This window comes from Marinomonas sp. A3A, from assembly GCF_018336955.1.
GTDB classification, from domain to species: domain Bacteria; phylum Pseudomonadota; class Gammaproteobacteria; order Pseudomonadales; family Marinomonadaceae; genus Marinomonas; species Marinomonas lutimaris.
In genome coordinates this window covers 634,387-676,248 of record NZ_CP025532.1, presented here as the reverse complement: position 1 = coordinate 676,248, position 41,862 = coordinate 634,387, and the positions used below count along the sequence as shown (strand labels likewise).

General features: G+C 43.5%; 46 protein-coding genes, 2 tRNA genes and 1 pseudogene (1 of these 49 only partly in view). 15 read left to right on the top strand and 34 right to left on the bottom strand.

Annotated features, from left to right (window positions below; all coding sequences use genetic code 11):
- Positions 1 to 250: transposase (locus tag CYL31_RS03105; RefSeq protein WP_212916660.1), on the bottom strand; the 250-nt coding region annotated here is incomplete at its 3' end.
- Between the two features lie 103 nt (positions 251 to 353).
- Entirely contained in the window at positions 354 to 1,274 is a 921-nt protein-coding gene (locus tag CYL31_RS03100; protein WP_212917524.1) for a D-hexose-6-phosphate mutarotase, read from the bottom strand.
- A gap of 225 nt (positions 1,275 to 1,499) precedes the next feature.
- Between CYL31_RS03100 and CYL31_RS03095 the strand changes: the two genes are divergently transcribed.
- The gene (locus tag CYL31_RS03095; protein WP_212917523.1) at positions 1,500 to 2,003 is read left to right on the top strand and encodes an ATP-dependent zinc protease family protein; all 504 of its coding nucleotides are present in this window, start codon (positions 1,500 to 1,502) and stop codon (positions 2,001 to 2,003) included.
- An 83-nt stretch (positions 2,004 to 2,086) separates the two neighbouring features.
- Here the strand turns inward: CYL31_RS03095 and CYL31_RS03090 are convergent, their stop codons facing one another.
- The 3 genes from CYL31_RS03090 to CYL31_RS03080 form a co-directional block, all read right to left on the bottom strand.
- A complete protein-coding gene (locus CYL31_RS03090) occupies positions 2,087 to 2,572 on the bottom strand; it encodes a transcriptional regulator (RefSeq protein ID WP_212917522.1) in 486 nt (161 codons plus the stop codon).
- Entirely contained in the window at positions 2,569 to 3,588 is a 1,020-nt protein-coding gene (locus CYL31_RS03085; protein ID WP_212917521.1) for a response regulator, read from the bottom strand. Before CYL31_RS03085 ends, CYL31_RS03090 begins: the two co-directional genes overlap by 4 nt.
- A 160-nt stretch (positions 3,589 to 3,748) precedes the next feature.
- Positions 3,749 to 4,933 (bottom strand): GAK system CofD-like protein, encoded by a 1,185-nt coding sequence (locus CYL31_RS03080; protein WP_212917520.1) that lies wholly within the window; start codon positions 4,931 to 4,933, stop codon positions 3,749 to 3,751.
- 196 nt (positions 4,934 to 5,129) lie between these two features.
- Between CYL31_RS03080 and CYL31_RS03075 the strand changes: the two genes are divergently transcribed.
- A complete protein-coding gene (locus CYL31_RS03075) occupies positions 5,130 to 5,897 on the top strand; it encodes an IclR family transcriptional regulator (protein WP_212917519.1) in 768 nt (255 codons plus the stop codon).
- 42 nt (positions 5,898 to 5,939) lie between these two features.
- Positions 5,940 to 6,860: a DUF808 domain-containing protein gene (locus tag CYL31_RS03070; protein ID WP_212917518.1), complete on the top strand. Its 921-nt coding sequence runs from the start codon at positions 5,940 to 5,942 to the stop codon at positions 6,858 to 6,860.
- Here the strand turns inward: CYL31_RS03070 and CYL31_RS03065 are convergent.
- The 9 genes from CYL31_RS03065 to CYL31_RS03025 form a co-directional block, all read right to left on the bottom strand.
- Positions 6,847 to 7,671, bottom strand: a complete 825-nt coding sequence (locus CYL31_RS03065) for an HAD family hydrolase (RefSeq protein WP_212917517.1) — start codon at positions 7,669 to 7,671, stop codon at positions 6,847 to 6,849. The genes CYL31_RS03070 and CYL31_RS03065 overlap by 14 nt on opposite strands.
- 7 nt (positions 7,672 to 7,678) lie before the next feature.
- Positions 7,679 to 8,437, bottom strand: a complete 759-nt coding sequence (locus CYL31_RS03060) for a DeoR/GlpR family DNA-binding transcription regulator (RefSeq protein WP_212917516.1) — start codon at positions 8,435 to 8,437, stop codon at positions 7,679 to 7,681.
- Positions 8,438 to 8,483: 46 nt separating this feature from the next.
- Positions 8,484 to 9,257 carry a glycerophosphoryl diester phosphodiesterase gene (locus tag CYL31_RS03055; RefSeq protein WP_212917515.1) on the bottom strand — a complete coding sequence of 258 codons (774 nt, stop codon included), beginning with the start codon at positions 9,255 to 9,257 and terminating at the stop codon, positions 8,484 to 8,486.
- 7 nt (positions 9,258 to 9,264) lie between these two features.
- On the bottom strand, positions 9,265 to 10,332 hold the full coding sequence (locus CYL31_RS03050; RefSeq protein ID WP_212917514.1) for a sn-glycerol-3-phosphate import ATP-binding protein UgpC: 1,068 nt from the start codon (positions 10,330 to 10,332) through the stop codon (positions 9,265 to 9,267).
- Positions 10,333 to 10,334: 2 nt separating this feature from the next.
- Positions 10,335 to 11,183, bottom strand: a complete 849-nt coding sequence (gene ugpE / locus CYL31_RS03045) for a sn-glycerol-3-phosphate ABC transporter permease UgpE (protein ID WP_212917513.1) — start codon at positions 11,181 to 11,183, stop codon at positions 10,335 to 10,337.
- Positions 11,180 to 12,058: a sn-glycerol-3-phosphate ABC transporter permease UgpA gene (ugpA, locus tag CYL31_RS03040; RefSeq protein WP_212917512.1), complete on the bottom strand. Its 879-nt coding sequence runs from the start codon at positions 12,056 to 12,058 to the stop codon at positions 11,180 to 11,182. Before ugpA ends, ugpE begins: the two co-directional genes overlap by 4 nt.
- Before the next feature lie 99 nt (positions 12,059 to 12,157).
- On the bottom strand, positions 12,158 to 13,459 hold the full coding sequence (gene ugpB, locus CYL31_RS03035; RefSeq protein ID WP_212917511.1) for a sn-glycerol-3-phosphate ABC transporter substrate-binding protein UgpB: 1,302 nt from the start codon (positions 13,457 to 13,459) through the stop codon (positions 12,158 to 12,160).
- 227 nt (positions 13,460 to 13,686) lie between these two features.
- Positions 13,687 to 14,034, bottom strand: coding sequence for an Hpt domain-containing protein (locus tag CYL31_RS03030; protein ID WP_212917510.1), 348 nt, complete (start codon positions 14,032 to 14,034; stop codon positions 13,687 to 13,689).
- Between the two features lie 30 nt (positions 14,035 to 14,064).
- Positions 14,065 to 17,271, bottom strand: a complete 3,207-nt coding sequence (locus CYL31_RS03025) for a CHASE domain-containing protein (RefSeq protein ID WP_249411680.1) — start codon at positions 17,269 to 17,271, stop codon at positions 14,065 to 14,067.
- Between the two features lie 202 nt (positions 17,272 to 17,473).
- Between CYL31_RS03025 and CYL31_RS03020 the strand changes: the two genes are divergently transcribed.
- The 4 genes from CYL31_RS03020 to CYL31_RS03005 all read left to right on the top strand — a co-directional run bounded on the left by CYL31_RS03020 (position 17,474) and on the right by CYL31_RS03005 (position 19,154).
- On the top strand, positions 17,474 to 18,187 hold the full coding sequence (locus CYL31_RS03020; protein ID WP_212917509.1) for a sterol desaturase family protein: 714 nt from the start codon (positions 17,474 to 17,476) through the stop codon (positions 18,185 to 18,187).
- Between the two features lie 9 nt (positions 18,188 to 18,196).
- On the top strand, positions 18,197 to 18,502 hold the full coding sequence (locus CYL31_RS03015) for a helix-turn-helix domain-containing protein (RefSeq protein WP_212917508.1): 306 nt from the start codon (positions 18,197 to 18,199) through the stop codon (positions 18,500 to 18,502).
- 97 nt (positions 18,503 to 18,599) lie between these two features.
- Positions 18,600 to 18,815, top strand: a complete 216-nt coding sequence (locus CYL31_RS03010) for a hypothetical protein (protein WP_212917507.1) — start codon at positions 18,600 to 18,602, stop codon at positions 18,813 to 18,815.
- Positions 18,816 to 18,881: 66 nt separating this feature from the next.
- Positions 18,882 to 19,154 carry a hypothetical protein gene (locus tag CYL31_RS03005; protein WP_212917506.1) on the top strand — a complete coding sequence of 91 codons (273 nt, stop codon included), beginning with the start codon at positions 18,882 to 18,884 and terminating at the stop codon, positions 19,152 to 19,154.
- 49 nt (positions 19,155 to 19,203) lie between these two features.
- Here CYL31_RS03005 and CYL31_RS03000 read toward each other — a convergent pair.
- The 6 genes and pseudogenes from CYL31_RS03000 to CYL31_RS02975 all read right to left on the bottom strand — a co-directional run.
- Positions 19,204 to 19,329, bottom strand: a pseudogene (locus CYL31_RS03000) (BrnA antitoxin family protein); the annotation flags it as partial.
- Positions 19,330 to 19,705: 376 nt separating this feature from the next.
- Positions 19,706 to 19,831 (bottom strand): ribbon-helix-helix domain-containing protein, encoded by a 126-nt coding sequence (locus CYL31_RS02995; RefSeq protein WP_212917504.1) that lies wholly within the window; start codon positions 19,829 to 19,831, stop codon positions 19,706 to 19,708.
- A gap of 152 nt (positions 19,832 to 19,983) precedes the next feature.
- The gene (locus tag CYL31_RS02990) at positions 19,984 to 20,193 is read right to left on the bottom strand and encodes a hypothetical protein (RefSeq protein ID WP_212917503.1); all 210 of its coding nucleotides are present in this window, start codon (positions 20,191 to 20,193) and stop codon (positions 19,984 to 19,986) included.
- A gap of 239 nt (positions 20,194 to 20,432) precedes the next feature.
- Complete coding sequence (locus tag CYL31_RS02985; protein ID WP_212917502.1) at positions 20,433 to 20,885, bottom strand: MuF-C-terminal domain-containing protein; 453 nt, start codon at positions 20,883 to 20,885, stop codon at positions 20,433 to 20,435.
- A gap of 440 nt (positions 20,886 to 21,325) precedes the next feature.
- Positions 21,326 to 21,401, bottom strand: a tRNA-Phe gene (locus tag CYL31_RS02980).
- Between the two features lie 82 nt (positions 21,402 to 21,483).
- A tRNA-Phe gene (locus CYL31_RS02975) sits at positions 21,484 to 21,559 on the bottom strand.
- A 119-nt stretch (positions 21,560 to 21,678) separates the two neighbouring features.
- Here CYL31_RS02975 and trmL point away from each other — a divergent pair.
- Both trmL and CYL31_RS02965 read left to right on the top strand, forming a co-directional pair.
- Entirely contained in the window at positions 21,679 to 22,152 is a 474-nt protein-coding gene (gene trmL, locus CYL31_RS02970) for a tRNA (uridine(34)/cytosine(34)/5-carboxymethylaminomethyluridine(34)-2'-O)-methyltransferase TrmL (RefSeq protein WP_212917501.1), read from the top strand.
- A 14-nt stretch (positions 22,153 to 22,166) separates the two neighbouring features.
- Complete coding sequence (locus tag CYL31_RS02965) at positions 22,167 to 23,270, top strand: ion channel (protein ID WP_212917500.1); 1,104 nt, start codon at positions 22,167 to 22,169, stop codon at positions 23,268 to 23,270.
- Between the two features lie 61 nt (positions 23,271 to 23,331).
- Here the strand turns inward: CYL31_RS02965 and CYL31_RS02960 are convergent, their stop codons facing one another.
- From CYL31_RS02960 to CYL31_RS02905, 12 genes are all read right to left on the bottom strand, one after another.
- Complete coding sequence (locus tag CYL31_RS02960; protein WP_283248224.1) at positions 23,332 to 25,050, bottom strand: potassium/proton antiporter; 1,719 nt, start codon at positions 25,048 to 25,050, stop codon at positions 23,332 to 23,334.
- Positions 25,051 to 25,087: 37 nt separating this feature from the next.
- Positions 25,088 to 25,339, bottom strand: coding sequence for a YfhL family 4Fe-4S dicluster ferredoxin (locus tag CYL31_RS02955; protein WP_212917499.1), 252 nt, complete (start codon positions 25,337 to 25,339; stop codon positions 25,088 to 25,090).
- Positions 25,340 to 25,406: 67 nt separating this feature from the next.
- Positions 25,407 to 25,892: a pantetheine-phosphate adenylyltransferase gene (gene coaD / locus CYL31_RS02950; RefSeq protein ID WP_212917498.1), complete on the bottom strand. Its 486-nt coding sequence runs from the start codon at positions 25,890 to 25,892 to the stop codon at positions 25,407 to 25,409.
- A gap of 166 nt (positions 25,893 to 26,058) precedes the next feature.
- Positions 26,059 to 26,601, bottom strand: coding sequence for a YggT family protein (locus CYL31_RS02945; RefSeq protein ID WP_212917497.1), 543 nt, complete (start codon positions 26,599 to 26,601; stop codon positions 26,059 to 26,061).
- 17 nt (positions 26,602 to 26,618) lie between these two features.
- The gene (gene proC / locus CYL31_RS02940) at positions 26,619 to 27,446 is read right to left on the bottom strand and encodes a pyrroline-5-carboxylate reductase (RefSeq protein ID WP_212917496.1); all 828 of its coding nucleotides are present in this window, start codon (positions 27,444 to 27,446) and stop codon (positions 26,619 to 26,621) included.
- 90 nt (positions 27,447 to 27,536) lie between these two features.
- On the bottom strand, positions 27,537 to 28,265 hold the full coding sequence (locus CYL31_RS02935) for a YggS family pyridoxal phosphate-dependent enzyme (protein ID WP_212917495.1): 729 nt from the start codon (positions 28,263 to 28,265) through the stop codon (positions 27,537 to 27,539).
- A gap of 154 nt (positions 28,266 to 28,419) precedes the next feature.
- Positions 28,420 to 29,526, bottom strand: coding sequence for a diguanylate cyclase domain-containing protein (locus CYL31_RS02930; RefSeq protein WP_249411679.1), 1,107 nt, complete (start codon positions 29,524 to 29,526; stop codon positions 28,420 to 28,422).
- 117 nt (positions 29,527 to 29,643) lie between these two features.
- Entirely contained in the window at positions 29,644 to 30,921 is a 1,278-nt protein-coding gene (locus CYL31_RS02925; protein WP_212917494.1) for a dihydroorotase, read from the bottom strand.
- A gap of 1 nt (position 30,922) precedes the next feature.
- Positions 30,923 to 31,927 (bottom strand): aspartate carbamoyltransferase catalytic subunit, encoded by a 1,005-nt coding sequence (locus CYL31_RS02920; protein ID WP_212917493.1) that lies wholly within the window; start codon positions 31,925 to 31,927, stop codon positions 30,923 to 30,925.
- A 238-nt stretch (positions 31,928 to 32,165) separates the two neighbouring features.
- Entirely contained in the window at positions 32,166 to 32,663 is a 498-nt protein-coding gene (gene pyrR / locus CYL31_RS02915; protein WP_212917492.1) for a bifunctional pyr operon transcriptional regulator/uracil phosphoribosyltransferase PyrR, read from the bottom strand.
- Between the two features lie 48 nt (positions 32,664 to 32,711).
- Positions 32,712 to 33,182, bottom strand: coding sequence for a Holliday junction resolvase RuvX (ruvX, locus tag CYL31_RS02910; protein WP_212917491.1), 471 nt, complete (start codon positions 33,180 to 33,182; stop codon positions 32,712 to 32,714).
- On the bottom strand, positions 33,182 to 33,754 hold the full coding sequence (locus CYL31_RS02905) for a YqgE/AlgH family protein (protein WP_249411678.1): 573 nt from the start codon (positions 33,752 to 33,754) through the stop codon (positions 33,182 to 33,184). The genes ruvX and CYL31_RS02905 overlap by 1 nt, the downstream gene beginning before the upstream one ends.
- A 298-nt stretch (positions 33,755 to 34,052) precedes the next feature.
- Between CYL31_RS02905 and CYL31_RS02900 the strand changes: the two genes are divergently transcribed.
- The gene (locus tag CYL31_RS02900) at positions 34,053 to 34,208 is read left to right on the top strand and encodes a hypothetical protein (protein WP_212917490.1); all 156 of its coding nucleotides are present in this window, start codon (positions 34,053 to 34,055) and stop codon (positions 34,206 to 34,208) included.
- A gap of 99 nt (positions 34,209 to 34,307) precedes the next feature.
- On the top strand, positions 34,308 to 35,153 hold the full coding sequence (locus CYL31_RS02895) for a 2OG-Fe(II) oxygenase family protein (protein ID WP_212917489.1): 846 nt from the start codon (positions 34,308 to 34,310) through the stop codon (positions 35,151 to 35,153).
- Positions 35,154 to 35,229: 76 nt separating this feature from the next.
- Here CYL31_RS02895 and CYL31_RS02890 read toward each other — a convergent pair whose 3' ends face one another.
- Positions 35,230 to 36,171 (bottom strand): AEC family transporter, encoded by a 942-nt coding sequence (locus CYL31_RS02890; protein WP_212917488.1) that lies wholly within the window; start codon positions 36,169 to 36,171, stop codon positions 35,230 to 35,232.
- Positions 36,172 to 36,320: 149 nt separating this feature from the next.
- Complete coding sequence (locus CYL31_RS02885; protein WP_212917487.1) at positions 36,321 to 37,037, bottom strand: GntR family transcriptional regulator; 717 nt, start codon at positions 37,035 to 37,037, stop codon at positions 36,321 to 36,323.
- A 194-nt stretch (positions 37,038 to 37,231) separates the two neighbouring features.
- Between CYL31_RS02885 and CYL31_RS02880 the strand changes: the two genes are divergently transcribed.
- The 4 genes from CYL31_RS02880 to CYL31_RS02865 form a co-directional block, all read left to right on the top strand.
- Positions 37,232 to 38,266, top strand: a complete 1,035-nt coding sequence (locus CYL31_RS02880) for a TRAP transporter substrate-binding protein (RefSeq protein WP_212917486.1) — start codon at positions 37,232 to 37,234, stop codon at positions 38,264 to 38,266.
- 108 nt (positions 38,267 to 38,374) lie between these two features.
- Positions 38,375 to 40,453, top strand: coding sequence for a TRAP transporter large permease subunit (locus CYL31_RS02875; protein ID WP_212917485.1), 2,079 nt, complete (start codon positions 38,375 to 38,377; stop codon positions 40,451 to 40,453).
- 15 nt (positions 40,454 to 40,468) lie between these two features.
- Positions 40,469 to 40,591 (top strand): dihydroxy-acid dehydratase, encoded by a 123-nt coding sequence (locus tag CYL31_RS02870; protein WP_212917484.1) that lies wholly within the window; start codon positions 40,469 to 40,471, stop codon positions 40,589 to 40,591.
- Between the two features lie 90 nt (positions 40,592 to 40,681).
- Positions 40,682 to 41,862, top strand: the 5' portion of a protein-coding gene (locus CYL31_RS02865) for a glucarate dehydratase family protein (protein ID WP_212917483.1). It continues 91 nt past the right edge of the window; the window shows 1,181 of its 1,272 coding nt (coding positions 1-1,181); its start codon is at positions 40,682 to 40,684; its stop codon lies off the right edge, out of view.

Here is a 41,862-nt window from a genome sequence, read left to right as displayed (position 1 = left end):
AGGCACTTGTGTAAGTTAATGACCAATTTTCTGACCACATTCTTTTAAGGATATCAGCCTTATTTTTAGCGGTACGAGGAAATTTTGGCGGTAGAAACGATTCTTCACCATTGAAGCTATAGACCTTGCTCCAATAGCGAATCTGACTATATGGAATGGATAGCTGTTTTCCAAGAACCCTTGGTGATGAAACACCATCAAGACATTGTTGAGCTAATGCAATTTTAAAAGTGCGACTGTACTTTGACATAAAAAAAGAACCCCCAATATTGGTTGTCCAACTATTGGGGGTCACTTCAACCAACGGGTTTTTTTATAGACAAAACCTTTCAGAAAAGCTCTTGATTCAACGCTTATTCGTCAACCAGAGGCTTGCTCTTCACTTTTAACTTAAGTTGATGAATTCCACCAGCTGGAATGCTGTAAGCATCACTAAGCGCATTAGCGGCCTCAACACAGACAAAATGACGATAATCGTCGTCTTCCATGTCAGTACGCTGCTTAGCAAGCTCTGAGCCTGGGTTCCATAGCACAGTACTGTTACTGCCCTCCGTGCTAATCACTAACCTTCTATTTAAGCCAGCATCCTGAATTTCACATTTTTCAGGCGCGGCAACATAGACTCTGTCCATGTAATCACAAGGGGTAACAACACCCTGCTGCAATTTCTGTTGACCATTATCAAACTTATCAACATAACTCACTTGATCTAAGCCATGCACCTCTGCATTCTGATTATCTGAAACATGAAAATAAGTGTGCAATGCTTCACTAATTGGCATCGGCTTATCAGATAAGTTAGCCGCTGAAAAATTAACTCGAAAGCCCTTGTTAGAAAAACGAAAGACTTGTCGTAATTCAAAAGCAAACGGCCACATTTCTTCAATCAGAGGATGATCTTCCGACGCCAAACGAATAACAATTTTCACGTCGCCATTTTTAAAACGCCCAGCCTCAATAAATTCCCAGCGAAAATAACGTGCAAGACCATGTGCAGGGAAATCAGCCTGCGTTTCATTGGCACCAAACCAAGGCCAACAAACAGGAACACCAAAGTGGCGACGCCCAAAACGACCTTCACCACCCTGATTGGTAGATTGAAATAAAAGATCCTCTTGACCAGCAGGAATAAAGCTCTCCAAATGCCCGCCCCATAAGGCAATAACCGCACTAAAGCCCGGTTGCTCAATGACAATTTCGTCGCATTTTTTTAAGCTTGCTGGGCGTATTTCACCACCCAACTCTTCCAACTCTTGCATCAGTCGGCCATTCATCTACAACTCCATTAAAGTAATTTCGTACGCCCATATTAACTTTAGATACAATGATTACAATAGTTTGAGCTTATACTGACAATACAACAAAACAGATAGCCTTGCTGTGCATCAATAAAGACTTAACCTGATCGCACTTTTACGCTATAAAACACAGCAACTTAGGGTACGTTTTCATTACCGTTAACGTAGACTGCTTTCATTTTAAAAGGTGTCATATTTTTTATGAATCAACAGAACGAACCCAAAATGGTGATTGGTTGTGACGAGTGGTGCGCATTTCCTTCTCTTAATATTCCGGCAATAAAGGCGCGAGTTGATTCAGGTGCAAAAACATCATCTATGCATGCGATCAATATTGTGCGCTTTTCTCGTGACGATGAGAGCTGGGTAAGCTTTGAAGTCCATCCTCTACAAAAGAACCGTAAAGTAACCGTTCATTGTGAAGCTCAGCTTGTCGACCAAAGAGTCATAAAAAGCTCTAGCGGAGACAAAGAGAGCCGCCCCGTCATTCGAGTCCCCCTTTCTCTTGGTGGTATCTCATGGGAAGCAGAAGTCACGCTAACCAATCGCGACAGCATGGGCTACAGAATGTTACTTGGACGTGAAGCAATGAATGGGCGCGTTCTCATCGACCCTGAAGGCCTATGCCTACAGGGTGACAAACAAGAAGAAAATTTGGTGGAACTCTATAAAATCCCTGCCAAGAAAACGACCAAAAAGAAATAGCAAAAAAACGCCTTCCTTTTCCACTGAATAAACAAAAGGAAGGTAATTACTATTTAGAGAGTGCTATTCATACTTAGAGAGCACTATTTTGATAGAGCTTGACTCAAACGTCGTAATTTCTGGTTAGCAGCCGACAACGCCATTTTATTGGTCGCAATATCAGTCACATCATAGACAACCAAACATATATTCTTTATTGACCCATCAGGGCTGGAGATCGGACGTATCGCTACGTTCTGATACATCCTATTCGCAATGCCTGTAATTGGGCGATAACTCTTAAATGGGAAAAAGTGCGGGCGCTGCTCCCAAGATATAAAAATCGGTGTTTTCAAACCAAAAACATTATCCAACTTCTGGTGTAACCACCCCGTATCTAATTCTGGATAAAGCGCCAGCAAAGATTGCTCCTTAGCTATCGATGAACTCACTCCGCTGTGGTTTTCCATGAAGTTGTTCCATAGCTTTACTCGATATTTCGAGTCCAAAACAACAAGCCCAACATCAATATGATGAAGCATATCAAACATCCAGTGGAGATCTGCCATCCCTTCTGCTTCATTACTCATTCGTCTTCCTCAACTAAAAAGGACAATAAATTCTCTAGTGTCGGCACAGAGTCTTCAGTGAAAAGCATAATTAGATCACAACTAATCTGATAGTTTTCCACTTCATAGACAATTTCAACCGCTAACGTTCTTTTCCACGTCGCTTTCTTTTCGTTAATTAAGTCTGCAATTTTAACATGCTGACCAAGTAACAACGGATGACTGTGACTAAAATCGATATTGAGCTGTTTTCCGATGGCAGCCATAAATGGACCAACTAAAACCGAAGATACATCCATCAAGAGCTCTGTTTCTAACTCTCTCGTAATGGTATCCGTCACGCCTAAAAGTTTCGCCATATCAGGAAAGCTGGAATCGCTAAAAATGAGCAATGTCTCAAACGCAATGCCAGAACCGACATAACCTTGTGATACAGCAGAACAACTGTCATTTTTGACACTGTAATCTAGTGCCATCTGCAATTCACTTACTTCCAAAATGTTCACGGTAGGCACTGGTAGCTTAACAAATACATTTAGCATTTCTGCCAATACACTTGCAGCACGCCCCATGGCAATATTCGAAATTTCTTGTAAACATTCATTAAGCGTAAACTGCTCAGCTGCAGTAGGCTGCTCAACAACGACTTTATTCTGCTGATCATCTCCAACAGAAAAAAGTCCAAGAGAAATTAATAAACTGCGCAGCTCTTCAGCCGATGCGGGCTTTTTATGGAAGGCGATTGCTCCCATTTCTTTTACTCGTTGTATCGCTTTCGGCTGCACATCACCAGAGACTACTATTACCGCTGGTGACTGCTCAAAAGACTGTAACGCCTCAAGCGTCTCATAACCGTCTTTCACCGGCATATTTAAATCTAAGAATAAAATATCAAAAACAGAGGATGACAACATATCCAGTGCTTCTTGACCGTCTTCCGCAAAATCGACTTCGACATCCCAGTCTGTCGGCAATATTCTTGCTAACTGCTTGCGTGCAATTTTTGAATCGTCACAAATCAGTACTCGTGTACTCATTACCACTCTCTTTTTGATCAGCGCCACATACCACGTACTATGACACTTAAGACCTTGTTTTTAAAAATACAAAAATGTTACGTCACGTAACCAGAATTAATCTAAACCATATCTAATTTAAAGATAGCACAAACTTTTTTTGCCACTTCAATTCGTGAAGTCAAACAAAAGACAGCAAAGCTCTGGCAACCAAGCACTCATCGTACTTATGCTGCTTTTCAGTAATCAATGGTGTTCTGATAACTACAATATTTAGACCATTTAATAATTCACTGTCTAGCTCGCCATAATTATATGAATCATCAAGTAACAAATAATCCAAAGCAGAAAATGGGCCTACAACTTCTGTATCGGCAGTGACAGTAGAAACTAAACGCCTTACCCGCTCCATCAATGACAAACCCTGCTGTTCTGGGTCTGTACCTAAATTAGGCAAATACACTTTAGGGTTAGGATTTTGGCAAATAGAACGCCCAACACCTTCCGGCAAAAGATTCGCCAAAAGACTGCTATAAAAGCTACCCGGTGGGTAACAAATCAAATCGGCTGTTTCGATGGCATCCTTGCGATCATCAGCTATATGACAATTGGTAGGCACTACGCTACGCAAACCTTTGTTTAACCACATACGCTTTATCGGGCTAGACAACTCATCAGTTTCCTTTCCCGTAATCCTATGCTGCCCTAAGACAATATCGCCATTATCGAGTTCAACACCCAAATGTAAGCTGGCATCTAACGTTGTTTTCACTTCACCTAGCGCTTTTACTAATCGTGAAAACAAGAAAACAATAGGATCTAATTGCTGCTGATTATTTAAATATCCACCCGCCATAATCAGATTACCAATACTCGCACCGCGCAAATCGAACTCATCATGAATACGAGCTTGAGTCACCGCCAGCTGAGTCTGAATCAAGGCTTTCATAGGGTTTGGAATGCCTTCAATAAGAGGGTGTTCACCTGATACTAATAACTGAAGCTGTTCTCTTAATACTAAAGGCTCCGCCTGTTGGGGAAGACGATGGGTAAATAAATCATATACTTCTGGCTGCCCCATTACCGTTTCGTCTGCTAATGCCATCAAACGACTGCGTAAATCCCCTACCGCAGGAATATCAAATTCAGCCCGCAATCGTGCTGAACTACCACCAGAGTCAAAAGGCGTTACTAAATGAACAGAATGATGAGTATATTCTTTAAATACTCGACTGATTTTATTCAAAGCTGAGCCGCCACTAAAAAAAAGGACTTTTGGCCCTTGCTCAGGCAAGCTGTGATATCGATGAACACGAACCAGATCCGGCATAGTCATGCGACGCCAAATACGTAAAAAGCTCGTCATAAAGAAACCTCATATATTCACACCAATAAAAAAGACGAACAACGCCACTAAAACTATCGCACTATAGTAACAAATGAAAAATAAACCGTTGTGACAAAAAACTTAAAACCAAGTGGATATTATCTTCCCATCGTACAGGGTGCTAAAATGCCTAATATGAAATTAACAATAGCACGTATTACAACTAGGAAGCGTCATGGAAACAAAAACCTCGGGGTCATCTCTTAGCAAAGCGTTAAACATGCTAAACCATGTTTGCACGTCTCCGGTACCATTACGTTTTGCCGAATTGGTTGACCTTTCTGAACTCCCAAAAGCGACCGCTCACCGACAGTTAAATACCTTACTAGAACATGGCTTGGTGCGCTTTGATGACAACAAACAAGCCTATTATCCAGGTTACGGGCTGCTTGCTCTTGCGCATCGTACTTGGGCGAATTTAGATATCCGAGATGTGTCCGCCGCACCAATGCGAGACTTGTGGTCAAGCACACAAGAAACCATTCACCTTGCGGTCTTAGATGGTGCTGACGTTATTTACATCGACAAACTCGAAAGCCCCAAAAGTCTGCGATTGTATTCCGCGGTAGGAAAAAAAGGTCCCGTTTATTGCACAGGCGTTGGCAAAGCTATGCTAGCTTTTTTACCAGACGATAAACAACAAGCCGTCATTGACGCCCAAGCCTTTTCCCGCCACACAGAACACACTTTAGACTCAGCTGAAGCGTTAAAAGCCAATCTTAAACTTATTAAAGAAACAGGTATTTCTCTCGACTTAGAAGAACATGAGATGGGTATAAAATGCGCGGCAGCACCGATTTTCAACTCACGCCATGAAGCCGTGGCTGCACTAAGTGTGACCGCGCCCGCCTTTCGCACCAGTGACGAGGCGTATGACGTGATGAAAGTACAAGTGAAACAAGCAGCAGATACCATTTCTAAACGACTGGGCGACTGCGAGTAAGCAACCAAGACACTTTGAAACAACCTTTTAGGGAAAATAATCATGGCTATGACAGGTTTATTAGCACTTCTTGATGACATCACCACACTGCTGGACGATGTCGCTGTTTTCTCTAAAGTCGCGGCCAAGAAAACCGCTGGCGTATTAGGCGATGATCTTGCCTTAAACGCCGAGCAAGTTTCCGGAGTCAAAGCGGATCGTGAACTTCCTGTCGTCTGGGCAGTAGCGAAAGGCTCTTTTCTTAACAAACTGATTCTAGTGCCGTTAGCATTAGCCATCAGCGCTTTTATACCTTGGTTGATTCAACCTTTATTGATGGCTGGCGGTTTGTATTTGTGTTTTGAAGGGGTGGAGAAAGTCCTTCATACGTTTAAAGATAACCATGAAGAAAAAGAAACCCTAAGAAAAAACGTCAAACAAGCAAACTCTGCTAAAGAGCTCTTAGCCCTTGAAAAAAGCAAAGTGAAAGGCGCAATTCGTACCGACTTCGTTTTATCAGCCGAAATTATCGTTATCGCCCTTGGCACCGTGGCGGGAGAAAGTTTATTAACACAAGCCATTGTCGTTAGCCTGATCGCCTTTATTGTCACCGTCGGTGTATATTTCTTGGTTGGGTTAATCGTGCGTCTTGATGATATTGGCTTACACCTAAACCAATCAAAAACCGTATTTGTCAAACAACTTGGTTTAGTCATATTGAAAGGTGCGCCAATGCTGATCCGCCTTTTGACCATCGTCGGCACCATTGCTATGTTCTTAGTAGGCGGCGGTATTTTTGTTCATGGTTTGCCAACTTTGCATCATCTTGCTGACATGGCAGTGTCTGGTGAAATAGCCCAAATCCCACTTGTAACAAGCCTAATAAACACAGGCATTAGCTTCTCAGTTGGCTTAATTCTAGGTGGCGTTGCCGTTGGCATTGCTTCTCTGCTCTCAAAAGTAAAAAAGCTTAAATCTGCCTAGCGGACAGAATAAAATCAGCTAGTTCGGCAAAACCCAAGCCGCCCGGTTGCGTCGTCTGGTAACGAGGATGGTGACGCATAATCGACAAGTGCTCGGCGATATTCGCCACACCAACACTCAGCGGGAAACGAGCAAACATACTTTCATCGTTAGGCGCATCACCAACGTAAAGCACTTGCTCTTGCTGCTGCGCTTCACTTAATCCATATACATCACCTAACACGCGCTGCGCCATAGAAAACTTATCGTAACCTTGAGAACACACGTTAATGTGTATCGAGCTGGCCTTAACGTTTAAGCCCATAGCCATTAACGCGGCCAAACAAGCATCTTTGTCAGCTACTGCGGCGGGTTTAACATCTTGCGCGTAATCAATCGCCACATCAGTGAGTCGATACGCTTGATCTCTTGCCAAACGCAAACGCGGAAATTGCGTTAAAACCTGATTAACCTGAGTCAATATATGAGCCTGCTCTGCACGCATTTCTGACTCATCACGCCAGAAAGAATACGTTAGATGACGATCAGCTGTTCTACCAATAAAACAGGCTCCGCCTTCGGTAATCACGCCATCGACAGGCAGTGCTCTGGCAATCATGTCAGACCAACCAGCACAGCCGCCCGTTACAGGAATCACTTTGATACCATTCGCTTCGAGTTGCGCAAGCGCTCGTAATGTTTCAACAGGCAACTGACCTTCCCATGTCAGCGTGTCATCAAAGTCGGTTAAAATAAACCGTAAGTTTTGACAGGTACTTTTGCCTAAAGAAGAAAGTTCTAAAGCGGAAAGCGCTACAGCAGATATCGACATATTCGTCCTAAGAACAGAGTTGAATTTGAACACCATGAGAGGTGAGTAGTTTAGTTTGAGACTCGGTTAACACATCACTAAAAAGCCAATCTATCGCAGCAAAAGGCTGTACCCGTGCCATCGCTTTGCGCCCCCACTTATGTTGATCGGCGACCAACAAGCTGTGACGACTCTGTTCGACCAACACACGACTTACCGCCGCTTCTTCAGGGTCAAAATCCAATATACCTTGAGCTTCATCCATGCCACCACAGCCTAATACGCCATAGTCGAAATAGTATTGGCGCAGCCCAGACAAGGTCTCTTCACCCACTAAATCATGATGACGATGACGCAACTTCCCCGCCAGCACTCGCACTCGCACCTCAGGGTAATCACCCAAAATGCTCGCCACGGTTAAGTTGTTGGTAAAGACTTGCAAGTTAGTGTGCGACACCAAAGCTTTCGCCACGTATTCAACCGTTGTGCCGATGCCTAAAAACACCGAGGCGCCGTCTGGAATAATCTGAGCAACCTTAGCGGCAATAGCTTCTTTCGCATCACTGTTTAAAAACTGACGATGGTCAAACGGCAAGTTTTCCGTACTGGAAACCGGGGCAATACCACCATGAGTACGACGAACAAGATGACGCTCAGCCAGCTGATTAATGTCTTTACGTATGGTCTGCGATGACACGTTAAAACGTGTCACCATCTCTTCCACCAATAACGCGTCTTCTTGTTGCACCCAGTTCAATATCTGATTTTGTCGCTCATTCAAACCCACAAAAAAACCTAACTAAATCAATAAGAATAACCTGTCTAATTAAAAACTAGGCTGATAAAAAAGCAAACTTCGTTGGGTCATCGGTAATCACCGCATCCATTCCCCATTCCCAGTGTGCTTCCACTTTTTTAGGGTCATTGGCGGTATAACACAACAGTTTATAACCTGCTGCTTTCACGGCTCGCGCTTGCGTTTCGGTCAATCGAGAGTAATCGCAATTCAAACTGTACGCTTTAATGGCCTTAAGCTGCTCTTGCCAGTCGTCAGGAATGTCCTCATACAAAGGCGCAAGATGGCGCTGAGCATCAATTTCGTAACAAAGCTCTAACGCCGCTAAGTTAAAACTAGAGATCATCAGCTTATTGTTGTCTTCCCAGTGATCACGCAACATAGCCATCACAGCAGGCACAATGTTTTCCACGTCTGCGCTGTCGTGTTTAATCTCAAGATTCAAACCAAGCCCCAACGACTGAATACATTCCAACGCGTCCAATAATGTTGGTACTTTTTCGCCAGCAAATTTCTCTGAGAACCAGGCACCCGCATCCAATTCAGCCACTTCAGTAGGACGAGCATCGCGAGTTAAGCCTGTCCCATTGGTGCAGCGATCCAGTGTGTCATCATGAAAAATGACCAATCCACCTTCGGCAATTAAATACACATCAATCTCTACCCACGTTGCGCCCACTTCAGCAGCAGCTCGAATAGACGCCAAGGTATTTTCTGGCGCCAGCAATGCCGCACCACGATGTCCCATTACTTTGGTGTTTAGTACCTTGTCTTTAACAATATAACCTGTTGAAACACTGTCGTTTTCCATATCGACCTCACAATCGTTGTTGAGTTTTTGCGTCAAATAAGTGCCAATGCGACACTGGCGCCGTTAACCACATAAGGCTATTCACATCCGGTAAATGCGGTCCAGACAAACGTACCACCATAGGCTCGCCATTACCGGACTCTGTTTCTATTTTACCGTGAATTAACGTCTCTGCTCCCAAGGATTCTACCGCTTGGATACGCAAAGCGAAATCGGCATTTTGCTCATCACTCACCTCTAAATGCTCAGGACGAATCCCCCACACGATGCCACCTCGGTGTTGATGAGACAATGGCAAGGTTAACGCCCCAGAAATTTTAATGCCTTGCTCGGTAAGATTCGCATCGATCAAATTCATCGACGGAGAACCAATAAACGCAGCAACAAAAGGCGTTGCCGGTTTATTGTATAAATCCATCGGCGTACCGATCTGCTCCGCCTTGCCTTTATTCAATACCACCAAACGATCTGCCAAGGTCATGGCTTCCACCTGATCATGGGTCACATACAAGGTCGTGGTGCCTAATTTACGCTGCAACTGACGAATCTCGACACGCATCTGCACTCGTAACTTAGCATCTAGGTTAGATAATGGTTCATCAAACAAAAACACTTTCGGGTCACGCACCATAGCGCGCCCCATGGCAACACGCTGGCGCTGACCACCCGATAATTGACGCGGTTTACGCTGTAACAATTCGGTTAAACCCAGCATAGCTGCCACGTCGCTGACTTTTTCTTCAATAAGATTTTTCGCCATGCCGCGGTTTTTCAAGCCGTAAGCCATGTTGTCGTACACGGACATGTGTGGGTACAAGGCGTAATTCTGAAATACCATGGCGATGTCGCGTTCAGCCGGTTCTTTTTCATTCATACGCTCGCCACGAATACGCAGTTCACCAGTAGAAATACTTTCCAGGCCTGCCACCATGCGCAACAAGGTGGATTTGCCACAGCCTGATGGACCAACTAAAACAATAAACTCGCCTTCTTCAATCGATAAATCCACACTTGGAATCGCGTGATAACCATTAGGATAGGTCTTGCCTACTTTTTCTAAAATAACGTCCGTCATTACTACTTCTCCGAATCCACTAAGCCTTTAACAAACAGCTTCTGCATGCCAATCACCACCGCAACCGGTGGCAACATCGCTAATAAGGTGGTTGCCATAATTTGGTTCCATGCGATATCACCATCCGTCACCGACAACATGCGCTTAATACTCATTACCAAAGTGTAATAAGCGTCGTCTGTGGTGATCAGCAAAGGCCATAGATATTGATTCCAACCATAAATAAACAAGATCACAAACAAGGCCGCGATATTGGTTCTAGACAGCGGCAACAAGATGTCAAAAAAGAAACGCCATGGCCCAGCGCCGTCCATTCGAGCGGCTTCCACTAACTCACCCGGAATACTCAAGAAGCACTGACGAAACAAGAAAGTTGCCGTCGCACTGGCGATTAAAGGCAAGGTTAAACCCGTATAGCTGTTAAGCAAATCAAGATTCGCCACCACCTCGTAAGTCGGCACAATCCGTACTTCAACAGGCAACATCAAGGTCATGAATATGATCCAAAAGCACAGATTACGAAACGGAAAGCGAAAGAACACAATCGCATAAGCCGACAACAATGAAATGGCGATTTTGCCGAAGGTGATCCCCAGCGCCATGATCAACGAGTTCAGCATCATAAACCAGACTGGCGTATCCACGCCGTTACCGGCTTTTTCAAACAACACGGTGCCCCATGTTTCTGCGCCCGCATCGCCAAACCACAAAGGAATATGACCAACACCAAACGCCGAAGCAGGATGTGTCGATGCCACCAGCGCCATCCAAACAGGTAACGCCACTAAAGCGATCCCCGTCAGTAATGTCGCGTGACTCGCAAAAGTTAACCAAGGTCGATTTTCGATCATGAGTACTGCACCTTACGCTCAATAAAACGAAACTGAATGACCGTCATCAAACCGACAATCGCCATGAGCACAACCGATTGCGCCGCCGATCCACCCAGATCCAAGCCGACAAATCCGTCATCAAACACTTTATAAACCAAGGTGGTCGTGCTTTGCCCAGGACCACCTTTGGTCGTCGCATCAATCACGCCGAAGGTTTCGAAGAAGGCATACACAAGGTTAACAACCAACAAGAAAAAGGTCGTCGGCGACAAAAGCGGAAAGACAATGGTCCAAAAGCGCTTAAACGGACTCGCACCGTCAATCGCTGCCGCTTCAATAAGCGAACGAGGTACCGCTTGTAAACCCGCAAGGAAGAATAAAAAGTTGTAGCTGATTTGCTTCCAAGTAGAGGCAATCACCACCAATATCATCGCTTGGTTGCCATCAAGATAGTGGTTCCAATTGACACCTGCAGTCTTCAACCAAAGCGCAATCGGCCCCATGCTCGGATCAAACAAAATCCACCACAAAACACCCGCCAAAGCAGGCGCGACAGCATAGGGCCAGATTAATAATGTCTGATACGCCAGTTTGCCGCGAATCACTCGATCCGCCATGACGGCCAACAACAGCGCCAACGACATACCCACAATGGCAACAGAAAAACTGAACACCAAGGTGGTTAACATAGACTGGTAATACAGAGGGTCAGTAAATAAATCGGCAAAATTTTCCAAGCCAATAAATTCACGACTCAAGCCAAATGCGTCTTCTTGGTAAAACGCTTGTTCCAAGGCTTGCTCAGCAGGCCAAAGAAAGAAAATCGCCGTCACCAACAACTGAGGCAACAACAATAGCCAAGGCAGGCCTTTTTGGGGGAAGGTAACCGTCATCGGACAATCCAAAAAAAGAAAACAACAAATTAAAAAGAAAAATATGCCATGCAATAAAAAGCGCCCTTATGCAAAAAAACATAAGGGCGCTGATTTCATTTAGTCGTTCGCTTTTTCAAACTTACGAAGCAATGTGTTACCACGCTCAACCGCTGTATTCAGTGCAGTTTGAGCATCAACATCGCCGCTCCATACGGACTCTAGTGCTTCGTCGATCACACCACGAATTTGCACAAAATTCCCCAAACGCAAACCTTTAGTGTTCGCTGTTGGAGTACCTGTCGTCATTTGAATAACACCAGTTTCTGTACCAGGGTTCGCCTTGTAGAAGCCTTGTTCTTTGGTCAAGTCGTAAGCCGCTTTGGTGATTGGTAAGTAACCAGAAAATTGGTGCCAATCCGCCTGTACAGATGCTTTAGATAAATAACTTAGAAAAGAAGCGACACCTTTATATTCTTCTTTAGAATGTCCTTGCAACACCCATAAAGACGCGCCGCCGATGATAGTATTGGAAGGCTGTTTTACTTTGCCTTCCCAATAAGGAAGCTCGGCAACACCGAAGTCAAATTTCGCATTACGCTTGATACCTGCGTAACCTGCGGAAGACTCAGTAAACATCGCACATTCTTGGCTGTAGAACTTCGCCGCGCCATCATTGGTACGACCAGAGTAGCTAAAAATACCATTTTTTTGCCATTCGCCCATCTTTTCGATGTGAGCAACTTGCAGCGGACCATTAAATTTCAGCTCAGTTTTCAAACCGCCAAAACCATTTTCTAGCGTGGCAAATGGCACATTGTGACGAGCACTTAGGTTTTCTAATTGCACCCAAGATTGCCAAGCTGTGGTAAAGCCACAGCTCACACCAGAAGAAAGTAATTTTTTAGAAACGCTTTCAACATCTTGCCATGTTTTTGGAGCTTGGCTGATGCCCGCTTTTTTGAACAAATCTTTGTTGTAATACAGTACAGGAGTTGAACTGTTGAAAGGCATAGAAAGCATTTGGCCATCGCTGTTAGAGTAATACCCCGTCACCGCGCTCAAATAGGCACTTTCATCAAACGCCTGATCTGAATCTTTCATCAGTTTATATACTGGATAAATGGCACCTTTTGCCGCCATCATACTGGCAGTACCAACTTCAAACACTTGAACGATAGCTGGCTGTTGTTTCGCTCGAAACGCGGCAATCGCCGACGTCATTGTCTCGGTATAATTACCTTTATAAATTGGCTTAACTTCATAAGTATCTTGTGAATCATTAAACGCCTTAGCAATTTCATTCACTTTTTCGCCATTTGCACCACCCATTGCGTGCCACCACTCTATTTGTGTAGCTGCAAAGCCTGAACTCGCAATGGATAAACCAACAACAACTGACGCCAACTTCAAATTATGCATTTCCGTGTTCCTCACAATGAGTTTTTATTAGAAAAGAAAGAACGACTATAGAAAGAAAATGTTTCACTTTGATGATAGTTAGGTTTCATTTGAAATACAATTACAATTCAAATGAAACCATTTTAAACGAAAGGACAGAAATAAAGAGATAAAAAACAGGAAATGAAAGCGAGATAAACAAAAACGAAAGAGCTATAAAAAGTTTACAAAAGTCTATTAGATAAAATTTAACGCAAAATTTCTTGCTTGAGAGCAAGCGCCAAAGCCTCAAACGCCTCCCTCAAAGCAGTATGACGAATAGGTAATTGATCACCTTTACCTTGTATCGCTAAACCTTCCATTTCAGTGATTAGCTGACAAAAACGATAACCGGACACTTCCAAGGCTGCGCCTTTTAAACGGTGTGCAACCAAAGCAAAATCGTCCCAGTCTTCATCCATCATGTAAGCCTGTAGCATTTCTAGCAAGACAGTTGCTTCTTTAATAAACTCACTGGCAACCAATGTCATTAATTCATGGTTATAGGCCAGACGACTCTCGTAGTCTGTATTATCAAATACCTTAGGCTCAAACATGACAAAGAATCTCCATTTCAATATTACCCTCTAAGGAAGCCATTTTGTGAGTATCGCTACCAACTTATCTTGTGAAATTGGTTTAGCGATATGATCATTCATACCAGCGGCAAAACACTCATCTTCATCACCTTTCATTGCATTGGCGCTAAGTGCAACAATCGCCACATCAGAAGGCGTTTGCCCATCAGTAAACTGGCGAATGGTTCGAGTCGCTTCATAACCATCCATTACAGGCATCTGACAATCCATGAAAATCATATCAAACTTGGTTGCTTGTGCATGCTCAACGGCTTTCTGACCGTTTTCTGCCACCACAACTTCTACGCCATACAAGTTCAACAAACCACGGGCAACAATCTGATTAGTCAAATTGTCTTCTGCTAACAGTACTTTGGCTTTAAATACTGGCCGACCTTCTGGCACTTTCTCTACTTCGTTTGCCGCCATCACAGGCTCTCCTTCCACTAATGGTTTTAGATTTTCAAGCACGTCCAGCAATGGCTGATGAAAGACAGGTTTTGTTAAAGCAGCAACATACACTTCTTTATCAAAATCCATATCTGAACGTCCTTGTAATAACACGCGTTTAATCGCATTTTTCTGGCAAAATGCATTCCATTCAGAGACATCAGTAGAAGCCGAAACGACATCAGAGTCCAGAAGTATACAATTTCCAATCCATACACTATCCACAAGTGCACTGCCGATACTGTCGTAAGTATTGTAGGTGACACCTAATGATTCTAACAATCCAGCAACATACTCACGACCGGTTTTATTCGCATAAATTAACGTCACTCTAACAGCTTGTTCTGTGCCACCAGTCACCAAGGGGATCTGCTCTGCAGTTGAAACCACAGTGAGTGGTATACGAAACCAAAAATCAGAGCCCTGACCTTCTACTGAGTTTAAACCTATTTCACCATCCATGGCTTGGATAATCTCTTTACTGATTGCCAAACCCAATCCTGTGCCACCAAATTTGCGTGTTGTCGACCCATCCGCTTGTTTAAAACGCTGAAACAAACGCTTTTGATTCGTTTCAGAAATACCAATCCCAGAGTCTTCAATATTAATGTGTAAAACGACACCGTCATCAACTAACGGCTCAACCGAAAGGCGTAACGCCACCTCACCCTCTTGGGTAAATTTGACTGCGTTACCCATCAAATTAACCAACACTTGTTTGAGGTGCAATCTGTCGCCAAACAACAATATATTAGGAACCGGTGTGGTTGGCGAATTTAATACAATGCCCTTTTCTTCGGCTTTTAAAACAAAGATATTGGTCACTTCTTCAATTAACGCCCGTAACTCAAACTCTTGCTTGTCTAACGCTAAGGTTCCCATCTCAATCTTAGACAAATCTAAAATATCATTAATAATATCCAACAAGGATTCCGCACTCTGCTGAGACATTTTTGCTAAATTCGACTGTTCAGGCTGCAATTTCGTATTCATCAACAAAGACAAACAACCAATAACGCCATTTAATGGCGTACGAATTTCGTGGCTCATGTTTGCCAAAAATTCACTCTTAGCACGGTTGGCTTCTTGCGCTTCTTCTTTGGCTTTACTCTGCTCTAGTTCAGACGCTTTTAAATGCTCGTTTGCCAACTGCAAATCTCGCGTCCTTAATCTCACTCGATTTTCAACTTCCGCCGTATGGCTACTCACAATCAATAAAAACCACCCAAACAAACCCGTGAATAAAAAGCCGCAAGCTAGAACAAACTTCACGATCCAAGGCTGTTTGAAAAAGTAGTTATCACTAACTTGATACAACTGCCAGTTTTTGCCACCCACATTAATCACGAAATTAACCGCATGATGAAATTCACCAGCCAGGTAACGAGCAACCAAGTCTTCTGCGGACAAATGAGCTGCTGTATTTTTTGTCACGATAATCGGCTTGGATGTCGCGTTATCAGTATCGACCAAGTAGAGCTCAGTATTGGGGAGAAGCCCTTGCTTAACAATGGTATCGGTTAACGTATCAATCTCGATGACCGCTGTCGCAACACCTAAAAAAGCATCGGTTTCTCGATCAAAAAATGGCAAAAACAATAATACAGCATTCGAATTTTGAACTAGCTTGTGTGGAGCCGTGGGGTAAACTTGACGTGACGAAATAGCCTGATCTAAGGCAAAACGTCGATCGGCTTGCGAATAAACGTCGTAACCTAATGCCGCTTTATTGCTCTGTAAGGGGCTAATAAAGGTCACCACAATGTGCCTATCTCTTGGCGTCGCAGGTTTAAGCTTACCTTCGCTGTCCCTTTCCTTCACACGAAAAATATCGTCTGGATAATTTTTTTGAATAGACCGTTCAAAACTAGCAATATCTTTTCCAGCCACGGCAAAATTTAATGACACCCCCAAAATAGAATCATCTCGACGCATCACACTATCCGCAAAAAGCTCAAACTCATTCGCTTCAATCTGCTCACTGCCGTTTATCAAGCCGACAAAACTGTGCAACATATCCACACTGTTCTTAATACGATTATTAAGCAGCACCTCCAACAATTCAGCGTTGGAACGAAACTCTTTCGACTGCTTATTCCATTCGGAATAACTGCTTCCCCAAGACAAAACAATCGTAAGCACCAAGACAAATAGAAAACCACCCACTAAACGCAGCGGATACTCGAATTTATTACCAAAGTACTGAGGGAAACACACCGCCAACCAAGGCACCATGACCAGCACCCCGATCATGTCACCGCCCCACCAAACCAGCCAATTAGTTAAAAATTCCGTCTTATTAATGATTCCAAAAGAAAGCAGCGACGTTGAACCAATACTAGCGCCAATCAAAGTAGACAAAACACCAGCTAAAAAGACAAACCTAACCACTAAGCCAGTCCGATGAAATTGAAAAGGTATACCTACAAAACGGCGAACTAAATAGCCACCAACAAAAGACTGCAAGGTCGAGCCAAAAGCAATAAGAGCAGGAAGAGACCAAGCAAAAACATGATGATTAACCCAAGTCGCACCGATATTTAGCAATAGAGAACCTAGGAAAATACCGAACGGCGCTTGCTTAGGAAAAAAGATAGAAGCCACAACCGCAAAACCAGAAGCTGGCCAAATAATCGTTGAGTACCCCGGTGAAATAGCAACAGCCAACCCTACAACGCCAAGGATAAAATACCCCATCGCAGTTAAGGCGACTATCGTCATCACTCTCATCATAATCACTTGCTCCATCAAAGATGGTTTAAGCATAGCTAAAACAACGAGTTTTTAAGATTTAATATTGGTTACGTTATGTAATAAAAAGAAAGTGAATACAGCATAAGAAAGCCGTCTACAGAGAAACATAAACTAGAAAGAAGTACATAAAATGTACATTGCATGTTGCAAAAGGCATGATGAAAAAAGGTCGGTAGTAGTAGCCTCAAGTCTCCATTATAAAAGGAGATTTGAAATGTTCATTACCAACCTGATTACAATACAAGCAATTTTTTTCTTGATTAGCTTTCTACTAGAAAGGATCTTTCCCAACAAACAGTGGCAAACACAAAAGGGGTTTGGCTCCATGCTGTGTTTCTTAATGAGTATTGGCGCAATATTCGCCCAAGTAATGTTTTTTGGGTGGATAAATATTGCCGGAATAGGCATAGAAATAAATGAAGATCCTCTTATAGAAGGTATAATCTTCTACCTTGTCTATTCGCTTGTTAACTACTGGGCTCACAGAGCAAAGCACGCAATACCAACAGCATGGAAATATCTACATAAAATGCACCACAGCACTTCTCACATGGACAGTCGCGTGGCATTTTATAGGCACCCATTAGAAATGGTGGTAAACACCGTCATATTATTTGCATTGGGTAAAATTATTTTGGATGTCAGTGCCAATGCCGTCGCAATGGCTCTAGTGATAGAAGGAATATTAGAAACCTTCCATCATGCCAATATTAAACTGCCCCGTTGGATACGCCCACTTGGCTATATCATTCAAATTCCAGAACAGCATATTATCCATCACCAAAAAGGACTGCATAAATACAACTACAGCCCGTTAGCCCTTTGGGATTTAATATTTGGCACATTACGATTCCACCACAGTGGCTTTAATGGACTAGGATTTAAAGACTCAAACAAAGCATGGCCATATTTACGATTCGACAAATAGGAGAGCATCATGGGAACCCAAGAGAAGGAAAAAACAGGCGTTTCATTTGATTTAAACATTACCACAGAGTACCACGCTGTCGGTGTTGATGAGCTTGAAGAACAACTCAGAGAGAAAATCACCGAGTTCACCTCGAGCAGCAGCATCATTAACGGCAGAAAACGCAAAGGAAGCTATCGCCTATTATCGGAATATACGGATATAAGCCAAGCGTACATTCACCAATTTCACAGTGAAAAGCGAGCCATCTGTATCACTAATATGAACAAGCTCGCAAACTACTTTGGCGTAAAGTACGTTGTTAGCAACTTCTAACGATATTTTTGTATATTAAAGTGTACAAAATTTGACAAAAAACAAAAACCGTTCAATATAGGGGATCAGATAAAAGGCTAAACGAGGATGGAGCCTGATGCTAAACAACAAGGTGCGTGATTTAATTCAATGTCAATCGATTAGAATGTCTTCGGATATTAAAGCATTAAAAACGCTGTCAATAATATCCGACATCATAGATCAAAAAACAACTGTCATGAACGAACAAATTAGCTCGTTGTTAGCATGTGTTGTTGAAAGTATGGAAGAATCTCAAGAAAGCCTAGTTGTCGCATTGCAAGAATCTACCTAAAAGGCTCCTCTTTCATGAGGGGTCTTTTTATTTGCCCTAACCTGCAACTAAGAAAAGGAAATCTATATGGAACGTATTCAAATACAACTACTCGCAGAAAAAATTCTCGGACTCACTCCAGAACAAGCAGACGCATTGGTCGATGGCGGCGAAGATTACGACACCCCACTTAAAGAACGTTTTGGTGTCGATCTAGACACGTTTGGCAAAATAGCCAACGCCCTTATCCAACTAACACCGATCATTCAAGAACCCAACACAAAAAAACTCATTCATGCTTTTATCGAATTCCAAAACGGACAAGGCAAAATACTGGTCAAAGAAGCTATTGATAAATAACCTTTCTCAAAATAAAAAGCCCTCATGAGGGCTTTAAGGTATTTTTTCATTATTGGTGAGAATCAACATACTTTTTTAAGACTTCATCAATCCGCGACTGCCAACCTTTACCACCATGCCTGAAATATTCGATAGCATCTGGGCTTAAACGAATCATAGTAGACACTTTTGGGTTATCGGCTTTCGGCCAACCTCAGCTGTGAGTCGCAACAATATCGGACAAGAGTTCACTTGTAGGCTTAGCGCGTTTGAACGTATTGGATGTCCATTCTGGATTGTCTTTGTCCTCTCATCATATCCATTTGCTCCATCAAAGATGGTTTAATCATAGCTAAAACAACGAGTTTTTAAGATTTAATATTGGTTACGTTATGTAATAAAAAGCAACTGGATGAGGGGAATGAGTGGCCTACGGACTGATGCCCTTTTTGGGCGGTATAGAGGTAAACATCAATATTGTTCAGCAAGTTTTGAATATCTGTATTTATTAGCCATTTAGCTCAGCTTTTGCTTTTGCAATAATTTATGCGTGTGTAAGCGTACTCTCGACGCTATCCTCTCCAAAGACGAAGACCTGCTCGCACCGCTTCACTTGCGTTGCGACAACGTCCTGTTTCTTTTAAATCCGATAGGAAAATAGTGAAATGCTCACCCAAATCAATACTGGCTGTAGCCATAATAAGACCCTCTCTTAAAGCTTAAAACCACTAATATTTAGTAGTTTTGTCAATTTTGGCTTTATTTCTGTAGACAATTGAAGTTGGTAACCTGGATTTGACCGCGTTAATTTGGACATGACCACTTCTGACGAAATAAAACGACAAATTCACTATATGTCGTTTGGGATCAATGTATTAAGAATAATAGCGGCACTGGCGATTTGAAGTGTGGTGTGACGAGATAGATTTAGATCATGGGAATGGCTTAGCTTATAAACAAAGCTAGCACCACAGGCTTTGGTGTTGATACATTGGCAATACAGGTCTTTTACTGTCTCGCACACGACGTGATCAAGGCCTTGCTGTGGCAATGTGAACAAACGACTCGCATGGCTAACGCCCCTAAGTTTTCGATATTTTAGCAAAACTAGGGTCAAAAAAAGAATTGGTAACAGCTTTCTATAGGCAAAAAAAAGCACCCGTTTGAAGGATGCTTTCTAAGTGTAATTTAGAGAGACATGACATTTCAGCTCTAATTGCTTGGTGTGAGAGGCCTCTCTATTAATTAATATTAGTACAATCAAGTTTACATGTAAACTTCTACTTTACTTTTTGCATGTTATTTTTGCCAAAGTAATAACCCTTCCCTAGTCCATTTCACCTCGGGGTTCGAGCCTTCTTTCGCATAGACACTAGCTACTACATTGTAGAACTTACCACGACCCATCTGCTTGTTTGGATGTACGGGAATGATAATTGGGCTCGATTGGTGCACTTCAATAGTTAACACTACTGCCGCACCTTTCACATGAAAGGATGCTGATTTGAACACACTTTTAGGGTTATCTAGCACGCTCGGCAATCGTTTTAGAAGAGATGTAGGAATACCATGATCAAAACACGCTTTTTCAACTACAGATCCTGTTATCACCATTGGAAGCTCAGGAAAGCCAGCATGTTCAACTAAGTATTTTGGTGTATCTCCAAGAATAAGTACGACTTCTTTTTTAGGTGGCGCTCCAATCATTGCATCCTGAATGATGGCCGTAACGAGGCTACTGTAATTATCCAAATGTGACTTTCCTTAGTGCTTGTAGATTTTCATTATATTATCACTAATTATTTATATATTCATGACAGGTAAAGACAAGCCTCTTTAGCCCACCCACACAGGTGCTCTAAAGCTCACAGCATTCGCGCCTATGTGGCTGATTGATCTCTAAAAAAGGCTACTGCAGTGCGCCTATTTCCAGTTCGTGATACACGCGAATTGTCTTCTCTATACCTAAAGCTGCCTGAATTGTCTGACATGATGTCAGATGGAGTTTTGGAGTCAGATCAAAAACTAAGCTATTCAGGGAAACACGTTATACATACCCTTCAAACCCTCAGTACAATCAAGTAGATGTGTAAACTTAATTTCTTGATCTGGCCCCAAGACTTAAGAAATAACGAAATAGAAAAAGTACGAGGTGTTGTTTGAGAGATTTCAGGTTTGGTTAACACTAGAAATGGTGCCCAGAGACGGAATCGAACCGCCGACACGAGGATTTTCAATCCTCTGCTCTACCGACTGAGCTATCTGGGCATATAGAAAAATGACTATGGAGATGTGCGAGCCATTTCGACCAAAAAAAAGCCTGCTAAATTAGCAGGCTTTCTTTTAATCATGGTGCCCAGAGACGGAATCGAACCGCCGACACGAGGATTTTCAATCCTCTGCTCTACCGACTGAGCTATCTGGGCAAGTGGGGCGTATTATAGAGAAACCTTTATTTGGGTCAATAGTTTTTTTGAAAAAAAATTAAAAACTTAGTTTCTTCTGCTCGTCTGGTATTATCTTCCTATATCAAGGAGATAAACCAATGCTTCATATTGTACTTTACCAACCAGAGATTCCGCCTAACACAGGCAATGTTATTCGATTATGTGCTAATACTGGCTACCATCTTCATCTTATCGAGCCGCTTGGCTTTGAGCTTGAAGATAAGAAACTACGTCGAGCAGGGTTAGATTACCATGAGTTCACGCGCCTAAAACGCTATCCTGACTTTCAGGCATTTGTTGATCAAAACGAGATAGGAACTATTTACGCGTTGACGACAAAAGGCAGCCATACGCACAGTGAAGCAAGATTTGCTGAAAATGATGTGTTGGTTTTCGGCCCTGAGACTCGCGGATTGCCTGCGGAGTTTATCGAAGCCTTGCCACCTGCTCAGCGTTTACGTTTGCCAATGCAAGCTAACTCTCGTAGCTTGAACCTATCCAATACAGTGGCTGTGATGGTTTACGAATCTTGGCGTCAGCTGGGTTATGCCATGCCAGCCGATAGCGAATAACCAACCGAGGTACGATGAATTCTCTTTCACTGCTCTTGAAGAAAAAAAATAGCCGTCGTCAATTTAGGAAAAAAGTACATCTGCATGAGTCGGGCGATTTAAAAAAGCGTCTTATATTTTTAGCCGGTGTTATTGGTCTCCACAGTTTGGCGATGGTGTTTTTTGAAGACTTAAATTGGTGGCAAGCCTTCTGGCTGACTATGACATCAGCCAGCACCACAGGTTACGGTGATATTTCAGCCGCGACTTTTTGGGGGCAGTTTTCTACCATTGTCTTAATTTATGGCATGGGTATTACTCTGCTCGCACAAATCGCTAGTGACTATGTTGAAATCAGGCTAACGCGCAAAGAAATGCGTATCAAAGGCCGTATGAGATGGGACGACATGCAAAACCATATACTGATCATTAATACACCAAAGTACGATGCCGAACGCTATTTAGGCTTGCTGATTAACCAGATTAGCCAAACACCAGAGCTAGTCGACGTTCCAATCCAAATTCTAACTAAGGCGTTTCCTGAAGGTTTGCCCCTTGATCTAAGATCACAAGGCGTGGTTCATCACACTGGCGATGCGCTGGAAGACGGTATGTTGGAGTCGGCAGGAACGCACAAGGCAAAATATATTGTTGTACTTTGCCAAGATGCTCAGGACAGCCACTCAGACAGCTTAACCTTCGACACCTTACATCGCGTTCAAGCACTGAATACATCGGCGTTCGTGATGGCTGAGGCGATTAATGACTCCAATAGACCACGATTCAAGGCTGCTGGCGCAAACGCGGTTATACGACCTGTGAGAGCATATCCTGAGATGCTAGTGCGGTCATTGATTGCTCCAGGGACAGAGCAAGTACTGGAAGATTTATTTCGTCACCAAGGAGATCATACGATTCGACTTGATGTGGAAATAATCGGTGTGACCTGGGCAAAGATTGTCACAACCTTAATTCAAAAGGACATTGGTACTGCACTTGGCTATGTACAAACGAATGGAGATATTATCACCCATCCACAAACTCATTCGGTCATTGATGCACAAGGACTGATTGTGCTTATCAACGACGATCAAATCATCCCGTCGTTAGCAGAAATTAGCCAGTTCTTTAACGAGTAGAAATAGATCTTAACTGAGACCTTTGCACGCAGTAACGAACGCAGTCGTTTGTGCAAAGATCTCAGGCTTGTTTATCTTGCAGTTTAAGCCCAATCACTTCTACCTCATTACCATTCATTTGCCTGATTGTTAGACGAATATTACCAAAGCGCACTCGGTCACCCACAACGAGATGTTTACCAAGCTGATGCTGCAATAGTGCAGCGGCTGTATCAGCTTCATCGATACCATCAAGCGGCACACCGTACACTTTCGCAAGATCAATCAAAGACGCATCGCCACGAATGGCAAATTCACCAAAGAAGTTCTGCAACAAGAAAGACGAAGACGCTTTATGAGAGAAAATCTGCGCAACATCATTTACATCACCAGGATGTAACAACATCCAAATTCTATCACCAGATTTCAGTTCCGTGTCGGCATTCACAACAATCGGTTGTTGGTCACGAACAAGCGAGACAAGCTGAGGTGTGGAAACCGTCGCACTTGGCACATTTTGCACAATAGAAGGCGGTATACGAACGCCTTCCGCTTGCACCAAAAACTCGTACAACTCTAGAGAATGATCCGAATCGCTATCATTTATCAATGAGAAACGTGTCGTTGGGGCTGGTGCAGGAGGAACGACGATCTTTAACCATCGCGCTACTTGTGGAACCGTTGATCCCTGCAGTAGCAAGGAGATAAGCACCACAGTAAAAGTAATTTCGAACAGCAGTTCAGAATTAGAAAGCCCAGCAATAACAGGATACAGCGCCAAGACAATCGGCACGGCACCACGTAAACCAACCCAGCTAATATAGAGCCGCTCGGGCCAACGAAAATCAAATGGCAATAAACAGACCATCACGGCCACAGGGCGAGCGACAAAAATCAGAAACGCAGCAATCGCCACAGCTTGCCAACCATGTGTCAAAAGACTCGATGGTGTAACCAGCAATCCCAATAACAAGAACATGCCTGCTTGTGCCAGCCAAGCCAAGCCATCCATCACTTGTGAGATAGCCTCTTGTTGTTTAATTCGGCCATTACCTACGCTCAGGCCAACTAAATACACAGCAAGAAAACCACTGCCGCCAATCATATTGACACCAGAAAATATAGCCAAACCAAATGAAATAATAAGAAGAGCGTACAGTCCTTCGATCAAAGGAACACGGCGCAGAATCATTAACAATAACTTACCACCAAGCAAACCTAGCACGCCACCTATGGCAAACTGTTGAATCATTTGCCCTAAGAAAGCCCAAATGCTCAACGCCTCCGCACTTTGCAAAAGCCCAGTCAGCATGACCACTAACAAAATGGCCATTGGATCATTGGCACCAGATTCTATTTCTAATGTGCCGCCAACTCGCTCGTTCAGCTTAACACCACTATTGCGCAATAAGCTAAATACCGCTGCGGCATCGGTCGAACCGACGATAGCACCGAGTAGTAAACCGTAAATAAGTTGAACGTCTAAAAGCCAAGCTGCGAACGCGCCAACAGATGCTGTAGTGATCACAACACCTAAAGTAGCGAGCGATAAAGATGGCCAGAGAGCCACTCGGAAAGTGCTGATTTTGGTCTGCATACCACCATCCAAAAGGATGACAGCTAAAGCAAGATTACCAACAAAAAAGGCAAGATTTGGGTTGTCGAAATCCAGTCGGCCCAATCCCTCTTCACCTGCTAGCATCCCCATTCCAAGGAAAACAAGCAATAAAGGCAAGCCAACACGAACAGTAAAAGAACTCGCTAGAATACTGACTAATAACAGTATTCCAGCTAAAAATATAAAACCATTTGTGTCGATAGCGGCAACAACCTATTCGTTATAATTGACCTGTGAGCGTTAAATATTTTTCCATTAACTGCTCTTCTGTTTCTTTGCGATTAGGGTCCAAAGGGATGCAATCAACAGGACACACTTGCTGACATTGAGGTTCATCAAAATGCCCTACACACTCAGTACATTTTGATGGATCAATCACATAGATCTCATCACCCTGAGAAATAGCTTCGTTCGGGCATTCAGGTTCACACACATCACAGTTGATGCATTCATCGGTAATAATAAGAGACATTCTTCTCTCCTAAAACCGCTACCTTACTGACAAGGTGCTAAGCAGCGGGACTTAAAAAAAACAGAAACTAAATCGTTTTATAATGTTCTTGCAGAACACGTTTTACTTCTGGGTTAACAAACTGACCAAAATCACCATTTAAAGACGCGATTTCGCGTACCAATGTTGATGAAATATAAGAGTGCTTTTCAGAAGGCGTCAAAAAGATGCTTTCTACATCTGGCGCAATCGCACGATTCATATTGGCTAACTGGAACTCATACTCAAAGTCAGAGACAGCACGCAAGCCACGAATGACCACTTTACCGCTTACAGAACGAGTGAACTCAGTCAGTAAATTATCGAAGCCAACCACTTCTACATTAGGTAAATGACCTAATACTTTTTTTGCCAATGAAATACGCAATTCATGAGACAGTGCTGGGCGTTTTTTAGGGCTCGCAGCAACCGCTACGATCACCTTTTCAAATAGCTTTGATGCGCGTTCAACCAAATCCGTATGGCCGTTAGTAATAGGGTCAAAAGTCCCCGGATAAACCGCAATCGTACTCATAGCTTTCATCCAAAAAATTAATAGGGAGAACGAGTCAGGTAGCTAACGACTTTTGTCTGTGCTAATTCCCGTTTAGGGGTCGCATCATATAGGAATACGCCCCTGTTCTCAATTCGATGGAACGCGATGATAATTTTATCAACGCAGATCCATTCTAGTTATTTTCTTAAATACTATACGGTGCCAGCACTTGCTTCAAAAAAGAAATCGCAAGGAAGATAAAAATTGGCGATAAATCCAGTCCACCTAAGGTCGGGATTACCCTTTGGCAAGCACGGTATAAAGGCGCGGTAATTTGTCCTACCAGCATGGCTCCAGGGTGATTTGCACCTGGTGCCACCCAGCTAAGGATAACCGAAATAAGCATTGCCCAAAAATACAGATCCAACAAATGATATAAAGTACCAGCCACTGTATAGATAGCATAGCTGGTCGGTGAAATAGCCACACCTTTAATCATCACAACAAGGAAAACAGTCAAAAGTTGAACCGCAAACGCCAATATAAGAGAAGCGGTGTCTAAACGACCAATCGCCGGAATCACTTTTCGTAAAGGTAAAACAAGTGGGCTTGTCGCCTTAACAATACCTTGGCTAATAGGATTGTAAAAATCCGCACGTGTCAGCTGAAGCACTAAACGTAGTAGAACAATAAATAAATAAAGATTACAAATAACCTTTACTAGCATCACAAATGGATCTGAATACATAATGTATATGTCCTTAATTAGTCTTTCTTAACAGAAAAGTCTTCTGCCATTTCTTTAGATCGGTTAACGCAGGCCATCATTGCATCTGCGACTATTTTATCAATATCGGCGGCTTCAAAAGACAACAAAGCCTGTTCAGTTGTTCCCTTTGGAGACGTAATATTTTTACGCAGTTGAGCTATTGGCTCGTCTAACTCCATCACCATTCGAGCTGCGCCAAACATAGCATTGCTGGCTAGCTCACGACTCGTTTTTTCATCAAGCCCTTGCTCCTTGGCGTTTTTAACCATAGCTTCGATGAAGCGAAAGAAATACGCTGGTGCACTGCCAGACAACCCCGTCACCGTGTGCATGTGAACTTCATCTTCAATCCAAACAGAATTACCAACACTAGAGAATAGTTCACTGACCCAGTCTTTTTGCTCGGCAGTCGTATGATCATTGGCAATCAAACCTGTCATGCCAGCACCAATTTGTGACGGTGTATTTGGCATACTACGAACCACAGCAACCGGCTTGCCTATCCAATGAGCTAATGAATCTAATTCAATACCAGCAGCTACCGAGATAAACAATTGATCTTCACGCACATGCGATGAAAAATCTTCCACAACGGTTTGCATTTGTGCGGGTTTAACACACAACACCACGACATCCGCCTGACTTACAGCCGAGTCATTATCCGCTAACATGGCGATACCATATTGTTCGTGATAGTACTCACGTTTTTCTGGTGTTCTAGACGTACCGATAATTTTCTCAGCAGGATAGCCACTTGCCAACATGCCACTAAAAATCGATCTTGCCATGTTTCCCACGCCGATAAAGGCAATACTTGGTATCATTTTATATCCTTTCATTATTTAAGTAGACTATAGGCCATCTACTTAGTCAAAATATGTTCGAAAGCGCAAAAACCTTACGCGTTAACGCAATCATGCTTTAGCTGAATAATCTCGTTCGCCAAAAATCGCCGTTCCAACACGCACCATGGTACTGCCAGATTGAATCGCCGCAGGCAAATCTCCAGACATACCAATAGATAAGGTATCTATCATGCTATCGGATTTGGATAATTCAACAAAAGCCTGCGCCAATGGCTCATAAACAGCACATTGCGCGTCATGATTATCTTGCGGGGCAGGAATCGCCATCAAGCCTCTAAGACGCAAATTCGGCAGTTCAGTTATTAAAGCGACCATGTCGTTTAACTCCGACAAAGCCACTCCAGCCTTACTTTCTTCACCACTAATATTTACTTGGACACAGACATTTAACGGTGGCAAATCATTGGGACGCTGTTCACTTAGACGACGCGCTATTTTTTCACGATCAATAGAATGCACCCAATGCATGGTTTCTGCGATCAAACGAGATTTATTAGACTGAATGGGGCCAATAAAGTGCCACTCAATATCAGGCAAATGCGATAGCGCATGAAACTTATCCACGGCTTCTTGCACATAGTTCTCACCAAAGGCTCGCTGACCAGCACTGTAAGCTGCTTCAAGTGCAGATAACGGCTTTGTTTTACTGACAGCCAACAAACGCACACTACCAGCCTTTCGCCGATACTGCTGCGTAAGTTCATCAACCTGCTGAGAAACTCGCGTTAAATTTGCTTTAATGTCTTGTGCTTCGTTACTGTCGACTTCAATCGCCATTTCGCGCATCACTCCATTGTTATCAAATAGGTAACAAGTCTACCCAATCATCGTATTTTCACTATTAACAGCACCTACGTAGCACTTAAGGAAAACACCGAAGGGCGCATCATAGCATCTTTTTTAAAAGGCAGAAAAAGCTTCCGAGGAATATCTATAGGGAATAAAAATCAGCACTAGACTCGTAGCACTCACCATGAAACTCAAGGCGGTATCCGGATATATTTTTCAGAGAGTCAGCGGCAAATGAGGCGGCTTGATAAAGCGCTTCCAGCGATGAGTGTTCGGGATAAAAAGCAATACCAATAGACAAGCCGTCTCGCATTAAACGATTGTCTGAAAACTTTGGTGAATTGAGTGACTTCAATAACTTCGCAGCAACGACTTCAGCATCTTCTAAATGCTGAATCCGAATTCCCATGACCAATTCACGTTCATCGTAATGAGCAATGAGATCATTGTCTCGCACGGTATCACTCATGACCTCAGCCAATAGTCTCAAATCAGCATCATTAACCTTTGAAGAGGAAAGCAATCTAAGAGAGAACAATGCCGCGCGCAGAAAGTGACGGCGAGAATCTTTTAAGACAATACCGAAACTGTTTTCAAAACTATAACGTCGCAATAAACCTGTCGAAGGATCTCGATGACTGTCTTCTAGCAACAAATGATCAGCTTTTTCTCGTTCAAATACGGCGCTCATCCAGGAAGCATAACTGTCTAGTGCAAGTGCCATTAACTCACCTTCAAGCCGGGTTTCTTCGCGCTGAAATGCTAGCATCAAATAAATAGAACCATTGCCATCCGATACACTTACCATAGAGACATCAGAAAATGCATGGTCATTTAAAAACGGCAGCCAATGCTTCCAACTAGATGCACTTTGAATATCAATATCATGACGTTTTGGACAAGACGGACTCGCTGCAAACGTAATCAAGGCTTGAGGAACTATGCTAAGTTGACTATTTGAGTTCAGTAAATATTCATTTATGGAATCGGTATATTGCAGACGCCACTGTAAGCACTCTTTATCACAAACAATAAAAAGGCAGTATGCATTGGGTAATTGGCTTTGTATTTTATTTCTAAAGCGACTGAGAGAGGAGCTTAGCAATGATCCTTTAGAGATAGCCTGCAGCATTTGAGGCATGTCACTATACAAGCTTTTTATGAAATCTCGCTCTTTTTCAAGGTATGCAACACGAGACCGCAGGATCTGCTGCTCCTTAAGCAATGAATTTGAAGAGTCGATTGGCATAAAATACTAAAACCATAATAATACGTAATTCAAACTAGATTAACGGCCTAATATTAAAAGTAAAGAAATAGTAAGGCTAAGTGAAAGAAAAACTCTCGCTCAGCCTTACTAATTAACTTAAATAGCCTGATATACACGTTGACCAGAAATATAAGTCGACATCACACGCCCGACAAACTCATCACCAAAGTAAGGTGAGTTATGTCCTTTTGTCTTACGAGAGTCATAAGACCAAGTCCAACGAGCGGTACTATCGAACAAGATGAAGTCTGCAAAACTCCCCACAGACAAAGAGCCGGCCTCTAAACCAAAGCAAGCAGCTGGACCAGATGTTAGACACGTCAACACAGTCGAAAAGTCCAAATCACCTTCATCCATCAGCTGCATGGCCAAAGGTAATAATATCTCGACGTTCGCCATACCCGGCTCGGTTGCAGCAAATGGCGCAATTTTAGCCATTTTTTCGTGAGGCTGATGATCTGAGCAAATAGCAGCAATAACACCGGCTTTGATGCCTTCGATCAAGGTAAGACGGTCTTCATCACTGCGTAGCGGTGGCAGAACATGAAAATGGCCATCGAAACGACTCAGAACCTGATCATTCAGCAATAAGTTATGAACCGCCACATCGGCCGTGACATCTAAGCCAGAGGCTTTGGCGTCAGCGATCATTTCGACCGACTTAGCACAAGACAAACGAGCAAAGTGCGCGCGAACACCCGTTTTTTCAACCAGCAACAAGTCACGCATCAGCGCAATGGTTTCTGCTTCTTCAGGAATGCCTGCCAATCCATGCATGGTCGACATCAAACCTTCATGGGCACAACCACCTTCTGAAAGACTAGACTCATCTGGATGAAAGACCACCAGTAAATCATGCGTCGCAGCGTATTCAAGTGCGCGAGACAGCACTTTAGTGCTCGCCATTGGATGACGATGATTCGATAAGGCGATACATCCAGCATCCGTTAAAGCAACCATGTTACTAAGCTGCGCGCCTTCTAAACCCTGCGTCAATGCGCCAAGAGGAAATACATTAGCCATGCCTGCATCGTCCGCTTTATCTTGAATAAGCGCAGCAACGGCAGCTGTATCAACGATCGGGCGTGTATCTGGTGGACAAACCAAGGTCGTTACACCACCGGACACAGCAGCACGACCTTCGGTAGCAATATTACCTTTTTGCGTCAGCCCAGGCTCGCGAAGAGAAACAGCAAGATCTACTAAGCCTGGCAATACCCACTGACCAGATGCATCTATAATTTCAGCCTCTTCAAAGCCTTCTGGCGCTTCACCAATCGCAACGATTTTTTGATTATCAACAAACAGATCCGTTACTGCATCAATATCTTGACTAGGGTCGATTAGACGACCATTTTGAATACGTAATTTCATGTTATTTTTCATCCTTCGCTGCTGGCGTTTCATCACGTTGCAACTGACCGCTCATCGCCATCGACATAACCGCCATTCGCACTGCGATGCCATTGGTTACTTGGTTCAAGATGACTGAATGCTCGCCGTCTGCGACTTCTGAAGATATTTCCACACCACGGTTAATTGGACCTGGGTGCATAACAATCGCATCAGGCTTCGCCCAAGCAAGTGTCTCTTCCGTCAAACCATACAAGCGGTAGAATTCGCTTTCACTTGGTAACAAAGCGCCTTTCATGCGCTCTTTTTGCAAACGCAACATCACGATAACGTCAACGTCTTTTAAACCAGCTTCTAAATCATGGCAAATGGTGGCGCCCATTTCAGCAAAGAAACTTGGCACTAAGGTTTTCGGGCCAATTAGACGAACATCACTGACACCTAATGTTGTCAGCGCTTGAAGCTGTGAACGTGCCACACGAGAGTGAAGAATATCGCCAACGATAGCGACTTTTAGACCATCAAAGCTGCCTTTGTGACGACGAATCGTCAGCATGTCTAACATGGCTTGAGTTGGGTGAGCGTGACGTCCATCACCGGCATTGATAATGGCGACGTTGGGCGTGCAGTGTTCAGCAATAAAGTGTGCAGCGCCACTGTCAGAATGGCGGACAATAAACATGTCGCTTTGCATCGCTTCCAAGTTTTTTAGGGTATCCAATAAGGATTCACCTTTCGAGGTCGCTGACGTTTCAATATTGAGGTTAATTACATCAGCCGATAAACGCTTTGCGGCTAATTCAAAGGTGGTACGAGTACGAGTGGAATTTTCAAAAAATAAGTTAACCACGGTTTTACCGCGTAATAGAGGTACTTTCTTAACCGACTGCTCTCCCATTGATAGAAAAGAGTCTGCTCTATCGAGAATCTCCGTCAAAATGGTTTTACTTAACCCATCCAGCGTTAAAAAGTGCTTAAGCTGCCCGTGTTCATTTAACTGTAATGCCCGAGGCTCGGATCGCATCATGGTTTGCTTTCCTCAAACTGCAAAGACGATGGTATCGTCTTTCTCTATTTAAAATAGGAAGTTCAGATAGGAAAATGCCCGGTACAGAAAAACTGCAACCGGGCATTAATGACACTAAACGGTTGTCTCACCGTATTTTTTTGGTGAGATCTGATTCTTCTAACCGCTGTATCGTCAATCTTATCCATACGTTAATTGTCGTACGTGTTCGACAAAAAATAAAGCTTTGTTATGCATATTAATGGGTATCAATCACAGAAACATTCAGTGGTTTCGGCCCTGTTAGCTTAACCCTTTGGTCAGTATTAAGTGTTAAGCACTCACCAACGATATCTGCTGCAATAGGTAACTCATGCTGACCAAGGTCGTAAAGGATTGCCAAGGTGATACTGGCAGGTCGACCGAAATCAAATATTTCATTCATTGCCGCGCGAATGGTACGGCCAGACATCAACACATCATCCACTAAGATCACGTGGCGATCTTCAATCGCTGGCAACAAAGTTTGATTTACCTTGGGGTTCAAGCCAGCTTTGGTAAAATCATCACGATAAAAAGTGATATCTAACGTCGCCAAAGGCTCTGTCGTTGGCACGGCTTCCATTAAGCGCTCTGCAACCCAAACACCACCCGTATGAATCCCCACAACAATGGCATCCTCGATATTATTCTTTTCACAGTACTCCGCCAATTGCGTTTTCATAGACGCCAGAGAATGCTCTAAATCTAACTTCATTGTTTCTCAAACCTTTTCATAATAAAACACCGTTCAACAAGCAGTTCCTTAGTAAGACTCTGCAAACCAAGTCTCTAAAATCATTTGAGCGGCCAAACCATCTACCGAATTCTCTTTAAAATTACGATTGCCTCCGCGAGCAATAACTTTACCCTTGGCCTCATAAGAAGATAACCGTTCGTCCATCATATGGTAAGGAAGGTTAAAACGTCCATGCAATCGTTTGGCAAATTTACGTGCACGTTGACACATCTCATTTTCTGAACCATCCATATCAAGTGGCAAGCCCACGACAAAGGCGTCTGGCTTCCATTCTTCTACAATACGCGTAATTTCATCCCAATTAGGAATGCCTTCTTTGGCTTTGAGTGGGTCAAGCGGCTGAGCAGTGCCAGTAATGCTCTGACCAATAGCAACGCCAATACGTGTGGTACCAAAGTCAAAGCCCAATACTGAGCGAACAGTATTGGGCTTCTGGTTATCGTCTAACGATGTTCCTGTAGAGATTGACCCTGTCATTAACCATGTCCTATATCCGGTGAAAGTCTTGTCATATCAATTCCCAACACGCGCGTCGCGGCGGTAAACTGCATATCACTTGGTGTGTGAAATAATACGTCTAAATCCGCCTCACATACCAGCCAATCATTATTCGCAATCTCGGTTTCCAGCTGTCCAGCATCCCAACCAGCACAACCTAAGGTAATACGAAAGGCCTCGGGCCCATTGCCTTGTGCAATATCTTCCAACGCTTCCAAAGAAGCCGACAGAGACACTTCATCAGTCACGCGTAAAGTATTACTCCAAACTTTATCCGTTGTGTGCAAAATAAAGCCACGCTCTGCTTCCACTGGGCCACCCGTGTATATTGGCTCAGAGGTTAAACGTGGGCTGTGAATTTGAATTCCAAGGTGATCCGCCAATTCTGTAAAATCAACATTTGAGGGACGATTGATAATAATCCCCATGGCACCCGCTTTGGTATGTTCACAAAGATAAATAACAGTATGTTCAAAATGTGGGTCGTCTAGGTGTGGCATAGAAATTAAAAAGTGATTTTTAAACGAATCGAAAAATGCATTCATAGTCATGAGCCCTCTTTAATTGATGACAGCGCAAGGATCGCGCTAGTTACTAAAACCTAAGAAGTACCTGAACTTAAGATAAAACTCGCCAATTAAGACGAGATATAGATATAGAGAAGAGCAAAAGAAGACGGCAAATAAAAACAACCGACTCATGCAGTATAGGACAAACAGAGCGTTTGCCTACCCCAAAACTACAAATTATTACCGAATCCCTTCAAAACTCACATTTCAAGCAGTAAACTAACACTCTTAATCCTTAAAGCAGGGTTAAAATTCCTATTTTCGCAATTAGGAGACCTACGTGCCCTTAACTTCATCACAAAATGCCCAAATTCAATCAGCTCACGCTGAGATGTTTGATCGCCTGCATGGGATGAGTCTGGCGCAATGGATTCAACACTATCAAGCCGAAACCGTCGATCTGCGCTACTTTTTCCATAGTGGCTGGTCTTCTTAGACTTCCAAGTATTGTCATTAAAAACCAACAGCATCATATATAAGGTGCTTATTTAACCTGTTAAGACAACACCGCCAGTTATTGGCATAGGAAGAAAAAATGCAACTACAAGCCGTTGACTACACAAGCCCAACTGCCGCAGAAGACTTTGTAAAATCCCTGCGTGAAACAGGATTTGGCGTACTTAAAAATCATCCAATCAAAAAAGAGCTAGTGAGCGCTATCTATACAGATTGGCAGGAATTCTTTTCGGACGAGAGCAAATACGACTATCGCTATAATGTCGGTCCTCAAGATGGTTACTTCTCACCAAAAGTCGCGGAAACCGCCAAAGGTCTTACCAAACGCGATATTAAAGAATACTTCCATTACTATCCTTGGGGGCAATGCCCTGAAAAGCAAAAGCCGCTTTTAGCACAATACTATGGCGAAGCGACAAGCTTAGCTGAAGAATTATTAGCGTGGGTAGAAGCGCACTCTCCAGCAGACGTGGCGAAACATTACTCGCAATCACTTTCTAGCATGGTAGAAAACAGCCAGCAGACTTTACTGCGTATCTTGCATTATCCACCGCTAAAAGGTGACGAAGAGCTTGGAGCGATTCGCGCTGGCGCACATGAAGACATTAACCTATTGACAATACTGCCTTCTGCGAATGAACCTGGTTTACAGGTGAAAGCGAAAGATGGCACGTGGATGGATGTACCTTGTGACTTTGGTACCTTGATCGTTAATATCGGCGACATGTTACAAGAAGCATCTGGTGGCTATTTCCCATCGACCTCCCATCGCGTAATTAATCCTGAAGGTGCTGACAAAACCAAGTCACGCATTTCTCTGCCATTGTTCCTTCATCCAAAACCTGAAGTAGTATTGTCTGAACGTCATACAGCAAAAAGCTATCTACATGAGCGCTTGGTAGAATTAGGTGTTTTACCAGCCTAATTCTGATAAAACAACAATACAAAAAAGCCGCTGCTCATCTTGATATGAGCAGCGGCTTTTTATTTGTATGTAACCTTTAACCGCCCGTTGCCCAAATAATTGCAGGAATCCCCACCACAATCACAACGGAAGAAACTAACGTCGTCGTGGCAATGGCATTTGCTGTAGACTTTCCATCATCACCTTTTGCAACCGCAGTAACGTAAGCTGATGCTGCTGTTGGCGCTGCTAAAAAAATAAACAAGAACAACAATTCCTTTTGGTTAAAACCTAGCAAATAACCCAAAGCCGTAAACAAAATAGGGCTTAATGCAACTTTACTTAACAGCGCCATAGGAAAATGTTTTGGCAAAGTAAATCCACTGGTGACTAAGGAGCCACCAATACAAATCAATGCCAACGGCAAAGACAAACCACCAATTAAAGAACCAGTTTTAACCACAAAGACAGGGAGTTTCAAACCTATAATATTTGCTACCACGCCAAGCACAATACTCAGTATCAAAGGATTCTTCAGCAAACTTTTTAATACTGGAACCAGCTGCAATTTGCCGTGGCTGTAACGGGTTAAAATAACTTCCGCTAAAATATTAAACAAGAAAACGCTCAAGCCAGACATCACACCACCAAGCGCTACGCCTTCTTGACCAAACATGTTCACAACTAACGCAACACTAAATATCCCGCAATTACCACGAAAGGCAATCTGGACAAAAACGCCTCGCTGTCGTTCAGGAACGTCTAATTTAACGGCTATAAACCAAGCAAACAAAAACGTTAACGTAATCGCGGCAAGAAAATACGCCGCTAAGTTAGCACTAATAAGTCCACTTAAATTATTTCCCAACATGCCGAAGAAAAATAAAGCGGGCATGGATACCTGAAAGACAAATCGCGAACTAATTAAAATAAAACCGTCATTTATTAGCTGAATTCTGCGTAGGAATGCGCCCATCGCGATCATTAATAGTACTGGCGCGGCCACATCTAAAATCACGCTTTGCGTTTCTAACAACATAGACTCCCTCAAAAAACACCCTACTCCTTGATGAACATAGAGTCTTTCGTCAAAAAATAGAAAGGTGTATTTTACACAAATTTTCCATCAACTAGTTGAGTCGACACACAAAACATTTTTATATTGAACATAAAAAATCAGCATAACATTTAGCAAAAATACTCAGGAAATTCCTCCTGCAAAATACGAACTCGTGAAATAGTACCCGCCAAATGGTCACGCATCGCCTCAAAGGCTTTATCTTGTGAGCCACTCGCTATCGCATCAATAATCGCCGTATGTCCAGCAAGAACACTGCGGATTTTCCCCTCAGAAGGCAAATGCAAGCGTCGCACACGATCCATATGACCAGATCTTGAACGTACCAATTTATACAAAGGCTCATGCCCTATTGCCTTAAACATTGAGCGATGAAATAGCTCATCCAGTTTAGCAAACATAATGATGTCATCACTTTCTGCTGTAGAAACCTGCTCCTGCATTGCAACAATTTCTCGCAGCTGAGACACAATTCCCTCATTTGGAATCTGCGTTAACTGTCGTACTACTTCAAACTCCAGCGCCTCTCGAAGAAAGTGACTCTGCTCTAATTGTTTTATATCTATATAAGATACTTCGGTACCTGACTGAGGCTTAACATTCACCAAACCTACTTGTTCAAACCGCAATAACGCTTCTCTGACCGGTGTTTGACTGACTTTATACTCACTACATAGTTCACCACGAACAAGCTGTGATCCTGGCGGAAGCTCCAAACTTACAATACGACGCAATAGATCATCATACACACGATCAACAGCAGTACGAGGCAAGTCATTACTCTGCTCTAAATAATTTTTAATCAAATAATTATTCTTCTGATTCATAAGATTGAAGCCATATTTTGCCTTAAATAGTTAAGTCATTATCTCAGAGCCGTTTGCAGCACGAAAGAAAAAAGACTTGCGCATTGAAATTAATATATTAGTATATGAATGACAAAACCAACTAATATATTAGTATATAAGAAACCATAAAAGAGCAATTCCTAACAATAAATCTAAAAATCAGGAGAAAAACAATGCCCCTCACATCCATACCTAAAACTCTCACAGCAACGCTACTTACAGCAGGGTTAGCCTTTTCGGTTGCACCAACCTACGCTGAAACACTCAAGGTCCAAACCAGCTTTAATGCGTCACACATCAGTTTGACTCGCTTAAATCAAATATGGATACCTAAACTAAAAGAAATGACTGGAGGCGACCTGCAAATAGAATTGCTACCTATTGGCTCTGTCGTTTCACATAAAGAAACGCCTGTGGCGGTTTCTATGGGAATCTTGGATGGCGATTTAACAGCAACCAGCTATTTTGCAGGCAAAGACCCCGCTTATGCCTTGATGGGTGACTTAATTGCAGGCTATGACAATCCAGCCCAAATTGAAGAGTTTTGCATGCAAGGCGGCGGTAAAGAGCTGCTACAAAAAATGTACAACAAATACGACCCCGGCGTTCATGTCATTGGCTGTAGCTCTGAAAAACGCGAAGCCTTCGTATCAAAAGTACCGGTTCGTGGGGTCGCTGATATGAAGGGGCTGAAAGTTCGCTCTCCCGAAGGCCTCGCTGCAGATGTGTTTCGTCGTGCGGGTGCAGCGCCCGTGTCACTTCCAGGCTCAGAGGTATACACCGCTCTAGAGAAAAATGTGATTGATGCCGCCGATTCCTCGGCTTACGCAAACAATGATGCCAGCGGCATGCACAAGGTCGCCAAATTTCCAATTTATCCAGGTATTCACTCAATGCCTTTTATGCAATTCACCATCAACGAAGCAACCTGGAACAAAATCGATAAAGAAGACCAAGCAGCTCTAACAGAATGGTTCTTGAGTGCCTACGCGGACCTACGCACCTACCTAGATGCTAAAGACAAAGAACTGGTCGCACGCGACAAAGCCAAAGGCGACATTACCGTCATCGACTGGCCTCAATCCGAGCGTGACGATTTCCGTAAGATAGCAAAAGAAGCATGGGAAGCCTTTGGTAGTGCCTCACCTCTGGCAACAGAAGTGTACAAAGCACACGTTAAATTCATGACCGAAAAAGGCCTACTCTAGCCCAAGAGTGATTTACCACTAGCGACGGCTGGGCATTGTCCCTCCGTCGCACCTTCCACATAAAAATAAGCCTCCCCATGCAGTAGGCTGATAGATCAGGTGAACACTATGTCCAAAACTCAAAGCCTCAACGCTGATGACATTGTCGAAATTGCCGACGACAACCCGATTGAGCATGCGCAGCAGCATGAAGAATTCAAATACACCCCCATAGATCACTTTAGCCACTTTTCTGGCATTGGGGTTTCGCTGCTTTACCTTGTTGCAGCCGGTGCCACCTTATGGGAAGTTATTGCCCGCTATATGTTTAATTCGCCAACACAATGGGCATTTGAAGTGGTGATGGTGCTGTGCGCCGCAACTTGGATGCTTTCTGCGGGCTACATTACCCTAAAGCAACGCCATATAGGCATTACGGTGATTCATAATATTGTCTCCCCGAAAGCTCAATGGCGTCTTGATCTATTTGCATCCAGCATTGGTATTGTTGCGCTATTTCTGTTGCTATCCGATGCTTCTATGCGCGCCTACATGGCGATTGATCATATAGAACGCACTGGTAGTGCGTTTAATTCCCCCATGCCGATGCTATTAAAAACCTTACTCATGCTGGGTGGATTCATGTACCTCGCTCAGCTAACTGTTAACCTTTGGCGTCACGTAAACAGCAGATGGGCTAAGGCAGCTGTGAAATTAGTCGGTCTGTTTATGGCGCTATACTTTATCAATGGTGTACTGGCTTATATTTCTGGACCAGGCTCGATTTTCGATGGCGTGAGTGGTTACTTCTCAGCGGTAGGCCAAAGCCTAGACCCAAGCGCTGCACTGGACATGCGCTCATACAGTTTAGGGGTAATATCCTTAATTATGGTCGCGATGCTGGTGTCTTTGATGATGACAGGTATGCCGCTAGGTATCGTAACCTTGATAGTCTCTGTCGTCATGGCGATTGCCTTCTTTGGCCCTCGGGGCTTATATCTAGTATCCGCCAACACCGCAACATTACTTGATCACTACACTCTGATTGCCATTCCATTCTTCGTATTAATGGCAACGATTCTTGAAAAGTCTGGTATCGCAGAAGATTTGTTTGATGCCATGTCAGTATTCGCTGGCAATCTACGCGGTGGCGTGGCAGTACAGACCGTGGTTGTGGCGGTTATTCTCGCAGCCATGTCCGGTGTGATGGGCGGCGAAATTGTAATGCTTGGCCTAGTCGCCTTGCCGCAAATGCTACGCTTAGGCTATGACCGGAAAATGACCATTGGCCTAATTTGTGCTGCAGGCGCCTTGGCTACCCTGATCCCACCTTCGATCATCATGATCGTTTACGGTCTATCTGCTGAAGTCGCCATTGGCGATCTGTTTATGGCAGGGGCTGTACCTGGACTAATGCTGGCTGTCTTCTATGCATTGTATGTTCTGATTCGTGTGCACATTAACCCTAAATTAGCGCCAACGGCGAAAGAAGTGGCCGAGCTAACAGGCGAAGAGCGCAAGCTATCAAAATCTCGTATGAGCGCAGTATTCTTGAGCATTATGCTAATCGGCTGTGTAATGGGGTCCATCTATGGTGGTATTGCTTCGGTCACCGAAGCGGCGGCAGTGGGTGCCTTGGGTGCCATGATTGTTTCTGCAGTACGTCATGAATTTAAATGGTCCATGCTGAAAGCTTCTTTAGTTGGTTCTATGGCCACTGTGGGCACCATCATTTGGTTGGTACTGGGGTCCGTATCTTTTGTCGGTATCTTCAATCTAATCGGTGGCGCGGACTTTATGCGCTCACTGTTTATGAACCTTGGCATTCCAGCCATTGGCGTGATCTTGGTAATGATGCTGATTTTGGTGATTTTAGGTACCTTTATGGAATGGATCGCCATCGTTCTAATTACGGTTCCTGTTTTTGCCCCCGTCGTCATGACCCTAGCGCCTGAGCTTGGACTGACACCAGATCAAGCAAAAGTCTGGTTTGGTATTCTGTTTGTTCTCAACATTCAGATTTACTTCTTATCACCACCGTTTGGTCCAGCCTGCTTCTGGCTCAAATCAGTCGCACCAAAAGACATATCTCTGCAAGAAATCTTCATCTCTGTGTTGCCATTTATCGGCTTGCAAATTGTCGGGTTGATTCTGGTAATGAGCTTCCCTCAAATCGCCCTTTGGCTTCCCGAAGCGCTCGGAAATTAACCTAGGAGAATATTTATGATTGGTCACGATAATCAGTCTGAAATTGACCGTTATGGCGTTGCGCCTTGGATTGCGGGGGGCGTTGTTGCCGCCATCCTAATCGTTTGTATGTTTGCTCTCGCCGCAGGTTTTGCCTAGCACTGTAGGATATTAACCATTTACATTTTTAACCTTCTTATTGATGGCAAAAGCCATCGATAAGACTCCATTTTCTCAGGAGATAACCGTATGTCACGTATAAAACAAATTGAAATTACACCTATTGCGTTCCGCGATCCTCCACTACTCAATGTTTATGGCGTTCATGAAGCATGGGCCTTGCGCACCATTATTGAAATAAAAACCGAAGACGGTAATTACGGTTTAGGCGAAAGTTATGGTGACGAACAAACCATCAGTCAATTGCGCCAAGTCGCGCCACATCTAGTGGGCATGGATGTTTTCAATGTCAATGCGATCCGTAACAAAATTGAATCCGTTGTCACTCTACCCGATCCTAATTCAGGGCTAGACATCGCCCCAGGTACATTGGGCGCAACCACAGTGCCGCGTATTTTTTCTGCCTTCGAAGTCGCTTGTTTAGACTTGATGGGTAAAATTACAGGCCGCCCTGTGTGTGATTTATTAGGCGGCAAAGTACGCGATGAAGTCGCCTACAGCGCTTATCTATTCTACAAATTTGAACGTCATGGCTTTACCGAGGATCCATGGGTAGATACGTGGGGGGAAGCAGTAACGCCAGAGCAAATCGTTGCGCAAGCGAAGAAAATGATTGATCAATACGGCTTCCAATCGATCAAACTCAAAGCGGGTGTGTTCGAGCCAGAAAAAGAGATTAAAGCTCTAGAAGCACTACGCGAGGCCTTCCCAGATGTACCGCTGCGTATTGATCCCAATGGTGGTTGGACGGTTGAAACCACCAAGCGCTTATTAGACAAATTTGGCAATGGACTACTGCAATATTTAGAAGACCCTGCCCACGGCCAAGAAGCCATGGGACAAGTAAGCGCCATGACCGACATTCCATTAGCGACCAATATGTATGTCATTGGGTTCTTTGACATTCCAAAGGCCATCGAGCTGGATTCGGTGCAAGTCATTTTGTCTGATCACCATTACTGGGGCGGCCTAAGAGCCACACAAGAACTGGCACAGTTGTGCAAAACATGGGACATCGGCCTATCAATGCACTCCAACTCTCACTTAGGCATCAGCTTAATGGCCATGACTCACGCAGCCGCAGCGATTGATAATCTAACGTACGCCTGCGACACACACTACCCTTGGCAAGAAGAGGAAGTGATTGTCGGCGGCAAGATCCCATTCAAAAATGGCGCAGTCGTGGTCCCTGATAAACCGGGCTTAGGTGTGGAATTGGATAGAGACGCCATAACTGTGTTAGCCAAAAA

Bases quoted from the DNA above. Each gene is read 5' to 3' on its own strand.
- CYL31_RS03100 (WP_212917524.1), bottom strand. From the start codon at position 1,274: ATGAATGGCCGACTGATGCAAGAGTTGGAAGAGTTGGGTGGTGAAATA.
- CYL31_RS03095 (WP_212917523.1), top strand. From the start codon at position 1,500: ATGAATCAACAGAACGAACCCAAAATGGTGATTGGTTGTGACGAGTGG.
- CYL31_RS03090 (WP_212917522.1), bottom strand. From the start codon at position 2,572: ATGAGTAATGAAGCAGAAGGGATGGCAGATCTCCACTGGATGTTTGAT.
- CYL31_RS03085 (WP_212917521.1), bottom strand. From the start codon at position 3,588: ATGAGTACACGAGTACTGATTTGTGACGATTCAAAAATTGCACGCAAG.
- CYL31_RS03080 (WP_212917520.1), bottom strand. From the start codon at position 4,933: ATGACGAGCTTTTTACGTATTTGGCGTCGCATGACTATGCCGGATCTG.
- CYL31_RS03075 (WP_212917519.1), top strand. From the start codon at position 5,130: ATGGAAACAAAAACCTCGGGGTCATCTCTTAGCAAAGCGTTAAACATG.
- CYL31_RS03070 (WP_212917518.1), top strand. From the start codon at position 5,940: ATGGCTATGACAGGTTTATTAGCACTTCTTGATGACATCACCACACTG.
- CYL31_RS03065 (WP_212917517.1), bottom strand. From the start codon at position 7,671: ATGTCGATATCTGCTGTAGCGCTTTCCGCTTTAGAACTTTCTTCTTTA.
- CYL31_RS03055 (WP_212917515.1), bottom strand. From the start codon at position 9,257: ATGGAAAACGACAGTGTTTCAACAGGTTATATTGTTAAAGACAAGGTA.
- CYL31_RS03050 (WP_212917514.1), bottom strand. From the start codon at position 10,332: ATGACGGACGTTATTTTAGAAAAAGTAGGCAAGACCTATCCTAATGGT.
- ugpE (WP_212917513.1), bottom strand. From the start codon at position 11,183: ATGATCGAAAATCGACCTTGGTTAACTTTTGCGAGTCACGCGACATTA.
- ugpA (WP_212917512.1), bottom strand. From the start codon at position 12,058: ATGACGGTTACCTTCCCCCAAAAAGGCCTGCCTTGGCTATTGTTGTTG.
- ugpB (WP_212917511.1), bottom strand. From the start codon at position 13,459: ATGCATAATTTGAAGTTGGCGTCAGTTGTTGTTGGTTTATCCATTGCG.
- CYL31_RS03030 (WP_212917510.1), bottom strand. From the start codon at position 14,034: ATGTTTGAGCCTAAGGTATTTGATAATACAGACTACGAGAGTCGTCTG.
- CYL31_RS03025 (WP_249411680.1), bottom strand. From the start codon at position 17,271: ATGCTTAAACCATCTTTGATGGAGCAAGTGATTATGATGAGAGTGATG.
- CYL31_RS03020 (WP_212917509.1), top strand. From the start codon at position 17,474: ATGTTCATTACCAACCTGATTACAATACAAGCAATTTTTTTCTTGATT.
- CYL31_RS03015 (WP_212917508.1), top strand. From the start codon at position 18,197: ATGGGAACCCAAGAGAAGGAAAAAACAGGCGTTTCATTTGATTTAAAC.
- CYL31_RS03010 (WP_212917507.1), top strand. From the start codon at position 18,600: ATGCTAAACAACAAGGTGCGTGATTTAATTCAATGTCAATCGATTAGA.
- CYL31_RS03005 (WP_212917506.1), top strand. From the start codon at position 18,882: ATGGAACGTATTCAAATACAACTACTCGCAGAAAAAATTCTCGGACTC.
- CYL31_RS02995 (WP_212917504.1), bottom strand. From the start codon at position 19,831: ATGGCTACAGCCAGTATTGATTTGGGTGAGCATTTCACTATTTTCCTA.
- trmL (WP_212917501.1), top strand. From the start codon at position 21,679: ATGCTTCATATTGTACTTTACCAACCAGAGATTCCGCCTAACACAGGC.
- CYL31_RS02965 (WP_212917500.1), top strand. From the start codon at position 22,167: ATGAATTCTCTTTCACTGCTCTTGAAGAAAAAAAATAGCCGTCGTCAA.
- CYL31_RS02955 (WP_212917499.1), bottom strand. From the start codon at position 25,339: ATGTCTCTTATTATTACCGATGAATGCATCAACTGTGATGTGTGTGAA.
- coaD (WP_212917498.1), bottom strand. From the start codon at position 25,892: ATGAGTACGATTGCGGTTTATCCGGGGACTTTTGACCCTATTACTAAC.
- CYL31_RS02945 (WP_212917497.1), bottom strand. From the start codon at position 26,601: ATGTATTCAGATCCATTTGTGATGCTAGTAAAGGTTATTTGTAATCTT.
- proC (WP_212917496.1), bottom strand. From the start codon at position 27,446: ATGATACCAAGTATTGCCTTTATCGGCGTGGGAAACATGGCAAGATCG.
- CYL31_RS02935 (WP_212917495.1), bottom strand. From the start codon at position 28,265: ATGGCGATTGAAGTCGACAGTAACGAAGCACAAGACATTAAAGCAAAT.
- CYL31_RS02930 (WP_249411679.1), bottom strand. From the start codon at position 29,526: ATGCCAATCGACTCTTCAAATTCATTGCTTAAGGAGCAGCAGATCCTG.
- CYL31_RS02925 (WP_212917494.1), bottom strand. From the start codon at position 30,921: ATGAAATTACGTATTCAAAATGGTCGTCTAATCGACCCTAGTCAAGAT.
- CYL31_RS02920 (WP_212917493.1), bottom strand. From the start codon at position 31,927: ATGATGCGATCCGAGCCTCGGGCATTACAGTTAAATGAACACGGGCAG.
- pyrR (WP_212917492.1), bottom strand. From the start codon at position 32,663: ATGAAGTTAGATTTAGAGCATTCTCTGGCGTCTATGAAAACGCAATTG.
- ruvX (WP_212917491.1), bottom strand. From the start codon at position 33,182: ATGACAGGGTCAATCTCTACAGGAACATCGTTAGACGATAACCAGAAG.
- CYL31_RS02905 (WP_249411678.1), bottom strand. From the start codon at position 33,754: ATGACTATGAATGCATTTTTCGATTCGTTTAAAAATCACTTTTTAATT.
- CYL31_RS02895 (WP_212917489.1), top strand. From the start codon at position 34,308: ATGCAACTACAAGCCGTTGACTACACAAGCCCAACTGCCGCAGAAGAC.
- CYL31_RS02890 (WP_212917488.1), bottom strand. From the start codon at position 36,171: ATGTTGTTAGAAACGCAAAGCGTGATTTTAGATGTGGCCGCGCCAGTA.
- CYL31_RS02885 (WP_212917487.1), bottom strand. From the start codon at position 37,037: ATGAATCAGAAGAATAATTATTTGATTAAAAATTATTTAGAGCAGAGT.
- CYL31_RS02880 (WP_212917486.1), top strand. From the start codon at position 37,232: ATGCCCCTCACATCCATACCTAAAACTCTCACAGCAACGCTACTTACA.
- CYL31_RS02875 (WP_212917485.1), top strand. From the start codon at position 38,375: ATGTCCAAAACTCAAAGCCTCAACGCTGATGACATTGTCGAAATTGCC.
- CYL31_RS02870 (WP_212917484.1), top strand. From the start codon at position 40,469: ATGATTGGTCACGATAATCAGTCTGAAATTGACCGTTATGGCGTTGCG.